This is a genomic window from Leptolyngbya sp. UWPOB_LEPTO1 (genome assembly GCF_017302695.1).
In the GTDB taxonomy this organism is placed as follows: domain Bacteria; phylum Cyanobacteriota; class Cyanobacteriia; order Leptolyngbyales; family Leptolyngbyaceae; genus Leptolyngbya; species Leptolyngbya boryana.
In genome coordinates this window covers 1-41,062 of record NZ_JAFLCJ010000038.1, presented here as the reverse complement: position 1 = coordinate 41,062, position 41,062 = coordinate 1, and the positions used below count along the sequence as shown (strand labels likewise).

The window sequence follows — 41,062 nt, the reverse complement described above, 5'->3', positions numbered from 1 at the left end:
TGATGTCGTGTGAACCGCAGTTCGGACAGGTTAGTAAGGGCTTGATCATCAAGAGTCAGCTCAAGTCAATCTCCTTTTCTATTATCGCTTCCTCTCTTTTCTACGTCCTTCCCTATAAAGCACTACCACAATTCGGTCTTGGACTTGGTACGATATTGCTTTCTATCCCACATTAGTTTGAGGCATTATCGACTTTTCTTGAGCATTTCGATTCCTTTGTTCAATAGGGATTTAGTGAATGGCAAGTGTCCGGTGTAAAGAAATTGTCTCCGCATACAACGCTTCTTGTTGCTGACCAATGCAGTCTTGGTTGTAGCAATTGAGAACCCGTGCTCGGGCTGCTGCACCCAATTCCATGCGAACTTCAGGGTGATCGAGGAGTTCAATGACTGCACTCGCAATGGCATCGGGTTGTTTGGGAGGAACGAGCCGCCCACACCGTCCATTGTCTAGCTGTTCTACCATGCCTCCGGATGTACTCCCGACGATACCCCGCGCGGCAGCCATCGCCTCCAAACAGACGTTGGGAAAATTCTCCCAGAGACTAGGAAACACGCAGATATCAGTGGCTTCCAAGAATTGAACAATTTGATCAAGCGCGATCGCACCTGTAAATTCAATCGATCGCTGATAGGGTTTTAGCCAGCGTTGCAAATACTGTTGCATATCCACGCCATACTGGGGCGATGGTAGGGCTTGCCCGACAAAACGGAAGCGGGTGTTCGGGTGTCGTCGCAGAATTTGAGGAATTGCTTTCGCAAAATCTGTTACGCCTTTGCGAATTTCTAAGCGTCCCAAAAACGTAACAGTTTGGGTTTCGGTCGTACTCGGAATTTCCAAAAAGGCTGGAGTTGGCACATAGGGATAGGGTAGATACCGCAGGCGATCGCTCGGTAACTGCCAGCGATCGATCAAACATTCCCCTAAAGCCCGTGAAGGAGATGCAATTAAATCAGCTTGAAGCGTCAGTCGTCGCTCTACATCATCTTGTGGGTTGTAATGCAGTTGAGGAAAGGGAGTTGGACGCTGTCCTCGCCGTAAGGCTCCTAGGAAGCGTCGTGCTTGTAGATCCCAGGTTGGAGGTACAGTGTTAATTTCATCAATCAAAAAACTAGGTGTATGGAGCCTGATCACGAAGGGAACATCAGGATTTTGCTCCACAATCACACGGGTTTCTGCTCCACATTCTCCGCCTTCCATCACATCAAAAGGTGCAATCCGATGACGCTGATGAAAAATAGGCGCGATCGCGGTGGCAAAGTCAGGTCGCGGAGCTTGGACTCGGTGAACGAGAATTCCGGACTCTACACAACTCCCACTGCGGGAAGGACTGCCAGCAAGGACTTCGACTTGGTGCTGCCGTTGTTGGAGAAGTTGAGCAATTTGAGCCACATAGGTTCCAATTCCTCCCACAGCAGTATCTGGAGGATATTCATAACTTACTAGAGCAATCTTCATCGAGTCACGAGCCTCCCTGCTTGTGCTAACCGTACAATGCCGTGATCGGGGCGGTAAGCCCACATTGCTTCTTGAATAATTGCCGGATGAACTTCAAACTTGACCACATCTTCGGCTTCCAGATAGCAGATCGGATCATTTGATCGATACACGTAGGCACTGATTCGATAGTTGCCTGGAAATAGGGGCATTTGCCGCAAGTCAAAGGCAAGTTCCAAATCACCCCGTAGCGGAAATGGTGCAATGCCTTCTTCTGTCGTACAGAGGCTTGAAACGAGGGTGCCCATTGCATCATAGATGCGGATAACAATACAACAATCGCTTAAGGGACTGTGTCCTCGAAGATGAACTCGCAGCGTATAGTTGAGATCGAAAATGGGCGATTGGGTTGTATCGCCTTGTTCATCCTCTAAATGTAAATCAACCAGCTCAATGCCATATGGACTCACAGTACCAAGCGTGCTGCGCTCAGCTTCTGCACTGCTTAAATAGCGCCGCACTCCTTCCTCAGCCGTGCCAGAGAAAACGAGTTGTCCTTGACGCATCAGAATTGAGGAACTGCATAGCTGTCGGATTGCTGCCATATTGTGGCTGACGAACAGCACAGTTCGCCCACTCTGAGACACGTCCTGCATTTTGCCAAGGCACTTATTCTGAAACTGCGCGTCGCCTACTGCTAGGACTTCATCCACAATTAGAATTTCCGGTTCTAAGTGAGCCGCAACTGCAAAGGCTAGACGAACATACATTCCTGATGAATATCGTTTCACAGGCGTATCAAGGAATTTTTCGACTTCAGCAAAGGCAACAATCTCATCAAATTTGCGCCGAATTTCGGCTTTACTCATGCCTAGAATGGCACCATTGAGAAAAATATTTTCTCGCCCACTGAGTTCTGGATGAAATCCGGTTCCCACTTCTAGCAGACTTGCCACCCGCCCTCGAATGCGAATGTGTCCAGATGTTGGCTCTGTAATGCGGCTTAGAATCTTCAGTAATGTTGACTTACCTGCACCATTGCGACCAATTACACCAACTCGATCTCCCTGTTGGATACTAAACGAAATATCCTGTAATGCCCAAAATTCTTCGGCGTTTTTTTCAGTTCTACACTGTTGAGGTGCAAGAAACTGACGTTTCCAATTACTAACAGTACGACTGAGAACATCTCGCAGTGATTGGTAACGCTCGCGCTGCTGTCGCCCTAGAATATAGCGTTTACTAAGGTTTTCAACCTGAATCACAAAATCAGACATAATACTTGAAGTTGCATAGGACAAGGAATGAACAAGACTAGAAGCCAACTCAATGACATCTGCAAATGATCGCTCTAAATGACATCTGCAAACGATCGCTCATAAGCTCGAAAATAACGAATTCCACCAAATAGCAGCACTAACACTAATACGATCGAACTGATGAAGCTAGGAAGATATAATGGCGTGTCGTTTCCTAAGATTGCCCATCGAAATCCATCAATGACACCGACCATGGGGTTGAGAGAATAAAGCCAACGCCAGGTCTCCGGCACAATGTTGCTGCTAAAACCTACTGGAGAAATATAAAGCCCAAATTGAACCAAAAAAGGAACAACATAGCGAAAATCTCGGTACTTTACATTCAGGGCTGCTAGCCATAGCCCAGTTCCCATCGAGGCAGCAAATGCGATCGCGATAAAAAACGGCAGAGTCAGAATACGCCAACTGGGAGCAAACCCGTACCATGCCATCAGACCGACCAAAATCATGCCCGAAATCAGAAAATCCACAAAACTGACAATGACAGCACTCGTCGGGATAACTAATCGAGGAAAATAGACCTTAGAAATAAGATTCGCATTCGTGATTAGACTATTGCTGCACTCAGATAACGAGTTCGCAAAAAATTGCCAGGGCAACATCGCAGAAAATACTAGGATAGGATAGGGTACGCCATTCGATGGTAATTTTGCTAACCCACCGAATACGATCGTAAACACGACCATTGTGAGAAAAGGTCGGAGTAGCGCCCATGCAATCCCGATCGCAGTTTGCTTATAACGAACCAAAATATCGCGCCATGCTAGAAAATAGAAGAGTTCCCGATAGCGCCAAAGGTCGCGCCAATATTGCTGTTCTGAGCGACCTGCAACGATGAGAAATTCTGAGGATAGAGGTTCTTGAGAAGAATGAGCCATAGTCAATTGATGTACTCTCTACAGACTGCCCGATAGTATTACTCTGAGAAGTACCAGTGAGCGATCGTACTTGCGTTCCTGTTCAAGTTTTTGTTTGACTTTGCCAATTTGTATAACTTCTCATAATCCTGCGGATCCCCTTCAACGCCTGGGAATAGTGAGGAAGAAATTGCCACCCTGTCATTCTTCTTGTGTAGGTTCCCTCCTGCTATGCGTCCTACATTTTTCCGTGTTCTCGTTATTTCTCTTCTAGCTTACAGCAGCTCTACTGTAAGCGCTGTGGCGCAGGCCCCAATGCCCAAAATCCCTCACTCATCCCGTCCAACTCATCAGGCGCAACCTCCATCTCTTTTAGGCCCAATGCCAGCGATTACGCCTGCTCCCTCTGCGGGCACTCCCTTAAATTGGCAAACTCCCGATCGCGAGGTGCAACCATCTCTGGTGCGTCCTACTTCCTATACTCTGACACCTGGAGATCGCATCAATGTTTTGATTGCCAATGTTCCAGAATATAGTGGACCCTATCAGGTAATGGTCGATGGGTACATTACACTTCCCGTGGTTGGCAACCTAGACGTGCGGGGAATGACGGAGACGCAGGCTGCTCTCGCGATCGCTCAACGCTACACCGAGACGCAAGTACTCGTAAAACCAACCGTCACGGTCATTCTATCCGAAATGAGTAAGGTGCATGTTGCTGTGCTAGGCGAGGTCAATCGTCCTGGAGCTTACATGATTATGCCTGAAAATGGTGAATTGCCCAAACTCACCCAACTAATTGAGCAAGCAGGCGGTATTACTCAACAAACCAACCTACAAGCGATCGAGATTCGTCGTCCTCGGCGAGATGGCTCCGTTCAAGTGATTGAAGCAAGTTTGTGGAACCTGCTGACAACAGGCGATATCAGCCAAGATATCGCCATTCGGGATAGTGATACTGTCATTCTCAAAACAGCTGATGAACTCTCACCTGAGGTGATGTTAGGCGTGAGTCGAGCTAATGTCAGCCCGACCCAAATTCAAGTGAATATTGTCGGTGAAGTCGCAAGTCCAGGTGTCCAAACGATTGCTCCTGGCACCTCACTCAATCAAGCACTGTTGTTCGCGGGTGGTTTTACCGGACGGGCAAAACGGAAATCGGTTGAATTAATTCGCCTCAGTGCGAATGGCACTGTATCCCGCCGCCGCATTTCGATTAACCTCGATCAATCCATTAGCAAAGATGGTAATCCAATTCTACAAAGCCGGGATGTGATTTTAGTCGATCGCTCTTTAGGCGCTAGAATTACCGACGCTGCGGGCACAATTCTCAGCCCCATTAACGGCATATTCTCTCTGTTGAATTTGTTCCAGCCATTCTTTCCGAAGCAGCATTAATGACCATGAAGCCCCAGTCTGCTCCAGATTCTACTCTCGCGTCTCTCTTGCAAAAGCTATGGCATTCGTCTCCTCAGTCTAGTCCTGACGAAACCAATCAAGCTGGAGAAGCAACGTGGCGAATGTTTCAAGTGGTAGGAATGCTACGACGCAAGGCTGTCGTAATTGGGATTAGTGCTCTTGCGATGGCTGGCTTGATGGGGGTGCGCACGGCCAAGAATATCCCTGAGTTCCAAGGTGACTTTCGGTTGCTCGTTGAACCTGTGACCCGGAAGGCTCAGGTTGCAGACCAACTGACCGATACGAAGGCTCCACCTCCTTCGGATAAGGGACTAGACTACTCCACCCAAATTGAAGTCCTCTACAGTCCCAAATTACTCAACCCGATTCTCAAACAAGTCAACAAGCAATATCCAGGTTCCACGGTTGAATCAGTTTCACCGAAGCTGTCAATTGTGCGATTAGGAGAAACTAAAATTATTGAGGTATCTTACCGGGACTCTAATCCTGATAAGGTAATGCTGATTTTGCAAAATCTGTCCCGAGGTTACCTAGAATATAGCCGAGAAGAACAACAAGCCCAATTAAAACAGGGGATCAAGTTTGTTGCGCAAGAGTTGCCGAAAATTCAAAATCGCGTGAATTCGCTGCAAAAGCAACTCGAACAATTGCGGCAGCAGTACAACTTTGTTGATCCTGAAAGTTTCTCACAAGATCTGGCGAAACAACTGGTTTCTCTCGCTCAACAACGACAAGCGATGCAAAGCGAAATCGCGGCGATGCAAACTCAGCGCGCGATTCTAAATCAGCAGTTGGGACAAGCGGTAGCGCTGCAACAATCCGCTACGTATCAAGCAACGTTACAGAAGTTTCAAGTCCTCGAACAGCAGATTACGATCGAGTCCGCCCGATTCGGGCCCAATGCTCCCAATATTCAACTTCTGCAGCGACAACAAGAGAACTTAGTGCCCATCTTGTTAAAACAAGCGGCAGAAGCGGTGGGTGACCAACTCGCAAAAGCAGAGAATGCTCTGCAAATCACGTTAGCTCGCTATCGTGCGCTGAGCACGTCCTCTGATCAGCTCAACCAGCAATATCGTCAGATGCCAACTGTTTCGCGTCAGTACAACGAGTTGCAACGGGAATTGAACATTGCTACTGAAAGTTTAACTCGCTTTCTGCAGACGCAAGACAATCTCCAGATCCAAGCGGCAAAAGATGATATTCCTTGGCAGCTTCTGTCAGAGCCAACTCGACCCAAACTGAAGCCTGGCAGTGATCCGATTAAAAGCATGATATCGGGTGCAGTCACTGGGATTATGCTTGGGATTGCTTTATCCTTCATTCTTGAGAAATTACAGAATACCTACTTTACTGTTGATGAGTTAAAGCACAAGGTGAAGTTGCGGATTGTAGGAATCATTCCATTGCACCCAGGTTTTAAAGATGGATTACCAGGGTTGCATATTGTCGATTTACGTTCCGTCAATGGTACTGCTAGCCCCTCACATCAATCCATTTCAGCAGGTTCCGCTGACTTAAAACATCGAATTAAGGATCTCCTCAATCAACCCCAACCTAGTGTGAAACCCTTAGAGCCATCTCAAGCTGTAGAGGATACCCAAATCGTAGAAGACCCTCTCAATCTGAATTTAGATGCGCTCAAGATCCATGATCAACCGACCAGCCATAACAATCTCGATCAGAACTATTGGTTGCGAGAATATGATGCCTATGGCTTCATGGAAGCCTTCCGCACCCTTCACACGAACATTCAACATTTGGAGCTAAATAGTCATCTGTCCCTTGTGGTGAGTACTTCCCTCCCGAACGAAGGAGGGACAACCGTTGCGATCCATTTAGCACAGGCAGCAGCAGCAATGGGCAAACGCGTTCTACTCGTGGATTCTCATCTTCGACGGGGGAGTATACTGGTTGACTCACTGTTGGGGCTATCAAACTCAGTGGGTCTCAGTGAATATTTAAGCGGTAAGGTTTCGCTAGGTGAAGCAATTCAACGCCTTTCCTGGGAATCGAATCTGTTTGTGATGACTGCAGGAGATCTGCCGCCCGATCCGACTCGCTTGCTGGCTTCTGAGAAAATGCAGCATCTTAAGCACCACCTTCAACAGACGTTTGATCTGGTGCTCTACGTAGTTCCTCCATTAATGGGATTGGCAGATGTCAAACTGATCGCGATGCAAACCAATGGCATCCTCTTAGTGACGCGGCTCGGAAAGTGGGGAAGTGCCAAAGCGTTATCTTCTACCTTGGAACGTTTGAATTTAGCTCATTTGCCTTGTGTTGGCATTGTTGCCAATGGGCAGAAAAACTACACGGTGGATTTATATGCCTAAATATTTCTATCCGTCTGCTTTACACTACACGTCTCGATGAACAGAAAGGATCGATCAACAGATGAATTAACTTATACATCAACTTATACAAGTTCGCCCATTTCTTGGCTGTAATCACAGACGGCTTCTACTCATAATCATTGATAGCCGCGATTCAATTGATTTGTCAATCGCTTTCTGTTCCCAATTTTTTTCTCTATAGCGATATGAAAACTCTTGCAGATTTAAGACAATGCAGTGATGTTCCTGTTGTGATTGCTGATCATCAGGGATTTATCACTTACATTAATTCTTGTTTTACTGAAGTTTTAGGCTGGCAGGAAGCCGATCTGATCGGGCAACTGCTGACTGTAATCCTACCGTCTAACTTTCGTGATTCTCATACGCTGTCCTTTTCCCGCTTTCAAGCGACCGAGAATGCTACTGTTCTTAATCATCCATTGAAACTAAAGACGGTGACCAAAAGCCAGGAAGAAATTCTTACAGAGCACTTTATTGTGGCAGAAAAACAGAGCGATGTCTGGCATTTCGGCGCAATGCTCCGTCCCCTTACCTAAAGTCCTGATCCTTTGATCTCGTTTTCCGCTTTTATTGTCTTGTCGATCGCTGAGTATGACCCCCGACACCACAGCTTTATTAAGCCAGTTACGAACCACCCTTGGAAAAATGGAAGTTGCGCTAGACGCAGTAACCAACGCGATTGTCTGGACTGATGAACTCGGCAATGTGGAATGGTGTAACGCGCGATTTCTTAGACTGGTTCAACGATCGAAGCTGCAAGTTCTAGGACAGTCATTATTGACCCTTCTACCTTTGTGCCAAAGAGGGCTTCCACTGACGAAATGCTGTCATCCAATCGGACGGGCACTGACAGAACAAACCAGCGGGATCAACCTCTATGAGTTCAATCAGACTGCATCACCCTCGATTCTAGAGATTAGCTGGGCACCCCTGCTGTTTAAACAGCAAAAGTTAAGCGCAGTCTTAGCAATTCGAGATGTCACCGCACAGCAACAAACTCTGCTAGAAATTCAACAGTATCGGGAGCATTTGGAAGTTTTAGTTGCAGATCGAACCGCAGACTTAACGACCCTGAATTCTCAACTTCACCAAGAGATCAGCGAACGGAAACAGGCTGAAATAGCGCTGCGGGACAGTGAAGAACGGTTTCGGTTGCTGATCGAAAATGTGAAAGACTATAGCATCTATTTGCTAGATCCAGAGGGACGAGTTGCAACCTGGAACACTGGGGCTGAAAGGCTCAAAGGCTACACAGCTAGCGAAGTGATTGGCAAGTATTTTTCCTATGGCTTTTCTCCAGAAATGGTGGAAGCGGGTCTACCTGACCAAATTTTACAAACTGCGCTAGAGACTGGACAGTATACGGGTGAAATTTTACAAGTCCGTAAAAACGGCTCTCAGTTTTGGTGCCACACTGTTGTAACCGCTTTGAAAACAGCATCGGGCGATTTACGAGGATTTTCCAAAATCTCTCGCGACATTAGCGAACGCAAACAGACAGAACTACTGCTGCAACGTCAAAATAAATTACTGCGAGTGATCAGCGAGGCACAATCGCAGTTTATTGCTGATACCAATCCCCACATCTTGTTTGATGCTTTGCTCGCGAGTCTTCTCGATCTGGGAGATAGTGAGTATGGCTTTATTGGAGAAATTCTGTTTAATGATTCTGACGAACCGTATATCGAAGATGCCTACATGAAGGTGCGAGGACGGCCCTACGTCAAAGCGCATGCGATGACCAATATTGCTTGGGATGAAGAAACTCGGCGGTTATATGAAGAAAATGCCAAAACAGGCATGGAATTTCACAACTTGCAAACTCTGTTTGGAGCAGTGCTTGTGACAGGAAAACCGGTGATCTCCAATCAGCCTGCAACTGATCCGAGACGCGGTGGCTTACCAAAAGGACATCCTCCCCTTAACGCATTTTTAGGGATTCCCTTCTATTGCAATCAGCAATTGGTTGGAATGGTTGGCATTGCGAACCGTCCAGGAGGGTATGACGAGGCATTAATTGAGGAACTGCAACCCTTTCTATCAACTTGTAGCCAAATTATTGCCGCCTATCGCAATGAAAAGTGCCGCGCCAATGCTGAATTAGCTCTCAGGCAGGCTGAAGAGAAGTATCGCGGCATTTTTGAAAATGCGACGGAAGGAATTTATCAAACGACGATTGAGGGACGTTATCTGAGTGCTAATCCAGCATTAGCGGAGATTTACGGGTATAGTTCTGCTCAAGAACTGATCGAGCAAATTGCAGACATTAGTCACCAAGTGTACGTTCACCCCCAACGTCGTGAAGAATTTCTTCATCGATTAACGACTGATGGATTCGTTTCTGACTTTGAAGCACAGATCTATCGCAAAGACGGTGAAGTCATCTGGATTTCTGAGAGTGCACGAGCTGTACGGGATAGTAATGGTCAGATTCTTCACTGTGAAGGAGTTGCTATTGATATTACCGATCGCAAACAGGCGGAAATTGCGTTACGGCAGCAAGCAGAAAAAGAACAGCTCACCGCAGCCATCACCCTACGTATCCGACAATCTCTCGATCTACAGGAAGTCTTACAAGCAACGGTTGATGAGGTGCGGCACTTTCTAAAAACCGATCGTGTCCTCATTTATCAATTGATGTCTGAACAACAAGGCAAGGTTGTAGTTGAATCAGTAAATAGCCAGTGGACATCGCTCTTAACACAAGACATTCGGGACAACTGCTTTTTTGCTCAGGCAGATGAATGCTTTGATCCAGGACAGCTCAAATACTACGACAATATTTATACGGCTAACTTAGATCCTTGCTATCTTGAATTTCTTGCCAAATTACAAGTCAGGGCTAAACTCTGTGTGCCGATTCAGCAAGGAGATCGGCTGTGGGGGTTGCTGATTGCTCACCATTGTGAAAGTTCACGGCAATGGCAGAACTGGGAGATGGATTTATTGCAGCAACTCGCCACACAAGTTGCGATCGCAGTTCAGCAATCTGAGCTCTATGAAAGAATGCAAACGGAATTGGCAGAACGGCAGCGAGTAGAACAAGAGCTTCGGGAAAGCGAAGCAGCAATTCGTGCGCTCTATCAAGTCACATCATCTCCCAAAAATGACTTTGAGCAGGGCATTCAAGCCCTACTGCGCTTAGGTCGAGAACAGTTTGGGTTAGATATCGGCTTGTTATCGCGGGTACAGGACGATCGCTACAGTGTCCTTTGCGCTCAACTTCCAAATGGGATTACGGTTCGAGACATTTCTCTGGAACTGAAACAAACCTATTGCGAAACGACCCTAAAAACCAAAAAGCCGCTTTGTATTCTCTCGGCTAGCAAGAGTCATTGGAAAAATCATCCTTGCTTTACCAGCTTGAAATTGGAGTGTTATGTCGGAGTTCCCGTCCTTGTCGCAGGAGCCGCCTATGGAACGCTTTGCTTTGGGAGTTTACTGCCCCGCAATCGCGCTTTAAGTAACGTCGAGCAAGAACTACTCCGGCTGATGGCTCAATGGGTAGGAGGAGAAATTGAGCGACAGCAAGCGGCTCAAGAGCTAGCCCAAGCTCGCGATCAAGCTCTCGCTGCGACCATGGCGAAAAGTGAATTTCTCGCTACAATGAGCCATGAAATTCGCACACCGATGAATGCTGTCATTGGAATGACAGGATTACTGCTCGATACTTCACTTGTCCCTGACCAAAGAGACTTCGTTGAAACCATTCGCAACAGTGGCGAATCTCTCCTCACGATTATCAATGATATTCTCGACTTCTCCAAGATTGAGTCAGGCAAACTGGATCTTGAACAACAGCCCTTTGATTTACGCTCCTGCATCGAAGAAGCTCTAGACTTATTGGCAACAAGAGCCGCTGAGAAGAATTTAGAACTGGTCTATCAAATTGGGGCTGATGTTCCATCTACGATCGTCGGGGATGTCACACGTCTCCGCCAAGTGCTCGTTAATTTACTGAGTAATGCGGTCAAGTTCACTTCGGCTGGAGAAGTGGTTGTATCTGTCAGTATCGTTCCCATGTTCGATCCAGAGTTCAGCCCGTCTGAATCGATTCCCGCCCATATCAATCCCACCAATGCAACCTGTAGGAATGCGCGATATCAGCTGTGTTTTGCAATTCAAGATACCGGGATTGGAATTCCGCTCGAACGCATGAATCGACTCTTTAAACCATTTAGTCAGGTTGATTCTTCGACCACACGCAAGTATGGTGGCACGGGGTTAGGCTTAGTCATCTGTAAGCAACTTGTCGAGATGATGGGAGGGCAAATGCGGGTTGAGAGTAAGGTTGGTAAAGGAACAACCTTCTATTTCACGCTCTCGGCAAACCCTGGGTTACTGGAAGAACCGCCATTGTCTTTGACAGGCTGTCACATTTTGAAAGGCAAACGGGTACTCATTGTTGATGATAATGCGACGAATCGTCGCATTTTAGATCAACAAGTTGCGGCTTGGGGGATGTTGACTCGCCTTGCGAGCTCAGGCGAAGAAGCGCTCCGTTGGCTAGCTCAGGGGGAAGCCTTTGATTTAGCGATCGTAGATATGCAGATGCCCTACATGGATGGCATCTCCCTTGCACAACACATTCACGCTTTGCCTCAAAGTTCCAAGTTATCCCTGGTGATGTTGACTTCTTGGAGCCGTCAGGAGATTCCTAAGCAAGAGCTTGAAAACCACTTTATGGCTTGTTTAGCAAAACCTGTGAAGCAAGCTCAATTATTGAACATATTGTGTCAGGTTTTGAGTAAACGGCCTGTAGCAATTCACCCACTGCGAACCCGAACCAATGAAATTGAGCGCAATTTGGCGGAGCGCTACCCGCTCCGTATTTTGCTAGTCGAAGATAATGCGATCAATCAAAAACTGGTTCTGCAGTTACTGCAACGCATGGGATATCGGGCTGATGTGGCAGGAAATGGGCTAGAAGCGATCGCTGCACTCCATCGGCAATCCTACGATCTGGTTTTTATGGATGTTCAGATGCCAGAAATGGATGGTTTGACTGCGACTCGGAAAATCTGTCAGCAGTGGTCTCCTCAGCAACGTCCTCGCATTGTGGCAATGACCGCGAATGCGATGCAGCACGATCGCCAAAAATGCCTAGACGCTGGCATGGATGGGTATATTAGTAAGCCGATTCGCCTTGAAGAACTCACGAAAGCCTTAAAAACGACCCACCCTCTTCCATCGCCCCACTCCAAAGAAACATTATCTACCCAGCACCATATGGAACTCTCTCTACCCGTGACCATAGACACTTCTTTCACTCTCGTACCACAGGAAGCGCAACAGCCGATTTCAAACGCTCATGACGAACCTAAAGCGGAATCGACCACAGCACTAAACTCGGAGGGTTCAATCTTGCCAATGCCCTTAGATGAGACCGTTTTTCAGGATCTGGCGTATGCGATTGGAGAAGAGAATTCAGAAATTCTACTAGAAACGATCTCATCCTATCTAGAAGATGCGCCTGGCTATCTCCAAAGTATTCAAGATGGTCTGACTCAGGGCGATACTGAAGGAATTGTTCGCGCTGCTCATACATTGAAAGGAATTAGTGCAGTTTTTGGAGCGATCCAGCTCGCTCAACTGTGTGAAAGGCTAGAAGCCTTTGGAGTAAATGGGCACATTCCTGAAATTACTAATTTACTCCCGCATCTAGAAGCCGAATATGAGCAAGTGAAAGCCGTGCTAACTCAGAAACATCAGAGTCTTTATCTGCATTTGCAATAGATTTAGCACAAAGATGTGAGAGAGGTCAAGCAGCGCTGCTGCTGCTTTTGGGGCAAGAGTTACGAGCAATCCGTTCAAGAATTATTGCGTCTGAACATCTCGAATCACTGTTTCAGGAATTGCACAAGAAATGGTAGATCGAAGACTAACCCATGTGTGTCACTTCCTTCAATTTGGCAGAGATCGGGGTATTCATCTTCTCATTCAGCAATGCCGACTCAGACTTGCAAGTCTGGAAATTTGATGTGGCAAGTGAAGAGCTAATCTTCACTTGCCACCTATCGCTTTTAACCCAGATATGAGGACAGACAAGTTGGCGTAGTCTTTGTTTCTAATTCTCGAATTCTCCAGAGATCTGTAGGTGAACTGATAGGGTGTTTAGGTTGACTTAGAGGTTGATCATCAGCGTGTTGACTTGGGCTTTCGGATTCTAGCTCTAAGATTCCTAAAATGGATGGTTGCAGAGATAGCCGGGAAGAAATAAACGTTTGAGTCAGCCTACTTGCCAGATTATACTCCGCGTCTCTAGAAGTGAAATGAATAATTCCTTTATAGATCAAGTCTTGTAAACAAGAGCGATTGCTAGAATTAGCATAGGCTGACCACTTCGGTTGAAATTGCTGAATATCATGGAGTAGAGAGTAGAGCATTTCATTAATAGGATAGGTGGTGTAGTAGGGATTGTCTGGCGAGAATAACTCAATTTTCGTTGCTCCGGTTTGAGGATCGGTTTCAAATCGGAAACGTACATCCCTTGACAGCGTAAGTTGGTCGTGAAGATTGTGTTGAAGATCTAATCGATCGCGTTGCTGAAAGTATTGCTGCACATGTTGATGAATGGGACGAGTTGGATTGTGAATCGTGCGAGCATAGTAAGAACTACTGTTTGGCGCTTGAATCTTCTGAATCAGAATATAGCCAAAGTTTATGGCTGTGAGCCCTTCATGATGAAAGTTATGCAGCCACCGATCAAGCTGAGTTTTGTACTCACTATAGGATTGATTAAAGGCTGCACGGCAATGAGGAACTGAGAACAAAATGTCATTCCGATCGGCAGTACTCAGAACTAATTGATGAGCCGCACCCCCACGCCACCAGCGCTGTAGCTTACTTTCATAGGTCTGTAAGTTCACGAGATCAGTGACGATAAATAATCGACCTTGATGAGTCAGATGATTTGCACTCTGCTCAATGATACTAGAGAGAATATCTTCACCGGTTGAGCCACCATCTCGGAACCACATGTCTTGGCTAGGACTGGGCACAAATGGAGGATTTGCCAAAATAGTATCGAACTGACCCTCGATGGGGTGATAGAGGTTTCCTAGCCGAAACTCAATATTACGAATACCATTTATCTGAGCATTAAACCGTGCATATCGAATGGCACGTGGGTTGATGTCAACGCTCGTGACTGACTTTGCATAGCGGCTAGCGACTAATCCTTGTACCCCGCTTCCACAGCAAAGATCCAGAACACGATCGACAGACTCACGAGGCGCAGTTTGAACTAAGCCCATACTGTCTAACCCAACATACATAACTGGCTCTTCGTCGATTACATCTTCAGGCAAGATCATGTAGCGATGATCCGTGGCAATATACAAGCCATCGATATCAAACAGGTCGATTCGGGATGCCCAAGCTGCATCGCGCTGAATAAGCACTCCTAAATCGCAGAGCGCTGAAAATAACCCTGTTCCAAAAATCTGTTGAAGACAAAACTCAGGGATGGCAACACGCAACAAAAACAGCCGAATTGTATCACCAAGTTGATTGTGGGGAAGACAGTAGCGATCGTAGTAATGCAGATGGGTGGGTTCGATGTGCTGCTGTGAAACGACATTCAAAAGCTTGCAGATGGTTTGTGCTGTATAGTCAAGTTGCTTGAGACGATCTCGCAGTTCACCCAGAATTTGCCAGGCTGAAAAGGTTTCATCAGCAAAAGGAGCGAGCAGTTGCGAGCTGTCAATTTCCATTACATGATCGTTAGGCAGTGGGGAGAGATAAGCACATTGAACAGAGATTCCATAGTGTTCAAACTGCTGCTGTGCCCAATGAATGCGATCGCTAAACTCACGCGTTGTCAATTGAGATTCAATTCGGATCTGCTCGAGTGATGCTGAAGAAGCGTGGAGAACTGCTAGGAGTAGTTTGACTTCCTCAAAGGTATAAGACCGAGGCAAGTTTCGCCGTGTTAGATCAACGATCGTAGATTGACCTAACGGATCAAGCAATAAAACGGTAGTCTCTGAAAGCTGAGTCTGTAATTGCTCGCAAAAGGGCGTTTCGGGAAATAAAATGCTTGTCTCTTTATACTTTCCTCCCTGAGCAGAAAGTTTCCTCAATTCTTCCAGCGACCAAGGGCAATTCTCAGTCTCTCCAAAAAATAGCGCCCGATCCAAGGAGGCCATCAGCGATCGCATATCAGGAATCGCATGAGAAAGCCCACAGGGTATCCGACTCTCGCCGACTCGGTCAAGGTGAGCTTTATAGTTCAAAACAGGGACGTTGCGCTTAGTGATCCAAAAGTTATTGATGACCAGGAAATCAATATCTGTACGGAGAAAGGTTGAGATTGCTTCCATCGGGGTCTCAACGATTGGTTGCCCCGCGACGTTAAAACTTGTATTCAGCAAGACCGGAACACCCTGCCGTTCTTCGACGAGACGATAGCACAATCGGTAGAAGAAGGGATTTTCCGCTTCTGTAACAGTTTGAACTCGCCCGGTTCCATCCACATGCGTCACGGCTGGAATTTGAGCATGAAACTCTGGCTTAATCTCAGAAACCAACAGCATGAATGGCGCAGCGACGGACTGTTCAAAAACCTGTGAGACCGTTTCTAGTGGAATGACTGGTGCAAACGGACGAAATGCCTCACGGAACTTCACGCGTGCATTCACAATGTCTTTCATGCGGCGGAAAGTGGGATCAGCCAAAATAGAACGATGCCCCAAAGCACGAGGTCCATATTCTGAACCGCCTTCAAACCGCGCAAGAATATGTCCTTCGGCTAATGCTTTAGCACTACGCGTTACGACTGCTTCAGGAGACAGTTGCTCAATCTCAATCTCATCTTCAAATTGGCTTAAAGCCTGGATGACTTCAGCATTACTGTACGATCGCCCAAGTGTTGCCTGCTTCAGAGGAATTCGCCTTTGTCCATGATCAATTGTAGAATACGCCCACAGTCCGCATCCTGCTGCAATTCCGCTATCCCCAGCAGCCGGAAAAACAAAAATATCTTCTAGCTCAAGTTGCTTCAGCAATTGATAGTTCGCAACTGAATTCAGCCCTACCCCACCTGCAATGCACAGTTTTTTCAAACCTGTTTGCTGGACTGCCAATCGAACAACATGCTGAAGTGCCTGTTCAAGTTCGTACTGTACCTTATAAGCTAAGTCAACCAGGTAAGGACGCAGATAGGCTTTTTCTTTGCCATCGTCGTACTGTTTCTCCAGCGCCGCTACTTCTAGAAAGATGTCGTAGGCAGAAATTTTTAGGCTAAGAGAGTCCTCGATCGTATGAATCCACCGTTGCAGATTGGGCTGTTGCTTTCCAAAAGGAGCCAGCCCCATGAGCTTACCCGCTTCAGCATGGTTGAGGGTTCTCCCGACCGTACTGGTAAATCCAGCCTTGCGCGTGATGTATTCATAAATAGACCCCAGTGTAGACAGTCCTGCGAGGTGGGCTGTGACTGTTTCAGAATGGAGGGTAGAAAGCGTATTTTGCCGTCCTACATACAGAGTGTAAGATTCTGTTTGGTGATTAGAATTCGTTGTCCCTGTCGCATCAACCGCGAGAACTAAGGCATCCTCAAATCCAGAAGGGAAGTAAGCAGAATAAGCATGGGCAAGATGATGACTGGGAATTTTTTGAACTTTCGCAGCGATTTCACTTGGGAGAACTCGTCGCAGAATTTCTGGAGCATAGTCGCGTCCCGGCATATTTCCTGTAATTGTTGCCAGATCAGCCATTTCAATGTTGCAAGCTTCTAAGCAATACCGGATTGCCTCTAAGGGGAGCTGCATTTGAGCGGGATCGCCTGGAGATTGTTGCAAATAGCCCAAACTGTATTTCTGCCGATCGAGCCGTTCTTGCTCGATCGCAACCACAATTTCTCCATCTTTCACGATCGCAACGGAACGCTCATGTCCTAAATTGATGCCCATGTGATATCGGGTCATAGCTCTCTCCTACCGGGGGAATGTTGGAAGATAACGAAGTATTTTCGTCAAGACAAAGTAATGGATTCTTGACATCGGAAACTGTCAGGCCTAGATCACCGAATCACAGCCTGATGCTTTAACTACAGAGTTAAATTTTGTTAGCGCATTGCAGCATCACGATTCAGAGCTGCAAGAAATTGGTGAGATGTCATCACTTCGGCATAAAGGGGAAAGATGTTCTTGAAGTAAAACTCATGCTCGAATGAAGTACGAGCAGAAATGCAATCAGAGAGAATCGTGACGCAATAGTTTTGTTCTTGGGCATAGCGCCCAGTTGAATCAATACAAACTGAGGCAATTGCACCGGTTAGAGCAATGTTTTTAATTCCTCTGTCCTGGCAAATTTGATGTAAGTCAGTATCAATGAAAGCATTAAAGCCTCGCCTTCCCGGAACGACTAAGATGCGATCGCGAAAAGGCTGAAGCTCCTCAATCATTGCAGAGCCAGAATTTCCCATCTGAAATGCTCTCACTTCTTTAATCTTTTTGAGGATACCAATGGGTTCCACGAGTTCTTCATAGTCTGAAGTAAAGAAGATAGGAGTCGCAATCGTAGAGACTGAAGAGTGTTCTAGATGCTGAAGCAGATTCACTGTATTGGAAACTAAATCAGCAAGTTGGCTAGAGTCTTCCACCACATCACGTAAAACTCCAGAAGGGGCAAAATAATCTTTCTGGAAGCCAATCAATAGTAGTGCTGTCTCTTGAGCGTTGATGTTCATCGTCTGGATCAGTCACAAGCGGGACAACGAGGTGGACGTTTCGAGGGCTGATAGAACCTAATTCATTTAGGTTAAGACTTGCTGCAGAGAATTCCAGGAGTTTGACGGGGCAGTAGGTTACAGATCTTATTTATTCTACTGCTAGCCAAAATTAAGATAACGCTTTACAGCAGGATGACGATTAAAACTCTCAGATCTTAATAATACTTCAGAAAGTGCTAACAACCCAACTGCTGGAGAAGCTCAATGTGAGTCATCACGTCTGCATACAATGGAAAGATGTTTTCACAGTAAAACTGCTGTTCAAACATCGTGCGGGCTGAGGTGCAATCAGAAAGCACCGTAACGTGGTATCCACGCTCATGAGCATGTCGCCCAGTTGAATCGATACAGATCGACGTGACTGCTCCAGCTAAAATTAGATTAGTAATCCCTTTTTTCTTGAATAGAAAATCAAGATTGGTCTTTGCAAAAGCGTTAAATCCCTGCTTTCCAGGAATTTGCAGGATGCTCTCCGCAAAGGGTTGAAGCTCCGCACTCATCTCTGCGCCAAAGGTTCCACACCGGAATGCGCCAACCTCCTGAATGGTTTTCAAAATTCCAACAGGTTCTATGAGCTCTTCATAGTTTGAAGTAAAGAAAATAGGGGTTGCTACCCTTAAGATTGAAGTCGAGGCGATCGCGTTTAAGAGAGCTACAGTATTGTTCAAAACATTGTTGAGTCTAGCTGACTCTTCGATCACGTTATGTAAAACACCACGGGATGAAAAGTAATCATTCTGATAACCGATCAGAATTAATGCTGTTTGATCAGAGTTCATAAGTGTGAAATTCAACCGAAATTACGGGTAAAACTATTGCATCGAACTGGTTTCAATCAGTGGAATGGTGACTGTCACGGTTGTTCCTTCACCGATCGCGCTTTGTAATGTAATTTGCCCACCATGGAGTTCAACATACTGTTTGACGATCGACAATCCTAATCCAGTACCAGAGATTGTTCTCACGTTACTGGCTCGGTAGAATGATGTGAACAATCGAGATTGATCTGAAATGGGAATTCCAATTCCTTGATCCTGAATCTGAAAAACAACCTCTTTCTCGCTATAGATACAGGAAATCTGAATCGCGCTTCCTGGGGGAGAGTATTTAATCGCGTTTGATAGGAGGTTGGCAAGCACTGGGCGCAGCAGTTTGGTATCGAGATAGACCTGAATAGACGGCGGAGTCTCGATTGAGACTGCCCTGCCATTTTGCTCTCTTAGCGAGAGAGTAATGGTATAGCGATCGTTCGCTTGAAACCTTGCAACTTCCAGTGTGGTACTGCAAAACTGCACAAGATCGATGGATTCAGGCTGACAATGGAGATCGGTTGATTCAGCCTCGCCTAGGGCAAGAACATCGGTCACTAAATCATTGATTTGTCGTACTGACTCTCGTATCCGTTGAAGACAGAGTTGCTGTTTATCAGTTCTTGCAAGTTCAATATAGTGTTCTAGAAGTTCCGCGGAAACTAGAACGATATTGAGAGGATTCCGAACCTCGTGCGATACGATCGAGATAAATCTCGACTTCAGTTCACTGAGTTCCTGTTGTTCCTTGAGGGCTTGACGGATCGCTTGCTCAGCTTTGTGCTTGGAGATGGCAATCTCGATCATTGTTGTTAGCTCTTGCCGATTGAAGGGTTTGTGAACATAACCAAAAGTTGGTGTTGCTTTCGCACGGCTCAAAGTTCTTTCATCAGCATGAGCGGTCAGATAAATAATGGGAATTTGATACAACTCATGCAATTGAGTCGCCGTCTCAATCCCATCTCGATCGAGGGAGATCGAGATGTCCATCAACACTAAATCGGGTTGAGATTGTTCTGCTTGCTGAATCGCTTCATCCGCGCAGATAGCAATTCCAACAATGGTATACCCTGCCCTTGTCAGAGTACGCTTGATATCCAAAGCAATAATATTTTCATCTTCAACAATCAGAATGTTTCCTACACTCATACGTCTAAGCTCTCTGTTGTCAGCAGGCGTAAAGGAGAGATGCCAGAATTAACTGAACTGACATCACCTCACCATAGAGTCTGCAAAATTTAATCAACCAACTTGCTCTGCTGTAAAAATACCAAAGCGCCATCACGCATCACTGGATCGCTCGATACCAAAACGACGTTAACTCAGAGCGTAGAGGGACATAGAACTAACTCGCTGCCACCGCAAGATAGCTATGACATAGAATTATACATATATCTTGTTAGTTTTCAAAAAAAAGTTAGAACCTAGGTAAAAAACGTGATGTCCGACTTGAACATCCTCTCTACCTCTAGTGAAATAGTCTCTTTACTTCAGTAAATCCAGCGTCTTTAACAACCGCACGTTTTCAGAGGTCAAAAGCTCTCGGAGCTCAGTGACTTGATTAACTAAAACGATTTCGCGCGAGCATTCATTTTTCAAAATCTCTAAATAGCGATCGCGTTGTTCACTAGAACATCCCTCCAGCATTTTTAATGCCATTTGTATATTCGCAAGCGGAGCACGCAACCCTTGTGATAGATTTTCAAGAAGCTTTTCTTTATGCTCTGAAAGCATATAAAGTTCTTTTACTTGCTGCTGTAGGGCAGATATTTGAGAGGACTGCTCAACAGCCTGATGCTGAATCTTGGCGCGCTTATCCAATTGCGCCGTTACGGTGCTAAGTAGCTCAGCACCTGTGAATGGCTTTGTTAGGTAATCATCTGCTCCCAACTCCATTCCCTGACGCTGGTCTGAGCGGAGCGATCGAGCTGTAAGAAAAACGAATGGAATACTTGCTGTACTTGGCTCCTGACGTATAGCACACAATACTTCATACCCGTCTAAATCTGGCATCATAATGTCACATAAAATGAGACTAGGTAGATGCTGTTGGGCAAGATGAATCCCTTGCTGTCCTGATCCAGCCGTAATCGCATTAAAGTTTCCTAGCGTTAAGATTTCCAAAATGACATCACGGGTAGCGGCTTCGTTATCGATGACAAGAATTGTATCCATTTGAGTCTGCATATAGTACGTAGAGAGTTAAAGCGCGATCTCTTCAATTATTTGCCACAACACAATATTGTGCTGCACAATATTATTTGCCACAATATTGTGCTACGATTCCCGCCCTTTTAAGCGGCATATGTAATGCTGCTTAAAACTTTTTGCAAGAAAATCGCGTCAAATTCCGTAAGACTAATAGGCTTTAATTCCTAATTATTTCAGTAGAGTTACTCAGTATGTCTGAAATTCGTCTATGTGGTTCTACGGATTCTGCATAGAATAAGCCTGAAAAAACGCCAAGAGATTGTAGAAAAAGAACGCTTTTTCAAAGCTTTCAAGATATTTGGCATACATAGAATACTACGGTTGAATTAGTAAGCAATACGCAGAGCAGGACTTTCAAAGTAACCGTAAAACAGATGAATCTATTAGCAAAAAAAGTTTAGCGAAATGACTCAGGTTTTTTTTGCACAACTGAATTATTGTGAAGCCAAACGACATAACAGTGGAGGGAAACAGATCCGGTGCGTTTGCTGTCGAGCACCTAGACAACCAAAAGAAGATCATCTGCGTTTGGAGATGCCACTGATCCAAACGCATTCACTCGATCTAGAACTGCTTTAAATTGCCACATCTGACCACGCAATCAGATGGCAAAAACTGCTGAGGGCGAAGAAGTTCTCAGATGCCTCTTAAAGCATCTCTGATTTTTCCCCAGCCCCAATCTGATCAATCAACCGCTATGCATTGAAACTGGAGGAGCGGCTTCTAGAGTTCGTATTCTAGTTACGGTAGATGGACTTGCTTCCTTTATAGGTAATGTCCATTGATGGAAGCAATCATCGTTCATATTGCAAAAAAAACTGCCATACTGCTCAGAACAACGGAGGATTGAACAGCTCGTGTTTAATACTGAAGGAGGAAACAGATGGCAAACCGTTCAATAGTGATGACTGGGGCAGCGATGAGTGAGGCTTGCAGCCCGAACTTCAGCATCATATTGACAGAGACAAAACACAACGATTAGAGCGCACGAATGGTATCGTACGACAACAGACCGGACGCTAGCATCGACGGCAGAACAAAGTTGGTACAGTTTAGGAACAGACAACAGACTCAATCAGTGTGAGTAACTTCAATTAGATTGGGCAGCGTCGCCGGTGTTAATTTACTGCTGCACAGCGAGCCGGATTGTCCACTCGCAAGCATCCTGAAGGAAGTATCCTGAAGCAACTATCGGCTATAGCTCGATCGTAAAGATTGATCCACGGGGTTGATTGGGCTCAACTGAAATCTGTCCATGATGAGCCTCGACTACAAGTTTACAAAATGCTAAGCCCAGACCCGTCTGAGATACAGAATTGAGCACCTCCCCGATTTCAAATTTCTCAAACAATCGTTGTTGAACTTCTTCACTGACTCCTCGTCCTTGATCCTGAATTTGAATCCGAACTCGACAACCTACAGGCGAATCTATTTTTAGAACCACCTGGGTGTTAGGCAAGGAGAACTTTAATGCATTAGACATCAAATTATCTAACACCCGACGCATTAAAGTTGCATCTGCCAAAAGCTTACCCGTTGTTTCAGAAAAGTCCCAAACGATATTGATATTCTGTTGCTCTGCGATCTCTTGAAAATCAGCGATCGCATTCTGTGCAAGTTCACAGATATCAATCTCGTCAAGCTTCAGTGACAGCACACTTGCATCCATTTTTGCCATGATGAGCAAACTATCGACCATCTCTTCTAACCGTCGTCCTGAATATTCAATTTGCTTGAGTTTCTGCTGCTGCCTCTCAGTTAGTCCGTGAAGCTTCATAATGCGACAGGCCAAGAAGATGTTGGTGATTGGATTTCGCAAATCGTGAACAATCATATTTGACATGTCTTCACGAAGTTTGAGCATGTCTTGAAGTGCATCATATTGCTGTTTGAGTCGCAGCATTGATTTTAACCGTGCTCGTAATTCTAAGCCGTTAATTGGTTTCGCGACAAAATCATCAGCCCCCAATTCTAAGCACTGAGATAGGTTCTCTTTTGAACCGAGGGCAGTTACCATAATGATGGGAATATGTTTCAAAGCAGGCTGGCTTTTGATTCGGCGACAGACTTCAAGTCCACTCAAATCTGGCATCATGACATCTAACAAAATCAGATCGGGCTGATGCACTTCAAGCTTTGCTAATGCTTCAAACCCATTGGATGCGTAAATTAATTCGTAAGCATCTTTGTGCAGCAAAATTTTGATGACTTCAAGATTATTCGGTTCGTCATCGACGACTAAAATAGAGACAGTTGGTTGAATCACAATACAGCCTTAATTTCTAACAAGTTGCTGAACAGCTTGAACCAGTTCTCGTAGTTTGACTGGTTTAGCCATATATTGAGTTGCGCCGATGGCAATACACCGCTCTCGATCTCCAGGCATTGCCAATGCGGTCAGAGCGATGATTGGAACCTCAGAAAGCGTGAAATCTTGGCGAATATGCTGGATAGCAGTAAGCCCATCCATCCTAGGCATCTGAATATCCATCAGAATGAGATTCGGCGTACAGGCCTTGGCCAGTTGAACCGCTTGTAAGCCATCTTTAGCAACCATGAGTTGATAGCCCTGGCTCGATAGATAATCTGAAAACACGATCGTATTCTCTTCATTGTCTTCAGCTAGCAAAATAAGGGGTGGGTCAGAGGAAACGATAGAAGTGATGTCATCAGCGCAATAGAGCGGGAATCGCTCTATCTCAGGCAGAAGCGTATTGCTTTCAGGGATTGAATAGGGAAGACGAATTCTGAACTGGCTTCCTTGACCCACTTGGCTCTCAACTGTGATTTCGCCATGATGAAGTTCAACAATCTGTCGAACTAAGGCTAACCCTAAGCCAGTTCCAGCATACTTTCGATCTAAATCACTATCGATCTGAACAAAAGACTGAAAGAGCTTTTCAATATTCTCTGGCGCAATTCCTATTCCAGTATCAGTCACACTGAAATAGATACTTTGCGACTTGAGATCAGGTTGGACTTCTAAGACAATGCGCCCTCCTGCATCTGTGAATTTAACTGCATTACTGAGCAGGTTGATGAGTGCTTGGCGGAATCTGCGATCGTCGACCAAAACGCTTCCAGCAGTTTCAGGAATTTCGGTTGCAACTTGGATACCTTTCGCAAGTGCCATTTGCCGAATAAAACTGAGACTTGATTCACATAAGCTCTTCACAGAAACAGAAGTAATCTGCAATTCTATCTTACCTGACTCTATTTTAGCAAGGTCAAGAATGTCGTTGATCAAGTCAAGGAGATGTTTGCCACTTCGCTCAATAATCGAAATGGATTTCTTTTGTTGATCGTTTAACAACCCGTACATTTCATCCAGTAATCCATCTGACATCCCTAGGATTGCATTGAGTGGAGTGCGGAGCTCATGACTCATGTTTGCCAAAAACTCATCTTTCAGACGAGTAGCCCGAGCTAACTCTGAATTGATGACTGCTAGTTGATTATTGGTTTGCTGAAGTACCTCTTCGCCTTGCTTGCGAGTGATTGCAGTCGCGACATACGTCGTAATCGTCTTTGCAAGTTTAATTTCTTCAGCGGTGAACTGATGAGGAGCATCGTAGTAAATTACTATTTTGCCTAAATGCCTCCCTTGATAACGAATTGGAAAAGATGCACTGGCTTTGATTCCCTCAGCTTCACGCATTAAATCCAAGGATTCAACGCCCGCTTCCTCTTGCGAATCAGCAATAATTACCGTTTTAGAATCAATCTGCTTGTTAGAAGTTGCGAGATAGCTCTCAACTACCTTTTTATACTCCTCGCTAATCCCAAGAGAGGCTTGATATCGAGGGATACCGCAAGCATCTGGAACCAAAACAGCAACACAACTTGTTTTGAGAATATGGCACATTCCATTCAGAGCAGCTGTATAGATCTTTTCAATTGTTGGTGCTCGATTGATAGCAATGACGAGATGGTATAACTTATTCAATCGCTCGACTCGAAGACTCAGCGCTGCTTCTGTTTTTTGATGCTCTGTAATTTCTTCAATCAGTTGTTGATTCGTTTGGGTCAATTCTACAGTCCGTTGCTCAACATGCTGTTCTAACTCCAAATTCAAGCGCTGAAGCGCCTGCTCAGCATTTTTACGGTTCGTGATATCTCCAATTGTACCAATGTAACCGATAACATTGCCTTGCTTGTCCCGCTCTGGAACGACCTGACTCCATACCCAGACAATTCCATCTTCCCTCTGAAAACGACACTCAGCCGAAAATGGCACTTGCTGATTCATCGATCTGTTCCATGCCGCCAAAACCCGATGACGGTCACCCTCGTGTATTACACGGCTCCATCCAATGCCTAGAGCATCTTGAGTGTCTATCCCAGCAATTTCGCAGTAGCGATCGTTGACATAGAGACAATGCCCTTTTGCATTAGTACGAAATATCCCAACGGGAGCTGCTGCTGCTAATGCTGCATATCGTCGCTGGCTCCTACCAAGTGCCACCGTGGCGCGTTTTTGCTCTAATGCTAATGAGATAGCAACAACAGCAGCTCGTATGAAATCGATTTCTAGTGTTTCCCAGAAAATAGTTTCTTGATGCTGATCGAATCTTATAAAACCAAAGAAATCACCCTCTATCATTAAAGGAATGATTAGAATTGCAGCTACATTCTGAGGCGCAAGAAAGGCTTGCTCAGAGCGCGAAAAAGTATGTAGGCAACCCGCAATAATTTCTCCAGATTCCAGAGTTTTCATCCATCGAGGTGGAAACACTCGAACGGAAGTTTCGTCGAAACTTTCGTCAGTCAGTGCCGTATTCCATTCAATCTGATTGCTGTCAGACTGCCATGTTGCTCTTTGATAGACTTGTGTAATCGGGCCCTTCTCTTTCCGTTTTTCATGGATCGAAATACAGGTTGCACCTGATGCTGATCCTAACAATTCTAGAACTTTACTGTAAACGTCCTCATCTTGTTCAAGATCGAGTAGCTCTTGTTGAATTTTGACGAGTGCTGTTAACAGCTGTTCACGTTTTTTGAGTGCAACTTGTGCTCTTTGACGCTCAGTAATATCTTCAGCAATACAGAGCAAATATTCTGGTTCATTGCTTTCACCCTGAACTGGAATTCTGATTGTACGCAGTAGGCGTTGCCCTAAATTTTGACAATTTACTAATTCTTCAGGAGTACTGACAGCAACGCCTTGAATAATTGCTTCTTGGTCTTTTTCTCGGAAATGGTTGGCTTGCAGCTTTGGAAAGAGATCATAATCAGTTTTCTCTAAAACATCACGAGCAGCAAATCCAAACAACTGTTCACTTGCACGGTTCCATAGCTTAAATGCTCCAAAGCTTTCTGCTTTTGTCTCTTTAACGCAGATTGCTACAGGTAGATAATCAATCATTGCCTGTAGGAAATTTCGAGATCGTTGAATTTCTTCCTCAGCTCGTTGACGCTCAGCAATCTCAGTCTGAGCTCGCTCTAAAGCAGTTGCTTGCTGGATTGCGATCGAAATCTGCCCTGCAAGCTGATCCAATAAGTCTAGCTCCGAGTTCTGCCATTGCCGAGGCGCAGAGCATTGATGAGCAATCAGCAACCCCCAAAGTTGAGCATTTTCTTGCCCAACTTTGGATGAATCAGGGTTTATTCCCTCAAATAGTAAAATAGGAACTACAAGATTCGCTTGAACCTGAAATTGTTCAAGCATTTGGATGTGACAGGGGTCTAATCCTGCTGTGTAGATATTGGTGATAGCTTTTTTCTGCCCTTGTTGATATGGGCCGCCGAAGTTGGCCTGAAAACAAGTATCATCGATTTCTACATTAAGAGTAGATGCCCATTCTGGTAAGACCGATTCTGCTGCAATTTTTCCACTCATATCGGGGGCAAATCGAAACACGACAACCCGATCTGCTTTAAGCAGCTGACGAACTTCGTTGACAACTGCTTGTAGCACTTCTTCTAAGTTCAGAGAGCGCCGAATTCGAGATGCAATATCCCAGATCAGTCGCTGTTCATCCCGACTCTGTTCAAGTTGTCGTACGAGTCGAGAGCGCTCAATGACGTTTTGAACTGCTCGACATAGAGTGGCTGGATTAAGCGTTGCTTTTCCTAAGCAATCATAAGCTCCATGTTGCATTGCCTCAGAAACTAAAGCTAAATCTTCTTGATCAGTGAGCAGAATGACTGGAATATTCATTCGCTGCTCATGAAGCTTCAGATAGCTTAAAATCTCCAAAACATTTTTCAAATAGCTTGAGGAAACGCTTAGTAAAATGACATCTGGAAATCCTTGCTGGAGTAGAATAGAAGGCTGAGAGTGAGCCCCTGCTTCAATGATGTGATAGGAATACTGTAGATCTTGCTTCAAAAAAGCACGATACAAAGCCCGATCTTGCTGATGATCGTCAATGATCAGAATTGTATAGGGCTTTGGCTTTTGAGTATCTAACATATTCACAGGAACTAACTAAAGCGAATGTAAGCAATTACGTCGGTTATATTCTAAGAGCGTGAAGATTTCGAGAAGATCATTGGCTCAAATGCTAGTATGGTCAACCTGCGTTCGGTAAGATTAGGTGAATACAGGTGCGCTGCCCAGGGGTACTCTCGATAGTCAGTTGCCCCCCGTACACTTCAGCAAGTTGCCTCGCGATCGTCAGTCCTAGTCCTGCACCTTGCTGCTCGTGAACTCTCCGGTCAAACTGCATGTAAGCTCTCAAATTGCGAATCTGCTCTGGTGTCATACCGCGACCCATATCAGTCACTTCAAGATGGAAACCATCTGTATCAGTATCACCTCGTACCCAGACGGGCGTTCCCATTGGCGAAAATTTGAAAGCGTTATCGATTAATTCTTCGATCAGCTTCCGTAAATGAGCTTCGGAAATCGCTAATTTGACCTCCCGTATTTCAATGCCTAAATCACGGATGCGCTCCACTTGATGGGCTTTCTCATACGCAACTTGAGAAATGATTGGTTTGGCAGAGATAGGGGGACAGTTTTGCCAGCTTTGAAGTTTTGCTGGATGGTGTTTAAGAAGTTCTAGTTCTGCGTGTAGAAGAAAATTTTGAGTGAGTCGGTGTAAACGCAGGGCTGAGCTTTTGATCGCTTGAGCAATCTCAAAAGTCTCTTCTGGTTCTGTTTCAGGATCAAAAATTAATAGTTCACACATCCCGATAATGCCATTGAGAGGCGTATTTAGCTCGTGAGGGAGAGACAGTGTAATACTCTGAGACAACTCTCCTAATTGAGCTTGAGTCTGCTGCTGAACTCGCTCTTGCTTATCGAGTTGTGTATGAATGACTCGGAGCAGTTCGTCTGGTTCAAAGGGCTTTGTCAGATAATCATTCGCCCCACCTTCCATTCCTTGACGCAGGCTTGAGTAGTCGCTTTTTGCAGTTAAGAAGATCAGTGGAATCGTTGCAGTGGCTTGATAAAGACGCAATCCTTCTAATACATGATATCCGTCCATCTCGGGCATCATAATATCGCAGATAATCAAGTCCGGCATATCGTGCTGGGCAATCTGTAAGCCTGATGCTCCGTCCGGGGCAGTGACGGCATCGAAATTTGAGAGAGTTAGAATCTCTTGGATGTTTTCGCGAACTTGTGGTTCGTCTTCAATCACTAAAATCTTCTTCATATCAGGGGCTAATGAGCTTGTACTGTTGAAGCAATCGCGTTGTTTCAGGGGTTAATAGAGCTTGTAACTGCTCAATTTCGTCTAAAAGTTTGACTTCGCGATCGCATTCCACCTTTAAAATCTTGAGATAGCGATCTATAGCGGTTTGAGGATCAACAGTTTCCATCATCTGAATCGCTAGGTTGATATTGGAAACGGGATCCCGCAAATTTTGAATGAGCTTATGCAGCAGTTCTGCGTTGATCTCTTCTTGCTTCTGGGTAACTTCTAGCTTTTGTTGATGCTGCTGTAGGTTATATCTTAGCTTTCGAGTTTTCCGTTGCTCCCTGGTAACCCGCTCCGCAACAGTTTCTTGTCGTTTGAGACGGCTCTCGATCGTCGTTAATAGCTCATCAGGTTCAAACGGCTTAGTGAGATAGTCATCTGCGCCTAGATTCATCCCCTGCCGTTGGTCACTTCGCTCAACTCTAGCAGTAAGAAAGATTAAAGGAATTGTTGCTGTGTAAGGGCTTTGGCGTAGATTTTCTAAGACACCAAAGCCATCTAATTCTGGCATCATAACATCGCAGATAATCAAGTCTGGGCGATGAGACTTCGCAAGCTCTAGCCCTATATGTCCATCTGCGGCGGTAATTACATCAAATTCAGCCAATTCTAGAATTTCAGCAATATTATCTCGAATTTGGGTTTCATCCTCAATCACCAATATCGTCTTCATAAATTTACGTGGCTAGGATTGTTCAGATAGTGTTATTGGAATAACAACTGTGAACAGTGTTCCTACATTTGGCTCGCTCATAACAGAGATTTTACCTTGATGAAGTTCTACACATTTTTGCACGATCGCAAGCCCTAGTCCCGTTCCTGGAATTGTGCCAACATTTTTTCCTCGATAGAATGGCTGAAAGACTTGCGCTTGCTCACTGGTATCAATTCCAATTCCTTGGTCTTCGATCGCGAAAACAAGGTCCTGCTGCTGAATCGTCAAACTGAATTTGACTGTAGTTTGTTCAGGCGAATACTGAATCGAGTTTGAAATCAGATTCACAAAAATTTGTCGGAGTAGTTTTCTATCTAAATAAAGCTGACCGCTTTGTTCTAGGGACTGAATTTTACTCTCAGCCAGAACTAAACCCTGAATCGTATGATTTGACGTGCTAAGTTGCATCTCGTCAATGAGCGCTTGAAAAAATTTGAGCAGCAATAGAGACTCAGGCTGAAAAGCTAAATGCCCAGTTTCTGCCTTATTGAGCAGCAAGATGTCGTCCAAGAGTTGGGTGGTATGTCTTACATAAGTTTGAATACGCTGCAAATGCTTGCGACGTTTCTGCTCATCGAGCTGTTCGCCAAAATCATTCAGTATTCCTGCTGAAGAGGCAATCACAGCAAGGGGCGTTCGCAATTGATGAGACGCCATTGAGATGAAACGAGATTTCAGCTCGATCAACTCTTTTTCAGAGTCAGACAAGCTTTTTGATGATTGGAGGGCTTTCTTATTCATACCTCTTAGTGTATAAAAATAGAAACCTCAAATCTTCCGAGTTTAGGACTTATTTTTATACGTAGATTTTTGTCATTTTTAAGCAATACACTCCGTACTAATCATGAGAATCTCGATATCGTGGATTGACATCAGTGCGGTTGCGTGCAGATAGAATGGCTCTCATCAATTGCTGGATTGTTGTTTCATCTTTCACTAAATAATTTTGCGCTCCTGCCCTTATGGCTTGTGAGGCAAGATCTTCATCTCCTAAACCTGTTAAGACAACGATTGGAATTTCTGGCAATGCAGATTGAAACGCTTGAATTGCTTCTAATCCTTCTGCATCAGGAAGACTTAAATCCAGCAATACAACATCAAAACTGCGATTGCCCTTCATGAGTTCGGTAAATTCATAGCAGACCTCGATCCCCTCTGCTAAGGTTTCAACGTGTACCATCTGCCAGTTTCGTTGTCCGACCCGTGCAAAGAGCCGCCGTATTAATTCAGCATCTGCTAAATTATCCTCTACCAGTAATATCTGTGTAGACTGTTCGTCCATAGCAATGCTTGAAAGTCGCTCCTACCCCTTTAATTTATATGACGATTATGCGCTAAAGCAACTTCTTTGCTATTCAAAGTTCGGGTGGTTCCCACATTCAGGAATGCGGGAATTTCTATCGACTTTATGATTGAATTGGCAGAAAGAGCAAGTTCGTCGAGATAGATCTTACCTTAAAGACCAGGAAGACAAGCAATCGCCAGCCAGAAATTGAGAAGTTGCTGAGTTGCGTGAATAAATTCTTGCGCCTCGATCGGCTTGATAACATAGCAATTGGCTTGCAATTGATAGGCTTTTAGAATGTCTCGTGGATCTGAAGAAGTAGTGAAAATGATCACAGGAATATGCTTCAAACTGGAATCAGCTTTAATGTAAGTTAGAACTTCTTGACCAGACATACCAGGTAAATTGAGGTCAAGCAATACCAATCTAGGGTGATTTTTATCGACAATTTCTGCTCTCTGACGTAGAAATTGAAGGGCTGCTTCTCCGGTTTCTACCCAGTGAAGTTGAGCAGTCATTTGACTTTGACTGATGCCTCTCATCATGAGATAAGCATCACTTGGCGTATCTTCGACTAGCAGAACGGTAACGCCTGGGTCAAGCTGAGTATCCATATCAAGCTTTAGAAATGAGAGTAAAGTAGAATGTTGTGCCAGAACCTAGCTCAGACTCTGCCCATATCTTTCCCCCATGTGCTTCAACAACTCGCTTGCAAATTGCTAAGCCGATACCTGTCCCAGGAAAGTCACTTCGAGGGTGTAACCTTCTAAATACTTCAAAGATACGATCGAGATATTTATGTTTAATCCCGATCCCGTTATCTCTTACAAAGAAGAGGTGTTCAGTTTCTTGCTCTTGCAGTTGGGTAGAACGACTTCCAATATAAATTTTGGGGGACTGTTCTCTTTGAAACTTGATGGCATTCGCAATCAGATTTTGGAAAAGCTGCATGAGTTGAGTTTGATCTACATTGATCGTTGGGAGAGAGTCCAATTCAATCTCTGCATGACTTTCTGCGATCGCAACTTGTAAATTGACTAAGGCTTGCTGCACGACTGCATTGCAGTTGACTAAAGTTCTTTTAAGATTGCTTGTTCCCGTTCGTGAGTACGTGAGCAAATCTTTGATGAGCGCCTGCATATGTTGCCCGCCACCAATGATATAGCTTAAATATTGATCAGCTGTGTCATCGAGCTTGTCCCGGTAGTCCATTTCAAGCAGTTGGCTGTAGCTAATAATGGCTCGGAGCGGTTCGCGCAGATCGTGAGAGGCGATATAAGCAAATCGCTCCAATTCTTGATTCGATCGCTGAAGTTCGCAATTGAGAGCATTCAATTCTAACGTTCGCGCTTCGACTTTCGCTTCTAGCTGTAATTTTGATTCTTGAAGTGACTGATTGACATCAGCAAGTTCAGCTGTTCGTCGCTTGACTCGCTCAGTCAGTTCAGTCTTCGTTCGTCTAAAGAGCCAATACAGGCAAAGCAGTAACCCCAGGCTAATCAGGTAGCCCATTACAGCAAGACGAGTACTTAAAACGACATTTTCCCTGGTGGCCTTAATCCTTTGCTGCATCAAATCGAATTCTATAGCTTTCAATTCGTCAAGTTTCTTCTGAACTTTTTGCTGTGCTTTCCAACCTTGATTTGTCAGTTCGATTTGTCTTTGACTATCAGAAGGATCTTTATCGAAATCCTCGATCGATTGTCTGACAATCTCTAATCGAGCAGCAACTAAAATGTCAATTTCATTAATCCGCTGCTGTTGGCTGAAATTATCTTGGGTCAATTCACGAAGCTCTATTAGCTGCTGCTGCGTCTTCCGAATCGCGCCATAGTACAAATCTAGATAAGTGGATTGTCGAGTAATCACGTATGCACGTCTACTTCCTTCGACAAACCGCACGTCGCTAAATAGGCGATCCAGCTTATTGATGACCTGGTCTGTGTGTATAACCCATTGTTGAGCGTCAACTAGGTTTTCAATGCTGCGAAGCGACGCAATGCCTGCTCCTAAGAGCAGCAGAAGGGCTAGACCCATTCCACCAGACATTAGCCGATCATGAGCTCGTTTCATATCTAGTAAGATGTGACAGTTTGGTTGATTAAACTCGATCGAGCGCTATAAATCTTGAAATGATTCGGAATTCTTCAACTCGTGACAACAGTTCAGCAAATTCTGTTTTATGGTGACTGAGGAATTTTGAAGCTGATTGTGACTTTACTCCCTTCTGAGCGATCGAGATTAACTTCTCCCTGTAGTTTGTTTGCAAATCCACTCACAAGCTGTAACCCCAATGAATCAGTGTTGTAGAAAGTCACGTCTTCAGGAATGCCAATACCATTGTCGGCGATAGACAGAATACAGCGTGCATCTGTGTGCGTCAAGCTCACCCGAATCTTGCCAGTTCGACCCTGAGGAAATGCATGTTTTAGTGCATTAGAGACAAGCTCATTCACAATCAATCCACAAGGGATTGCCGTGTCAATCTCCATCTCAATATCAGCGACATCAAATTCTAAGCCAACAGAACGATCTCTAAATTCATACGATTGAATTAAATTGAGAGAGAGCTTGCGAATATAGTCTGAAAAGTTGACTTTTGCTAAACTGTCGGATTGATATAGCCTTTCGTGAAGCAGTGCCATTGCCTCGACACGATTTTGGCTTTCGGTAAACGGCGCTAGAATTTCTGCGTCCTCAATATAGCTTGCTTGCAAATTCAGCAAACTCGATACGGTCTGTAGATTGTTTTTGACACGATGATGGATTTCCTTTAAGAGGATTTCTTTGTCTTGTAGAGATGCTCTGAGCTCTACTTCAGCCTGTTTACGATCGCTGATATCCTCAATCATTCCAATTTGATGGAGAAGTTCACCCGCTTCATTGTGAACTAATGACACCGTAATCCGTACCCAAATAACCTGCTTGTCTTTACGAATAAACCGTTTTTCCAAGCTCATAATTTTTTCATCCGTCTGCATCGCCTGTTGGAGTATCTCAAACTCCTTGTAATAGTCTTCTGGATGAGTAATATCCCAAAACGTTAGAGGCAGCAATTCAGCGCAGGAGTACCCCACAATCTGGCAGAGCCGTTCATTCACCATGAGAAAATGCCCACTCATGGTGGCAATTCCCATTCCTAATGGGCTATCTTCAAACACGCGACGAAATCGTTCTTCATTTCGCCGCACTGCCTCTTCTGCCTGCTTCAAACTCGAGACATCTCGCATCACTGTCAGAACCGAACTCACACTTCCCGCTTGATCAAATTCAGGAACGAGTAGAGTTTGAAAATACGCGACTCCAGTTGCTGAAGTCGCTTTCGAGTACGAGATTTGAGGCTTTCCTGACTCCATAGCCTGACGTGCAGCAGTGTGACATCGGCGGCACTCCTCAGAAGCGACTCCAATTTCTTCCAACGTTTTGCCAATATAAGCTGAACATGGCAGACCTAGCTTTTCGATCGCAGGGTTAACATACAGGAACCTCAACGACCGATCCCGACGCGTGATGATATCGGGAGAGTGTTCGACGAGCGTTCGAAATTCTAATTCACGCTGTCGCAGCTGATATTGAGAATGTTCCAGTTCATTTGTCCGCTCCTGAACTCGGCGTTCTAGGTCTTGATTCATCAGTTGCAGCAGGACTTCAGCTTGTTTCTGTTCTGTAATATCCTCTCCAGTGCCAGCAATGCGATACGCTTCACCTTGATTGTTGTAGACGGGGAACCCACGATCGCGAATCCAACGAATTGAGCCATCGGGTCGTCGAATTCGGTAGGTTACCTCAAAGTTGTTCTTAGGCAACGCTGCGTAGATTGCTTCAACGTGTGTCCAGTCTTCAGGCAGAATGGTACTCTGCCAAAGAGATGCCATATCTTTCATCGCGCTGGTTCGGGGTCTTTGCCAAATTGTCTCAAACGCTGAACTGATGAATAAAATTTCCCGTGTTTCTTGTTCTACTAACCAGAACACGCTCTGAAAGTTTCGATCAAATTGTCTGAATAAATTTTCGTATTCAGACAATTTCGCTTGACTATGGTGCAATTCTTTCTCTAGCTGTGCATTTCTGTTAACTAGTGCGGTAACTTGTTCGGAAGTGAAAAAGGCGAATAAATCTTGACAAGACACGGTTAAAGCGTTTCCACGCGATCAATTGAGCAAAAAAAATGTTACCTCTAAGCGTCTAAGATGTATAACGATTGACATGAAAATTCTATTTGTTGAGGACAATCAGCCCTTGGCTGAACAATTAATCGATGCACTTGAGGATCAGCGGTATACCGTCGAGTTAGCGATCGACGGGCAACAAGGCTGGGATTTCGTGCAGTCGTCCGGCTATGACTTAGTTCTAATGGACATTTCTTTGCCTAAGCTGGATGGAGTGAGCCTATGCCGCCTGATGCGAGTCAACGGTAACCAAACTCCGGTTTTAATGCTCACCGCGAAAAGCACCAGTGAGGATCAAATCTTAGGGCTGGATTCTGGAGCAGATGATTATCTGGTCAAGCCAGTTAGTATTCATGAATTATCTGCTCGAATTCGCGCGCTACTGCGGCGAGGAGGGGCGAAAAGCCCGCCCATTTTAAGTTGGGGGAATTTACAGCTTGATCCCAGCACATTTCAGGTGAAATACGCCGATACGCTTATCCCAGTCACGCCGAGAGAATACACCATTCTTGAACTGATGCTCCGCAATGGGCAGAAAGTCTACAGTCGTAGCGAAATTTTAGATCGAGTCTGGTCATACGAAGATGATACCCCTCGAGAAGACACGATTAAAGCTCATATCAAAGGTCTACGCAATAAATTACGAGGCGTAGGAGCTGCTGATTTAATCGAAACGGTTTACGGTTTGGGGTATCGGCTCAATCCAGAGTATTACGTCTCAAAGCAATGGCAATGCTCCTGCTCATGCCTAACGAAATCTCAAGCGGATCTCATTCTCGAGAAGCTGATTCATCTGGCAAAACGGCTACAGCATCCCTTATGTTTTGCGTTGCTGAACCTAAAGAATCAAACTCAGTACGATAACCTTGATACGGTCGTTCAACAGATTACTGACCAGTTGCAGCATCAGTTAAAACCTGAAGATATCGTCGCTCACACGGGCAAAGGGCAATTCATGATTGGAATTTATGGCATTCCTCGTGAGGCAGGATTGAATCGACTCAACTACATTTTGAGCACTTTGAATCAACTACCGTTCAAGGGTAGAAATCAAGAGATCACGATGAATATCAGCATCGTGCAGTATCCAGAGGATGGAATTGATCTGCGATCGCTCTATCGAGCCGCGATCGCTGCCTTAAAATAATCGATCGCACAGATTGATTTTGCCGATCTCACTCAACTTTGGCGCGCTCAATTTCTCTTGGAGTTCTCGATCGCAAGAGTTTCATCTGTCCAATGTCATAAATACCAGATTGATCGCGCGGAACGTCAAATTGAACCGGACTGAATGAATTCCCAAGCCGTATTTCATATTTTCCAGGCTTAAATCCGCTTAAAGCAAACCGCCCAACCTGATTGGTAAAAATGGTGATTGGCTGCCATTTTGGATCAGAAAGGGATACCACTTCACCACTTTGCAACGAAATGGGCTCACCTTGATCAGTGCTGAGAACTCCTCGTAAAAAGACTGTTGCGTCAGTTCCCACACGGATCAGTGTTCCACTTCGGTAGGTTGGCAGTAAAGCGTAATGAGGACGACCGATTTCAAAGCCTAATGGGATATTGAGCGGGTCAATTCTGAGGGTTGAGACTTGATAGGGCGTAAGGGCAGGAACAACCGCTGCACCAAGGGCATCTGCACGAGCCATATGACCTATGCTGGTTGGATTAATCCCGATCGTTCGCCCCTTCAAATTTCCCTGACGAACAACGAGTGCAAAACTGTTATCGATCGGACGTGACCAACCAAATTGTCCATCCGCGAATACTAATGCAGTTCCAAAGGTTAATCGACTGACGTGGTTGATTGTGCTTGAGCCATCTTGAGCCATCCAGCCATCATGGGAAAGCCCTACATTCGCCCGATATCCGTTATAAGTTAAACGCCCGGTTGCTTTTTGCACACCAGAGTTTGTCGCCAGTGCCAAAGCCCCATTCCAATCGTTACCTAAATTTCCCCCATCAAAATTCCAAGTCAGCTCTCGATTCGCAGCACCTCGGTTACTGAAATTTGTCGTTGCCATGAGGGACTGACCTCGAAGTGGCAAGAGCCAGAGGAGACTGACATACGCACGCTGTTCGTTTTGTCCATTACGATCGCGCTGATGACTAAGGTTCAAATTGAGATTGAGTCCATTGCTGAACGCTCTGGAAAATCCGAGTTCAATGCGATAAGCATCGGGAGTGTCTCCTCGCCCAATTTGATAGCGACCGCCCAAAGTTGTATTAATGTTACTAAACAATTTCTGACTATAATAAGCGGCAAAATCGAGAACAGGCTCTGGATTCGAGCCAATATTTAGGGAGCGCTCTAGCTGTCGAAAATTTGCTCCACGATATTCCAAAGCAAACCGTACAGTTCTTTGGTTAGGGTTATCGCTCCCAATCCGTGTAAAGTCATATTGTAATCTTGCTGCAATATCCGCTCCCAATTTCGCATCATGGCTTGCTGCAATATTCCAAGCCCAGTTCCCCATGCCACTTGCCCAAATGCCCTCAACTCCAACAATCTGACGAGCAGAATTTGCTTGTAGATACCCTCCAAAAGTTAGCGTATTCAGAATGCCCCAGCGATGAGAAGCAGTCAGTGTAGGTTGATTCCAATCATAGGTTCGCGCACCATTCTGCTCATGCGTAATAAACCCTAGACCATATGCAAATTGCTGCAATCCTGGAGCTAACAAATCAGCTGCAACTGCCGCAGGAAAGCTAAGACGCTGAACTCGCCCGACATCGTCAGTAATAATGAGCTGGACATCATTAATCCCTGCATTCAGAGGCAAATCTCGGATATCTTGTTGTCCGGCTGGCAATCGAAGAATTTTAGTAGGACGATCGTTGATCAGCACCTCGACCCTGGATGGTCTTTCTAGAAAAAATTCAAACTGATTCAGAGGGCGCGTCTGGCGATAGGGTTGAAGCGAAAAGTTGCGAGCGATCGTGACTCCCAACATCGGCAGGTTTGTTTGATAGCCTCTCGCTGGCATCGCTACATCTCCTGCAATATAGCGTAGTGCCTTACTCGGATCATCGCGCACCAGTCTCACATCTCGTCTCATCCAGGCGGACTCTTGTCCTTCTCTGAAATCGACGCCGCCTTCCAAAACCCAACCATTCACATTCAATGCTCCCTCCCAATTTAATTGAAGAGGTTGCCGCCCTACCACATTGCCTGACCATGCAAAGTCCTGCCCACCAAGAAGATTAAGATAGGCGCTCACCCGGCTTGGTCGCACGGCATTGGCAGCTTCAGGAGGCATCGGGTTTGCTTGGGAGACATTAGTGCGGCGAGCAGCGGCAGGAACTTGAATTCTGAGTTCGAGTTTGTAAGTGTCAAACTCGGCTTCAAGTTCACTGTTTTTCAGTGCCGAGAGCGTGAGAGTCTCGTTATGCTCAATCTGATTTTGAAGCCGTGTAATCAAATCAGGACGAATGATATCTGCTAGCTTTTCTAAAAGTTCTTTAGCCTGTAGTCGAATTTGCTGAGTGTTAGCATTCGTAAGGACTAAAATTTGACCCTGTCGTTGTTGATCAATGATGAGTGGAACAACAATCTGGCGGGATTGAGTATTGCGAGGTTTTCCAAAAACGCGCTCAAACACTGCATCTGAGTCATCTGGTAAAGAGGATTGGGCAACGGCTTGATTAGAATTCGACTGACTCTTAATCAAAGCTTGTCCGACTGGTTGTCGATTTGAATCGAATTGACGAATATCTCCAGAGCTATGTTTTAGGCTACTAGTGTGAGATAAAACAGAAGACTGAGATGGAGAGCCGTTCTGTTCAATCGCAGTTTTGGTCTGACGATCGTAATGCTCCGAGTAAGTAGGAGAATCTATACTATAAGCCGGCAATACAAATACGAGAGGTAATGCAAGCGGTAATCTGAGATATATCGACTTGAGCATAGCTTTCCTAAATACGATCTTCGCACTAGTTCTAAATCAAAAAGCTTCTCCAACGTGCATTAGAAATTTTCTAACAGAGGGCATTTCAGGAAGCCTGGCTTCTTGCTGTTCTATATCAATGAGCTAAATGAGCTAAAGAACTGTTATGGTCAAAGATGCGGCTTATCGACCATCACAGTCCTGACTGAGATTACTCCTCTTTTGCGAAATCAAAAGAAGCTGTAATTGGCTCATTGGGAAGCTCTTTCGGCAAGGAAATTACAAAACGACGAGTATGTCCGGCTAGAATGACTTGATTGTTAATTTCTTTCAATTGCTCTGGATGAAGCTCAACAACCGTTCCAGATTGAAATTTCAGAGAAAGGTTGAATTTTCTTAGGGCTGCTCTAGCTGTTCCCTCATTCTTTAACATTAGGACTATCTCAGATGTTCCTTTTGCATTTTTCTGAAGAGCAATACTCTGTAGAACGACATTCGGTTTAGTATTCGTTGGTCGAATATATAGAGATCCCATATAGCTCATCAGCACACGCAGTTGTCCTACAGGTTTAGCAACGTCTTGGCTAGGACTAGTTAAGTCGATCGGAAGTTGCTTTGCAACTAAGCGATAAGCTAATTCTTCCTTCGGTTGAGGATTGCCTAGCCAAGTTACCTGTACGGCCTGAACTTCACCAGGCTTCAGTAAAATTTGCGGTGGGTAAATCAAAAAATCCTGATTTGCATCTTGATAGGTTTCTGCGCCATTTAGCTCCATTTGGCGAGTAACAACTGACATTTCAATAGCTACTTTCTCTTTACCATCATTTATAATTTCATAAGATTGCGTTGCTTGAGTGCCTGCTGGAGCAAAAGTTTTAGACATTGGGTGTAATTGAAATGCAACCGATGGCAATGCACTTGACAGCAAGTATAGAAATGGGAATAGAATTAGTCGATAGTATAACTTCATAGTGTTAGTTCTCCGTCACAAAAATCTTTAAGTCAGGCTTGTACTGCTCTGGTTCTAGCAGTAAAGTTGGGGCGTATCAAATGATCTGAATTGATGATGAGCGTAGTTCCTTTAGGATTGCTGGTTTCGATTGATCACTGTGCAACTTTGGCGACGCGTGTTGATATTCGTCCATCCGTATTAAGCTGTAAGTCTGTTGCAAACGGTACTGGGGCTGTATCAAGCGATATGTTTGCGCTTGCAGGTCGAATACCGAGAATCAGTCACAGATAAAGAAACCACACGAAGTTTCATCATTTTTAACCTTCAAGCAGAATTGCCAATTCTCAAGTTCACGGAAAAGCAGAAGATAGAAGCTCAAGAATTTCACCTTCTGCTACAGTTAACCCAAAAAATTGACAAAGAGCATTCACAGAGCAGTCATCTTTTGGGTTAGAGGTAGAACTATTTCTAACCCAAAAGAACTGTCAAACACCTTAAAGTGAGAATGAAGTGTGATTAGTTGTCTTTGACCGAGAGATTGATGGTTGAGGTATAGGCTCCTGGATTTTGCAACGCTCTCGGAGTATAGCGAATATAGAGATCGCGATTGCCATCTACTGCTGCATTCGCTGCAGTAGTAGCATAAGTGTAATCCGTTCCCGAAGCAACTTGGAAGTCACCACTCACTGCTGCCGTGGCGGTGTCCTTAACTACAACTTGATAAGCAATTGTGTCACCTTTAGGTTCTGCCAAATTTCCAGAAGAAACGGTGAGCGTATAGCCCAAAGTATTATTGGTTTCAACGTTCAGACCCGCAACTTTCTGAATTTGTTCTGCACCAGCAGCAGCACCATCAAGTGGCAGAGCTGACGCAGTACCGTTAGGGGTTGCCGTGAGAGCGAGCGTTGGGTTGACAGTGCCGCTGAGCGGAACCGTTCCTGTAGTATCTGCCTTTGCAGAAGATCCAAAAAGAACACTTGCGCCAATCAACAAACCAGAAATCAGAATAGAGCGACTAATGTTCATGTTCAGCATTGATTGATTCTCCAGAAGAAATAGAAGGGTACAAGAAGCCTGAAATAACACCTCTTATTACTAAGCAATAATTCAGACCTGCGGCAACATAGTTCCTATTAACCCGGCAATGATTGAGAGTGCATTGTACTAAGCTGCGTAGGCAATCTTGGGATGCTGAAAGTAGCTTCTGACTCTTGCAGGTAACTTTTGCAGCTTATGAAGATGACTCCGTAACCGCTGA

25 protein-coding genes are annotated in these 41,062 nt (G+C 45.0%); 5 read left to right on the top strand and 20 right to left on the bottom strand.

Features of this window, described 5'->3' with window-relative positions:
- Positions 1-231 precede the first annotated feature (231 nt).
- The 3 genes from J0L70_RS30000 to J0L70_RS29990 all read right to left on the bottom strand — a co-directional run bounded on the left by J0L70_RS30000 (position 232) and on the right by J0L70_RS29990 (position 3,634).
- On the bottom strand, positions 232-1,458 hold the full coding sequence (locus J0L70_RS30000) for a glycosyltransferase family 4 protein (protein ID WP_287457020.1): 1,227 nt from the start codon (positions 1,456-1,458) through the stop codon (positions 232-234).
- Entirely contained in the window at positions 1,455-2,714 is a 1,260-nt protein-coding gene (locus tag J0L70_RS29995; protein ID WP_287457018.1) for an ABC transporter ATP-binding protein, read from the bottom strand. Before J0L70_RS29995 ends, J0L70_RS30000 begins: the two co-directional genes overlap by 4 nt.
- Positions 2,715-2,788: 74 nt before the next feature.
- On the bottom strand, positions 2,789-3,634 hold the full coding sequence (locus tag J0L70_RS29990; protein ID WP_287457017.1) for an ABC transporter permease: 846 nt from the start codon (positions 3,632-3,634) through the stop codon (positions 2,789-2,791).
- 294 nt (positions 3,635-3,928) lie between these two features.
- Between J0L70_RS29990 and J0L70_RS29985 the strand changes: the two genes are divergently transcribed.
- From J0L70_RS29985 to J0L70_RS29970, 4 genes are all read left to right on the top strand, one after another.
- Positions 3,929-5,011 carry an SLBB domain-containing protein gene (locus tag J0L70_RS29985; RefSeq protein WP_287457016.1) on the top strand — a complete coding sequence of 361 codons (1,083 nt, stop codon included), beginning with the start codon at positions 3,929-3,931 and terminating at the stop codon, positions 5,009-5,011.
- A complete protein-coding gene (locus J0L70_RS29980) occupies positions 5,011-7,368 on the top strand; it encodes a polysaccharide biosynthesis tyrosine autokinase (protein ID WP_287457015.1) in 2,358 nt (785 codons plus the stop codon). The genes J0L70_RS29985 and J0L70_RS29980 overlap by 1 nt, the downstream gene beginning before the upstream one ends.
- Before the next feature lie 206 nt (positions 7,369-7,574).
- Complete coding sequence (locus tag J0L70_RS29975) at positions 7,575-7,925, top strand: PAS domain-containing protein (RefSeq protein ID WP_287457013.1); 351 nt, start codon at positions 7,575-7,577, stop codon at positions 7,923-7,925.
- A 55-nt stretch (positions 7,926-7,980) separates the two neighbouring features.
- The gene (locus J0L70_RS29970) at positions 7,981-13,125 is read left to right on the top strand and encodes a response regulator (protein WP_287457012.1); all 5,145 of its coding nucleotides are present in this window, start codon (positions 7,981-7,983) and stop codon (positions 13,123-13,125) included.
- A 287-nt stretch (positions 13,126-13,412) separates the two neighbouring features.
- Here the strand turns inward: J0L70_RS29970 and J0L70_RS29965 are convergent, their stop codons facing one another.
- The 14 genes from J0L70_RS29965 to J0L70_RS29900 form a co-directional block, all read right to left on the bottom strand.
- Positions 13,413-17,315 carry a carbamoyltransferase C-terminal domain-containing protein gene (locus J0L70_RS29965; protein ID WP_287457011.1) on the bottom strand — a complete coding sequence of 1,301 codons (3,903 nt, stop codon included), beginning with the start codon at positions 17,313-17,315 and terminating at the stop codon, positions 13,413-13,415.
- A 140-nt stretch (positions 17,316-17,455) separates the two neighbouring features.
- Positions 17,456-18,079: a cysteine hydrolase family protein gene (locus J0L70_RS29960; protein ID WP_287457010.1), complete on the bottom strand. Its 624-nt coding sequence runs from the start codon at positions 18,077-18,079 to the stop codon at positions 17,456-17,458.
- A gap of 218 nt (positions 18,080-18,297) precedes the next feature.
- Positions 18,298-18,900, bottom strand: a complete 603-nt coding sequence (locus tag J0L70_RS29955; RefSeq protein WP_287457009.1) for a cysteine hydrolase family protein — start codon at positions 18,898-18,900, stop codon at positions 18,298-18,300.
- A gap of 33 nt (positions 18,901-18,933) precedes the next feature.
- Positions 18,934-20,079: a hybrid sensor histidine kinase/response regulator gene (locus J0L70_RS29950; RefSeq protein ID WP_287457008.1), complete on the bottom strand. Its 1,146-nt coding sequence runs from the start codon at positions 20,077-20,079 to the stop codon at positions 18,934-18,936.
- A 336-nt stretch (positions 20,080-20,415) separates the two neighbouring features.
- Positions 20,416-21,105, bottom strand: coding sequence for an ATP-binding response regulator (locus J0L70_RS29945; protein WP_287457006.1), 690 nt, complete (start codon positions 21,103-21,105; stop codon positions 20,416-20,418).
- 1,231 nt (positions 21,106-22,336) lie between these two features.
- On the bottom strand, positions 22,337-23,407 hold the full coding sequence (locus J0L70_RS29940) for a hybrid sensor histidine kinase/response regulator (protein ID WP_287457005.1): 1,071 nt from the start codon (positions 23,405-23,407) through the stop codon (positions 22,337-22,339).
- Positions 23,408-23,416: 9 nt separating this feature from the next.
- A complete protein-coding gene (locus tag J0L70_RS29935; protein ID WP_287457004.1) occupies positions 23,417-27,556 on the bottom strand; it encodes a GAF domain-containing protein in 4,140 nt (1,379 codons plus the stop codon).
- A gap of 100 nt (positions 27,557-27,656) precedes the next feature.
- Positions 27,657-28,748 carry a hybrid sensor histidine kinase/response regulator gene (locus tag J0L70_RS29930; RefSeq protein WP_287457003.1) on the bottom strand — a complete coding sequence of 364 codons (1,092 nt, stop codon included), beginning with the start codon at positions 28,746-28,748 and terminating at the stop codon, positions 27,657-27,659.
- Position 28,749: 1 nt separating this feature from the next.
- Positions 28,750-29,466 (bottom strand): response regulator transcription factor, encoded by a 717-nt coding sequence (locus J0L70_RS29925; RefSeq protein ID WP_287457002.1) that lies wholly within the window; start codon positions 29,464-29,466, stop codon positions 28,750-28,752.
- A 12-nt stretch (positions 29,467-29,478) separates the two neighbouring features.
- Complete coding sequence (locus tag J0L70_RS29920; protein ID WP_287457001.1) at positions 29,479-30,249, bottom strand: sensor histidine kinase; 771 nt, start codon at positions 30,247-30,249, stop codon at positions 29,479-29,481.
- Positions 30,250-30,346: 97 nt separating this feature from the next.
- Complete coding sequence (locus tag J0L70_RS29915) at positions 30,347-30,790, bottom strand: response regulator (RefSeq protein ID WP_287457000.1); 444 nt, start codon at positions 30,788-30,790, stop codon at positions 30,347-30,349.
- Between the two features lie 173 nt (positions 30,791-30,963).
- A complete protein-coding gene (locus tag J0L70_RS29910) occupies positions 30,964-31,407 on the bottom strand; it encodes a response regulator (protein ID WP_287456999.1) in 444 nt (147 codons plus the stop codon).
- Between the two features lies 1 nt (position 31,408).
- Entirely contained in the window at positions 31,409-32,866 is a 1,458-nt protein-coding gene (locus J0L70_RS29905; protein ID WP_287456998.1) for a sensor histidine kinase, read from the bottom strand.
- A 107-nt stretch (positions 32,867-32,973) separates the two neighbouring features.
- Entirely contained in the window at positions 32,974-34,767 is a 1,794-nt protein-coding gene (locus J0L70_RS29900; RefSeq protein WP_287456997.1) for a PAS domain S-box protein, read from the bottom strand.
- 232 nt (positions 34,768-34,999) lie between these two features.
- Here J0L70_RS29900 and J0L70_RS29895 point away from each other — a divergent pair, with 232 nt between their 5' ends.
- Positions 35,000-36,109 (top strand): response regulator, encoded by a 1,110-nt coding sequence (locus J0L70_RS29895; protein ID WP_287456996.1) that lies wholly within the window; start codon positions 35,000-35,002, stop codon positions 36,107-36,109.
- A gap of 28 nt (positions 36,110-36,137) precedes the next feature.
- Here J0L70_RS29895 and J0L70_RS29890 read toward each other — a convergent pair whose 3' ends face one another.
- The 3 genes from J0L70_RS29890 to J0L70_RS29880 form a co-directional block, all read right to left on the bottom strand.
- Complete coding sequence (locus J0L70_RS29890; protein WP_287456995.1) at positions 36,138-38,873, bottom strand: fimbria/pilus outer membrane usher protein; 2,736 nt, start codon at positions 38,871-38,873, stop codon at positions 36,138-36,140.
- Positions 38,874-39,063: 190 nt separating this feature from the next.
- Complete coding sequence (locus J0L70_RS29885) at positions 39,064-39,735, bottom strand: fimbria/pilus periplasmic chaperone (RefSeq protein ID WP_287456994.1); 672 nt, start codon at positions 39,733-39,735, stop codon at positions 39,064-39,066.
- A 585-nt stretch (positions 39,736-40,320) separates the two neighbouring features.
- Complete coding sequence (locus J0L70_RS29880) at positions 40,321-40,839, bottom strand: hypothetical protein (protein WP_287456992.1); 519 nt, start codon at positions 40,837-40,839, stop codon at positions 40,321-40,323.
- Positions 40,840-41,062 lie beyond the last annotated feature (223 nt).

Bases quoted from the DNA above. Each gene is read 5' to 3' on its own strand.
- J0L70_RS29905 (WP_287456998.1), bottom strand. From the start codon at position 32,866: ATGAAACGAGCTCATGATCGGCTAATGTCTGGTGGAATGGGTCTAGCC.
- J0L70_RS29975 (WP_287457013.1), top strand. From the start codon at position 7,575: ATGAAAACTCTTGCAGATTTAAGACAATGCAGTGATGTTCCTGTTGTG.
- J0L70_RS30000 (WP_287457020.1), bottom strand. From the start codon at position 1,458: ATGAAGATTGCTCTAGTAAGTTATGAATATCCTCCAGATACTGCTGTG.
- J0L70_RS29960 (WP_287457010.1), bottom strand. From the start codon at position 18,079: ATGAACATCAACGCTCAAGAGACAGCACTACTATTGATTGGCTTCCAG.
- J0L70_RS29910 (WP_287456999.1), bottom strand. From the start codon at position 31,407: ATGGATACTCAGCTTGACCCAGGCGTTACCGTTCTGCTAGTCGAAGAT.
- J0L70_RS29970 (WP_287457012.1), top strand. From the start codon at position 7,981: ATGACCCCCGACACCACAGCTTTATTAAGCCAGTTACGAACCACCCTT.
- J0L70_RS29955 (WP_287457009.1), bottom strand. From the start codon at position 18,900: ATGAACTCTGATCAAACAGCATTAATTCTGATCGGTTATCAGAATGAT.
- J0L70_RS29915 (WP_287457000.1), bottom strand. From the start codon at position 30,790: ATGGACGAACAGTCTACACAGATATTACTGGTAGAGGATAATTTAGCA.
- J0L70_RS29890 (WP_287456995.1), bottom strand. From the start codon at position 38,873: ATGCTCAAGTCGATATATCTCAGATTACCGCTTGCATTACCTCTCGTA.
- J0L70_RS29965 (WP_287457011.1), bottom strand. From the start codon at position 17,315: ATGACCCGATATCACATGGGCATCAATTTAGGACATGAGCGTTCCGTT.
- J0L70_RS29950 (WP_287457008.1), bottom strand. From the start codon at position 20,079: ATGAGTGTAGGAAACATTCTGATTGTTGAAGATGAAAATATTATTGCT.
- J0L70_RS29925 (WP_287457002.1), bottom strand. From the start codon at position 29,466: ATGAAGACGATATTGGTGATTGAGGATGAAACCCAAATTCGAGATAAT.
- J0L70_RS29935 (WP_287457004.1), bottom strand. From the start codon at position 27,556: ATGTTAGATACTCAAAAGCCAAAGCCCTATACAATTCTGATCATTGAC.
- J0L70_RS29885 (WP_287456994.1), bottom strand. From the start codon at position 39,735: ATGTCTAAAACTTTTGCTCCAGCAGGCACTCAAGCAACGCAATCTTAT.
- J0L70_RS29895 (WP_287456996.1), top strand. From the start codon at position 35,000: ATGAAAATTCTATTTGTTGAGGACAATCAGCCCTTGGCTGAACAATTA.
- J0L70_RS29985 (WP_287457016.1), top strand. From the start codon at position 3,929: ATGCCCAAAATCCCTCACTCATCCCGTCCAACTCATCAGGCGCAACCT.
- J0L70_RS29920 (WP_287457001.1), bottom strand. From the start codon at position 30,249: ATGAATAAGAAAGCCCTCCAATCATCAAAAAGCTTGTCTGACTCTGAA.
- J0L70_RS29880 (WP_287456992.1), bottom strand. From the start codon at position 40,839: ATGCTGAACATGAACATTAGTCGCTCTATTCTGATTTCTGGTTTGTTG.
- J0L70_RS29945 (WP_287457006.1), bottom strand. From the start codon at position 21,105: ATGGATACAATTCTTGTCATCGATAACGAAGCCGCTACCCGTGATGTC.
- J0L70_RS29990 (WP_287457017.1), bottom strand. From the start codon at position 3,634: ATGGCTCATTCTTCTCAAGAACCTCTATCCTCAGAATTTCTCATCGTT.
- J0L70_RS29930 (WP_287457003.1), bottom strand. From the start codon at position 28,748: ATGAAGAAGATTTTAGTGATTGAAGACGAACCACAAGTTCGCGAAAAC.
- J0L70_RS29980 (WP_287457015.1), top strand. From the start codon at position 5,011: ATGACCATGAAGCCCCAGTCTGCTCCAGATTCTACTCTCGCGTCTCTC.
- J0L70_RS29995 (WP_287457018.1), bottom strand. From the start codon at position 2,714: ATGTCTGATTTTGTGATTCAGGTTGAAAACCTTAGTAAACGCTATATT.